This is a genomic window from Agrococcus sp. Marseille-Q4369, from assembly GCF_018308945.1.
Classification (GTDB): domain Bacteria; phylum Actinomycetota; class Actinomycetes; order Actinomycetales; family Microbacteriaceae; genus Agrococcus.
In genome coordinates, this window is the sequence record NZ_CP070501.1 from 723,190 (window position 1) to 779,409 (window position 56,220).

General features: G+C 73.0%; 53 protein-coding genes (1 of these 53 only partly in view). 10 read left to right on the forward strand and 43 right to left on the reverse strand.

Going from position 1 to position 56,220, the window contains the following annotated elements:
• The 4 genes from ctaD to JSQ78_RS03730 form a co-directional block, all read right to left on the reverse strand.
• A protein-coding gene (ctaD, locus tag JSQ78_RS03715; RefSeq protein ID WP_211449486.1) for an aa3-type cytochrome oxidase subunit I crosses the window boundary here: on the reverse strand, window positions 1–5 show its start. 1,729 nt of this gene lie to the left of the window's left edge; 5 of the gene's 1,734 nt are visible here — the first part of the coding sequence; it begins with the start codon at window positions 3–5; the stop codon falls past the left edge of the window.
• A complete protein-coding gene (gene ctaC / locus JSQ78_RS03720) occupies window positions 5–907 on the reverse strand; it encodes an aa3-type cytochrome oxidase subunit II (RefSeq protein ID WP_502756132.1) in 903 nt (300 codons plus the stop codon). The genes ctaD and ctaC overlap by 1 nt, the downstream gene beginning before the upstream one ends.
• A gap of 155 nt (window positions 908–1,062) precedes the next feature.
• Window positions 1,063–1,404: a HesB/IscA family protein gene (locus JSQ78_RS03725; protein WP_211449491.1), complete on the reverse strand. Its 342-nt coding sequence runs from the start codon at window positions 1,402–1,404 to the stop codon at window positions 1,063–1,065.
• A 45-nt stretch (window positions 1,405–1,449) separates the two neighbouring features.
• Window positions 1,450–2,859, reverse strand: a complete 1,410-nt coding sequence (locus tag JSQ78_RS03730; RefSeq protein WP_211449493.1) for a dipeptidase — start codon at window positions 2,857–2,859, stop codon at window positions 1,450–1,452.
• A gap of 44 nt (window positions 2,860–2,903) precedes the next feature.
• On the opposite strand from JSQ78_RS03730, the gene JSQ78_RS03735 reads away from it, so the two are divergent.
• Window positions 2,904–3,503 (forward strand): DUF3043 domain-containing protein, encoded by a 600-nt coding sequence (locus JSQ78_RS03735; RefSeq protein ID WP_211449495.1) that lies wholly within the window; start codon window positions 2,904–2,906, stop codon window positions 3,501–3,503.
• Window positions 3,504–3,519: 16 nt separating this feature from the next.
• Here the strand turns inward: JSQ78_RS03735 and JSQ78_RS03740 are convergent, their stop codons facing one another.
• The 24 genes from JSQ78_RS03740 to JSQ78_RS03855 form a co-directional block, all read right to left on the reverse strand.
• Entirely contained in the window at window positions 3,520–4,539 is a 1,020-nt protein-coding gene (locus tag JSQ78_RS03740) for a quinone-dependent dihydroorotate dehydrogenase (protein ID WP_211449497.1), read from the reverse strand.
• The gene (nrdR, locus tag JSQ78_RS03745) at window positions 4,536–5,015 is read right to left on the reverse strand and encodes a transcriptional regulator NrdR (RefSeq protein ID WP_211449499.1); all 480 of its coding nucleotides are present in this window, start codon (window positions 5,013–5,015) and stop codon (window positions 4,536–4,538) included. The genes JSQ78_RS03740 and nrdR overlap by 4 nt, the downstream gene beginning before the upstream one ends.
• Window positions 5,015–6,325 (reverse strand): histidinol dehydrogenase, encoded by a 1,311-nt coding sequence (hisD, locus tag JSQ78_RS03750; protein WP_211449509.1) that lies wholly within the window; start codon window positions 6,323–6,325, stop codon window positions 5,015–5,017. The genes nrdR and hisD overlap by 1 nt, the downstream gene beginning before the upstream one ends.
• 409 nt (window positions 6,326–6,734) lie before the next feature.
• Complete coding sequence (dnaE, locus tag JSQ78_RS03755) at window positions 6,735–10,244, reverse strand: DNA polymerase III subunit alpha (protein ID WP_211449510.1); 3,510 nt, start codon at window positions 10,242–10,244, stop codon at window positions 6,735–6,737.
• 57 nt (window positions 10,245–10,301) lie between these two features.
• The gene (locus JSQ78_RS03760; RefSeq protein ID WP_211449512.1) at window positions 10,302–11,222 is read right to left on the reverse strand and encodes an RluA family pseudouridine synthase; all 921 of its coding nucleotides are present in this window, start codon (window positions 11,220–11,222) and stop codon (window positions 10,302–10,304) included.
• The gene (gene lspA, locus JSQ78_RS03765) at window positions 11,222–11,821 is read right to left on the reverse strand and encodes a signal peptidase II (protein ID WP_249295878.1); all 600 of its coding nucleotides are present in this window, start codon (window positions 11,819–11,821) and stop codon (window positions 11,222–11,224) included. Before lspA ends, JSQ78_RS03760 begins: the two co-directional genes overlap by 1 nt.
• Window positions 11,822–11,829: 8 nt before the next feature.
• Window positions 11,830–12,624: a DivIVA domain-containing protein gene (locus JSQ78_RS13985; protein WP_283245029.1), complete on the reverse strand. Its 795-nt coding sequence runs from the start codon at window positions 12,622–12,624 to the stop codon at window positions 11,830–11,832.
• Window positions 12,625–12,739: 115 nt separating this feature from the next.
• Complete coding sequence (locus JSQ78_RS03775; RefSeq protein WP_249295879.1) at window positions 12,740–13,048, reverse strand: YggT family protein; 309 nt, start codon at window positions 13,046–13,048, stop codon at window positions 12,740–12,742.
• 10 nt (window positions 13,049–13,058) lie between these two features.
• Window positions 13,059–13,529, reverse strand: a complete 471-nt coding sequence (locus tag JSQ78_RS03780) for a cell division protein SepF (RefSeq protein WP_211449514.1) — start codon at window positions 13,527–13,529, stop codon at window positions 13,059–13,061.
• Between the two features lie 27 nt (window positions 13,530–13,556).
• Window positions 13,557–14,231, reverse strand: coding sequence for a YggS family pyridoxal phosphate-dependent enzyme (locus JSQ78_RS03785; protein WP_211449516.1), 675 nt, complete (start codon window positions 14,229–14,231; stop codon window positions 13,557–13,559).
• 1 nt (window position 14,232) lies between these two features.
• Complete coding sequence (gene ftsZ / locus JSQ78_RS03790) at window positions 14,233–15,399, reverse strand: cell division protein FtsZ (protein WP_249295881.1); 1,167 nt, start codon at window positions 15,397–15,399, stop codon at window positions 14,233–14,235.
• Window positions 15,400–15,600: 201 nt separating this feature from the next.
• Window positions 15,601–16,710 carry an FtsQ-type POTRA domain-containing protein gene (locus tag JSQ78_RS03795; RefSeq protein ID WP_211449518.1) on the reverse strand — a complete coding sequence of 370 codons (1,110 nt, stop codon included), beginning with the start codon at window positions 16,708–16,710 and terminating at the stop codon, window positions 15,601–15,603.
• Window positions 16,707–18,122, reverse strand: a complete 1,416-nt coding sequence (murC, locus tag JSQ78_RS03800) for a UDP-N-acetylmuramate--L-alanine ligase (protein WP_211449520.1) — start codon at window positions 18,120–18,122, stop codon at window positions 16,707–16,709. The genes JSQ78_RS03795 and murC overlap by 4 nt, the downstream gene beginning before the upstream one ends.
• Window positions 18,119–19,201 carry a UDP-N-acetylglucosamine--N-acetylmuramyl-(pentapeptide) pyrophosphoryl-undecaprenol N-acetylglucosamine transferase gene (locus JSQ78_RS03805; protein ID WP_211449521.1) on the reverse strand — a complete coding sequence of 361 codons (1,083 nt, stop codon included), beginning with the start codon at window positions 19,199–19,201 and terminating at the stop codon, window positions 18,119–18,121. Before JSQ78_RS03805 ends, murC begins: the two co-directional genes overlap by 4 nt.
• 2 nt (window positions 19,202–19,203) lie before the next feature.
• A complete protein-coding gene (ftsW, locus tag JSQ78_RS03810; protein ID WP_211449523.1) occupies window positions 19,204–20,424 on the reverse strand; it encodes a putative lipid II flippase FtsW in 1,221 nt (406 codons plus the stop codon).
• A complete protein-coding gene (gene murD / locus JSQ78_RS03815; RefSeq protein WP_249295883.1) occupies window positions 20,390–21,904 on the reverse strand; it encodes a UDP-N-acetylmuramoyl-L-alanine--D-glutamate ligase in 1,515 nt (504 codons plus the stop codon). Before murD ends, ftsW begins: the two co-directional genes overlap by 35 nt.
• Window positions 21,883–22,986, reverse strand: a complete 1,104-nt coding sequence (mraY, locus tag JSQ78_RS03820) for a phospho-N-acetylmuramoyl-pentapeptide-transferase (RefSeq protein WP_211449525.1) — start codon at window positions 22,984–22,986, stop codon at window positions 21,883–21,885. Before mraY ends, murD begins: the two co-directional genes overlap by 22 nt.
• Complete coding sequence (locus JSQ78_RS03825; protein ID WP_211449527.1) at window positions 22,987–24,390, reverse strand: UDP-N-acetylmuramoyl-tripeptide--D-alanyl-D-alanine ligase; 1,404 nt, start codon at window positions 24,388–24,390, stop codon at window positions 22,987–22,989.
• A complete protein-coding gene (locus JSQ78_RS03830) occupies window positions 24,390–25,970 on the reverse strand; it encodes a Mur ligase family protein (RefSeq protein ID WP_211449529.1) in 1,581 nt (526 codons plus the stop codon). Before JSQ78_RS03830 ends, JSQ78_RS03825 begins: the two co-directional genes overlap by 1 nt.
• 23 nt (window positions 25,971–25,993) lie before the next feature.
• Entirely contained in the window at window positions 25,994–27,787 is a 1,794-nt protein-coding gene (locus tag JSQ78_RS03835) for a peptidoglycan D,D-transpeptidase FtsI family protein (protein ID WP_211449531.1), read from the reverse strand.
• A 91-nt stretch (window positions 27,788–27,878) separates the two neighbouring features.
• On the reverse strand, window positions 27,879–28,544 hold the full coding sequence (locus JSQ78_RS03840; protein WP_211449533.1) for a hypothetical protein: 666 nt from the start codon (window positions 28,542–28,544) through the stop codon (window positions 27,879–27,881).
• Window positions 28,541–29,548, reverse strand: coding sequence for a 16S rRNA (cytosine(1402)-N(4))-methyltransferase RsmH (gene rsmH, locus JSQ78_RS03845; RefSeq protein WP_211449535.1), 1,008 nt, complete (start codon window positions 29,546–29,548; stop codon window positions 28,541–28,543). Before rsmH ends, JSQ78_RS03840 begins: the two co-directional genes overlap by 4 nt.
• 98 nt (window positions 29,549–29,646) lie before the next feature.
• Window positions 29,647–30,078, reverse strand: coding sequence for a division/cell wall cluster transcriptional repressor MraZ (mraZ, locus tag JSQ78_RS03850; protein ID WP_211449537.1), 432 nt, complete (start codon window positions 30,076–30,078; stop codon window positions 29,647–29,649).
• Window positions 30,079–30,468: 390 nt separating this feature from the next.
• A complete protein-coding gene (locus tag JSQ78_RS03855; protein ID WP_211449539.1) occupies window positions 30,469–30,846 on the reverse strand; it encodes a DUF3040 domain-containing protein in 378 nt (125 codons plus the stop codon).
• Between the two features lie 63 nt (window positions 30,847–30,909).
• On the opposite strand from JSQ78_RS03855, the gene JSQ78_RS03860 reads away from it, so the two are divergent.
• Window positions 30,910–32,031, forward strand: coding sequence for a polyprenyl synthetase family protein (locus tag JSQ78_RS03860; protein ID WP_211449541.1), 1,122 nt, complete (start codon window positions 30,910–30,912; stop codon window positions 32,029–32,031).
• Window positions 32,032–32,034: 3 nt separating this feature from the next.
• On the opposite strand, the gene JSQ78_RS03865 is transcribed toward JSQ78_RS03860, so the two are convergent.
• Window positions 32,035–32,367, reverse strand: coding sequence for an Rv2175c family DNA-binding protein (locus JSQ78_RS03865; RefSeq protein ID WP_211449543.1), 333 nt, complete (start codon window positions 32,365–32,367; stop codon window positions 32,035–32,037).
• 73 nt (window positions 32,368–32,440) lie between these two features.
• Between JSQ78_RS03865 and pknB the strand changes: the two genes are divergently transcribed.
• The gene (gene pknB, locus JSQ78_RS03870) at window positions 32,441–34,357 is read left to right on the forward strand and encodes a Stk1 family PASTA domain-containing Ser/Thr kinase (RefSeq protein ID WP_211449545.1); all 1,917 of its coding nucleotides are present in this window, start codon (window positions 32,441–32,443) and stop codon (window positions 34,355–34,357) included.
• Between the two features lie 17 nt (window positions 34,358–34,374).
• Here the strand turns inward: pknB and JSQ78_RS03875 are convergent, their stop codons facing one another.
• Together JSQ78_RS03875 and JSQ78_RS03880 are read right to left on the reverse strand one after the other, a co-directional pair.
• Entirely contained in the window at window positions 34,375–35,775 is a 1,401-nt protein-coding gene (locus JSQ78_RS03875; protein WP_211449547.1) for a class II 3-deoxy-7-phosphoheptulonate synthase, read from the reverse strand.
• A 44-nt stretch (window positions 35,776–35,819) separates the two neighbouring features.
• Window positions 35,820–36,548, reverse strand: coding sequence for a lysophospholipid acyltransferase family protein (locus JSQ78_RS03880; protein WP_211449549.1), 729 nt, complete (start codon window positions 36,546–36,548; stop codon window positions 35,820–35,822).
• A gap of 150 nt (window positions 36,549–36,698) precedes the next feature.
• Between JSQ78_RS03880 and JSQ78_RS03885 the strand changes: the two genes are divergently transcribed.
• Window positions 36,699–38,504, forward strand: a complete 1,806-nt coding sequence (locus JSQ78_RS03885; RefSeq protein ID WP_211450500.1) for an AMP-dependent synthetase/ligase — start codon at window positions 36,699–36,701, stop codon at window positions 38,502–38,504.
• 41 nt (window positions 38,505–38,545) lie between these two features.
• Here JSQ78_RS03885 and JSQ78_RS03890 read toward each other — a convergent pair whose 3' ends face one another.
• Window positions 38,546–39,037 (reverse strand): peptide deformylase, encoded by a 492-nt coding sequence (locus JSQ78_RS03890; protein WP_211449550.1) that lies wholly within the window; start codon window positions 39,035–39,037, stop codon window positions 38,546–38,548.
• Window positions 39,034–42,438: a pyruvate carboxylase gene (locus tag JSQ78_RS03895; protein ID WP_211449552.1), complete on the reverse strand. Its 3,405-nt coding sequence runs from the start codon at window positions 42,436–42,438 to the stop codon at window positions 39,034–39,036. Before JSQ78_RS03895 ends, JSQ78_RS03890 begins: the two co-directional genes overlap by 4 nt.
• A 64-nt stretch (window positions 42,439–42,502) precedes the next feature.
• Between JSQ78_RS03895 and JSQ78_RS03900 the strand changes: the two genes are divergently transcribed.
• A complete protein-coding gene (locus tag JSQ78_RS03900; protein WP_211449553.1) occupies window positions 42,503–43,423 on the forward strand; it encodes a ParA family protein in 921 nt (306 codons plus the stop codon).
• Window positions 43,424–43,851: 428 nt separating this feature from the next.
• On the opposite strand, the gene JSQ78_RS03905 is transcribed toward JSQ78_RS03900, so the two are convergent.
• The 5 genes from JSQ78_RS03905 to JSQ78_RS03925 form a co-directional block, all read right to left on the reverse strand.
• On the reverse strand, window positions 43,852–44,421 hold the full coding sequence (locus JSQ78_RS03905) for a MerR family transcriptional regulator (protein ID WP_211449555.1): 570 nt from the start codon (window positions 44,419–44,421) through the stop codon (window positions 43,852–43,854).
• Window positions 44,422–44,587: 166 nt separating this feature from the next.
• Complete coding sequence (ftsR, locus tag JSQ78_RS03910) at window positions 44,588–45,271, reverse strand: transcriptional regulator FtsR (RefSeq protein WP_211449557.1); 684 nt, start codon at window positions 45,269–45,271, stop codon at window positions 44,588–44,590.
• Window positions 45,268–45,723 (reverse strand): FHA domain-containing protein, encoded by a 456-nt coding sequence (locus tag JSQ78_RS03915; RefSeq protein ID WP_249295887.1) that lies wholly within the window; start codon window positions 45,721–45,723, stop codon window positions 45,268–45,270. The genes ftsR and JSQ78_RS03915 overlap by 4 nt, the downstream gene beginning before the upstream one ends.
• Window positions 45,724–45,865: 142 nt before the next feature.
• Entirely contained in the window at window positions 45,866–46,180 is a 315-nt protein-coding gene (locus JSQ78_RS03920) for an AzlD domain-containing protein (protein ID WP_211449559.1), read from the reverse strand.
• Window positions 46,177–46,896, reverse strand: a complete 720-nt coding sequence (locus JSQ78_RS03925) for an AzlC family ABC transporter permease (protein WP_211449560.1) — start codon at window positions 46,894–46,896, stop codon at window positions 46,177–46,179. The genes JSQ78_RS03920 and JSQ78_RS03925 overlap by 4 nt, the downstream gene beginning before the upstream one ends.
• Window positions 46,897–46,931: 35 nt before the next feature.
• Here JSQ78_RS03925 and JSQ78_RS03930 point away from each other — a divergent pair, with 35 nt between their 5' ends.
• From JSQ78_RS03930 to JSQ78_RS03940, 3 genes are read left to right on the forward strand one after another with little or no spacing between them, the layout of a single operon-like run.
• Complete coding sequence (locus JSQ78_RS03930; RefSeq protein WP_211449562.1) at window positions 46,932–47,546, forward strand: DNA-3-methyladenine glycosylase I; 615 nt, start codon at window positions 46,932–46,934, stop codon at window positions 47,544–47,546.
• A complete protein-coding gene (locus JSQ78_RS03935; protein ID WP_211449564.1) occupies window positions 47,546–48,265 on the forward strand; it encodes a glutamine amidotransferase-related protein in 720 nt (239 codons plus the stop codon). The genes JSQ78_RS03930 and JSQ78_RS03935 overlap by 1 nt, the downstream gene beginning before the upstream one ends.
• Window positions 48,262–49,407, forward strand: a complete 1,146-nt coding sequence (locus JSQ78_RS03940; RefSeq protein WP_211449565.1) for a glycerate kinase — start codon at window positions 48,262–48,264, stop codon at window positions 49,405–49,407. Before JSQ78_RS03935 ends, JSQ78_RS03940 begins: the two co-directional genes overlap by 4 nt.
• 85 nt (window positions 49,408–49,492) lie before the next feature.
• On the opposite strand, the gene JSQ78_RS03945 is transcribed toward JSQ78_RS03940, so the two are convergent.
• Both JSQ78_RS03945 and JSQ78_RS03950 read right to left on the reverse strand, forming a co-directional pair.
• Window positions 49,493–50,482 carry an LLM class flavin-dependent oxidoreductase gene (locus tag JSQ78_RS03945; RefSeq protein ID WP_211449567.1) on the reverse strand — a complete coding sequence of 330 codons (990 nt, stop codon included), beginning with the start codon at window positions 50,480–50,482 and terminating at the stop codon, window positions 49,493–49,495.
• 56 nt (window positions 50,483–50,538) lie between these two features.
• Complete coding sequence (locus tag JSQ78_RS03950; RefSeq protein ID WP_211449569.1) at window positions 50,539–51,717, reverse strand: acetyl-CoA C-acyltransferase; 1,179 nt, start codon at window positions 51,715–51,717, stop codon at window positions 50,539–50,541.
• Window positions 51,718–51,833: 116 nt separating this feature from the next.
• Between JSQ78_RS03950 and JSQ78_RS13990 the strand changes: the two genes are divergently transcribed.
• The gene (locus JSQ78_RS13990; protein ID WP_283245030.1) at window positions 51,834–51,962 is read left to right on the forward strand and encodes a hypothetical protein; all 129 of its coding nucleotides are present in this window, start codon (window positions 51,834–51,836) and stop codon (window positions 51,960–51,962) included.
• A 72-nt stretch (window positions 51,963–52,034) separates the two neighbouring features.
• Here the strand turns inward: JSQ78_RS13990 and JSQ78_RS03955 are convergent, their stop codons facing one another.
• Together JSQ78_RS03955 and JSQ78_RS03960 are read right to left on the reverse strand one after the other, a co-directional pair.
• Entirely contained in the window at window positions 52,035–52,625 is a 591-nt protein-coding gene (locus JSQ78_RS03955) for a VOC family protein (RefSeq protein ID WP_211449570.1), read from the reverse strand.
• Window positions 52,626–52,699: 74 nt separating this feature from the next.
• A complete protein-coding gene (locus tag JSQ78_RS03960; RefSeq protein WP_249295889.1) occupies window positions 52,700–54,670 on the reverse strand; it encodes an oxidoreductase in 1,971 nt (656 codons plus the stop codon).
• 88 nt (window positions 54,671–54,758) lie between these two features.
• Between JSQ78_RS03960 and JSQ78_RS03965 the strand changes: the two genes are divergently transcribed.
• Window positions 54,759–55,979 (forward strand): trans-sulfuration enzyme family protein, encoded by a 1,221-nt coding sequence (locus tag JSQ78_RS03965; RefSeq protein WP_211449572.1) that lies wholly within the window; start codon window positions 54,759–54,761, stop codon window positions 55,977–55,979.
• On the opposite strand, the gene JSQ78_RS03970 is transcribed toward JSQ78_RS03965, so the two are convergent.
• A complete protein-coding gene (locus JSQ78_RS03970; protein WP_211449574.1) occupies window positions 55,933–56,211 on the reverse strand; it encodes a hypothetical protein in 279 nt (92 codons plus the stop codon). The genes JSQ78_RS03965 and JSQ78_RS03970 overlap by 47 nt on opposite strands.
• Window positions 56,212–56,220 lie beyond the last annotated feature (9 nt).

Here is a 56,220-nt window from a genome sequence, read left to right on the forward strand (position 1 = left end):
GTCATCAGCGGTCCTCGCCTTCGTTGGTCGTGTCGACGTCCGCGTCGCGGTCGGGGTCGACGTTCTCGTCGCCGGAGAAGGGGTTGATCGACTCGCCGATCTCACCCACGAAGCCCTGCTGCTCGAGGCTCTCGAGGTACGCGTCGTACTCCTCGGGGCTCACGAGCTCGACGTTGAAGAGCATGTACGCGTGGTACTCGCCGCAGAGCTCGGCGCACTTGCCGCGCAGCACGCCCTCCTGGTCACCGGTCTCGAAGTACATGTGGTTGGTGATGCCGGGCAGCATGTCCTTCTTGTACAGGAACTCCACCACCCAGAACGAGTGCGCGACGTCGCGCGCCTCGAGCGTGATCTCGATCGACGAGTTGGTCGGCAGGTACAGCGTCGGCAGCGAGTCGGCCTGCATCTGGCCCGTCTCGGGGTCGTTCTGCACCTGGATGCCCTGGTAGTAGACCGGGTCCTGGCCCTCGCGCTCGTAGACGAAGTCCCACGACCAGCGCTTGCCGTAGACGGTGAGCGAGTAGTCCGGGTCCTCGATCGGCTCCTCGATGATCGCCTGGTCACGCGCCGTGAAGGCGAAGAAGCCGGCGACGAGCACGACGGGCACGAGCGTGAAGAAGATCTCGATCGGCATGTGGTACCGCAGCTGCACCGGCAGGCCAGTCTGGCCGCGGCGGCGGCGGTACGCGATCGCGGCCCAGATCATCAGGCCCCACGTGATGATGCCGACGCCCATCAGGACGATCCACGAGGTCGTCCAGAGCCCCATGATGCGGTCGACGTGGTTCGTCAGGCCCGGCTCGGAAGGCATGTACCCCTGCAGCTGAGCCTGGGTGCATCCCGCGAGCGCAAGAGCGACGACCACCGCGACCGGGGCGGCGATCCAGCGAGATCGACGATTGCGCAATGTCTTCCTCCGAGTCGTTGAGCAGTCTGCTTCGATCCTAGTACCCACAGACGGCGCTCAGGCCTCGGCGACGCTCCTCCCAAGCGGCCGTGCAATGGCGAAGCGCCGCGGTTCCGGAGGAATCCGCGGCGCTTCGGCGTGGGGCCTTGCGTCGGTCAGTGGAAGGAGTCCCCGCAGGCGCAGGATCCGCCCGCGTTCGGGTTGTCCATCGTGAAGCCCTGCTTCTGGATCGTGTCCTCGAAGTCGATCGTCGAGCCGTCGAGGTAGGGCACGCTCATGCGGTCGACGACGACCTCGACGCCGTCGAAGTCGCGCACGACGTCGCCGTCGAGCATGCGCTCGTCGAAGTAGAGCTGGTAGATGAGCCCCGAGCATCCGCCCGGCTGCACGGCGACGCGCAGCCGCAGGTCGTCGCGGCCCTCCTGGTCGAGCAGGCGGCGCACCTTGTCGGCGGCCGTGTCGGTGAGCATGACGCCGTGCGTCGCGACATCCGTCATGGTTCGCTCCCTTCGAGTCGGCCGGGCTGGGCCGGCGGCCCCAGTCTACGCCTCGAGATCTCCCGCGCGCGCGAGCAGCAGCGCCTCGGCCCCGATCGCGCGCTTGAGCACCCCGAGGTGCTGCGACTCGTTCGGGCTGTGCGCCATCGTGCCGGGGTCCTCGACGCCCGTCACGAGGATCTGCGCGCCCGGGAACTGGGCGACGAGGTCGGCGATGAACGGGATGGACCCGCCGATGCCGGCCTCGACGGGCTCCGCACCCCACGCATCCGCCATCGCGCGCTTCGCCTCCGCGGCGCCCCAGCCCGTCGCGTCGACGAGGAAGGGGTCGCCGAGGTCGACGTCGGTGATCTCGAGGTGCGCGCCGAACGGCACGTGCGCGCGCAAGTGGCGCTCGATCGCGGCGAACGCGTCGGCGGCTGACTGGCCGGGCGCGATGCGGGTCGAGAGGCGGAAGCGCATCGTCGGGAGGATCGTGTTGGATGCGTCGGGCACGCTCGGCGCGTCGACGCCCGTGATCGTCGCGGCCGGCTTCGCCCACAGGCGGCGCAGCAGCGGCCCGGTGCCGATGAGCTCGACGCCATCGAGCACGGCGGCCTCGTCGCGGAGGTGCTGCTCCGACTGCTCGGGCACGTCGAGGTCGGCCTCGGTGAGTCCCTCGATCGCGACCGAGCCCTCGTCGTCCCAGATGGTCGCGGCGAGCTTCGCGAACGCGAGCATCGCATCCGGCACCGCCCCGCCGTACATGCCGGAATGGCTCGCGTGGCCGAGCGTCGTGATGCGCACGTTGAGCGCGACGTTGCCGCGCAGCGCGACCGTGAGCGAGGGCGTCTCGGTCGACCAGTTGTCGCTGTCGGCGACGACGATGACGTCGGCGCGCAGCGCGTCGGCGTGCAGCTCGAGGAAGCGCTTGAAGGAGCGGGAGCCGTGCTCCTCCTCCCCCTCGATGAAGAGCGCGAGGCCGACCTCGGGGTCGAGCACCTCGGCGAGCGCGCGGACGGCGGCGATGTGCGTGATGACGCCGGCCTTGTCGTCGGAGGCGCCGCGGCCGTAGAGGCGGCCGTCGAGCTCGGTCGGCTCGAACGGGGGCGTGCGCCACAGCGCCTCGTCGCCCCACGGCTGCACGTCGTGGTGGGCGTAGAGCAGGATCGAGGGCTTGCCGCTCCGCGCCGCGCGGGTCGCGAGCACGGCGGGCTGGCCGAGCTCGTCGGAGTCGCCGATCGGCGCGCGCTCGATCGAGACGCGCTCGAAGACGCCGGTGCCCTCGGCGAGCGCCGCGACCGCCTCCGCGCTCTCCTGCACGCGCGCGGGGTCGTAGGCGTCCCACGAGACGGAGGGGATGCGCACGAGCGCCTTCAGGTCGTCGACGGCGCGGGCGAACCCGGCCTCGACGGCGGCGAGGATGGCCTGGTCGCGCTCGGGGAGCGCGCTGGAGTCTGCGGAGGCGTGAGTCATGCGCTCGATCCTAGGCGCGGCCCCGGCACGTGCGCGGCGGTAGGATGAGGGTTCACCTGGCCGACAACGAGAAGGACCTCCCCGTGGCCCTGTTCCGCCGTTCCGCCGACGACAAGGCCGTCGCCGCTCCCGCGCCCGAGGCTCGTCGCACGCCCAAGCAGTCGGAGCAGGTCGCCCGCAATCGCCGGCCGCTCGTGCCGGAGGACCGCAAGGAAGCCCGTCGCCAGATGCAGGACAAGATGCGGGCGGAGCGCGAGAAGGCGCGCCGCGGCTTCGAGGCCGGCGACGAGAAGTACCTGCCGGCGCGCGACAAGGGCCCCGTGCGCCGCTACGTGCGCGACTTCGTCGACGCGCGGCTCTCCATCGGCACGCTCGCGATGCCGATGATGATCGTCGTGCTCGTGATGACGTTCCTCAACGACCCGCAGTGGCGCCTCATCGCGAACCTCGTGCTGTGGGGCTTCGTGATCATCGTCGTGCTCGACTCGGTCTTCATGGCGTGGCAGCTGCGGCGCGCGATCCGCGGCAAGTTCGGCGAGAAGGATGCGAAGGGTCACGGCTGGTACGCGACCATGCGGTCGGTGCAGCTGCCCTTCATGCGCATGCCGAAGCCGAAGACGAAGCTCTTCAAGTACCCGGAGTGATCGGGTCGTCGGCCGATCAGCCGGCGAGCAGCCCGCGGTTGACCTCGCGCGCCCAGCCGGGCCCGCGGTAGATGAACCCCGTGTAGCCCTGCACGAGCGCGGCGCCCGCGTCGAGCCGAGCGCGCACGTCTCCGGCGGTCTCGACGCCGCCGACCGACACGACGTCGATCGCGGCGGGCAGCTCGGCCCGCAGCAGGCGCAGCACCGCGAGCGAGCGCGACGCGACGGGAGGGCCCGACAGCCCGCCCGCGCCCGCGCGAGCCACCGCATCCGCCGCCGTCCGCAGCCCGTCGCGGCGGATCGTCGTGTTCGTCGCGACGATGCCGGCGAGCTCGAGGCGCGAGGCGAGCGCGGCGATGCCCGCGACCTGCTCGTCGTCGAGGTCGGGCGCGATCTTGACGAGCACGGGCACGGGGCCCGCCGCCTCGCGCACCGCGGCGAGCAGCGGCTCGAGCAGCCGCTCCTCCTGCAGGCCGCGGAGGCCCGGGGTGTTGGGCGAGGAGACGTTGACGGCGAGGTAGTCGGCGACCGGCGCGAGCAGGCGCGCGGAGTGCAGGTAGTCGGCCTCGACGGCTGCGGCGTCGTCCGCGTCGACGACGCGGCTCTTGCCGATGTTGACGCCGATCACCGGGCGGGAGCGCGCCTCGCGAGCTGCGGCGATGCGCTCGGCGGCGGCCGCCGCTCCCCCGTTGTTGAAGCCCATGCGATTCACGAGCGCGCGGTCGTCGACGAGTCGGAAGAGCCGCGGCCGGTCGTTGCCGGGCTGCGGGCGCGCCGTGATGGTGCCGACCTCGACGTGGCCGAAGCCGAGCGCGCCGAGGCCCGCGATCATCGTCGCGTCCTTGTCGAAGCCCGCGGCGATGCCGAAGGGGGTCGGGAACTCGTGGCCGAGCGCGCGCGTCGTGAGCCGCGCATCCGTCCGCACCCCGGGGCGCGCGGCGCCGATCGCCCGGATCGCGGCGGCGCCGAGGTGGTGCGCGCGCTCGGGATCGATGTGCGCGAAGCCGTGCTGGAAGAGCAGGTCGTAGGCGGTCACCGGTCGTCCTCGGCGCCGCCCGCCGCCGCCGCGCGCTCCTCGCGGAGCGCACGGATGGCCGACTCGAAGTCGTCGAGCGAGTCGAAGGCGTTGTAGACGCTCGCGAAGCGGAGGTAGGCGACCTCGTCGAGCGCGCGCAGCGGCGGCAGCACCGCGAGGCCGATCTCGTTCGCGTCGATCTGGCTCGCGCCGGTCGCGCGCACGCTCTCCTCGACCGCTTGCGCGACGCTCGCGAGGTCGGCGTCGGTGACGGGGCGCCCGCGCACCGCCTTCCGCACGCCCTCGATGACCTTCTCGCGCCGGAAGGGCTCGAGCACGCCCGAGCGCTTCACGACCGAGAGGCTCGCGGTCTCGACGGTCGTGAACCGGCGCCCGCACTCGGTGCACTGGCGCCGGCGGCGGATCGACGTGCCGTCGTCGGTCGTGCGCGAGTCGACGACGCGCGAGTCTGGGTTGCGGCAGAACGGGCAGTGCATCAGCGCGCCTCCTCGAATCGGGCGTCGATCGCCTCGCCGTGCGCGGGCAGGCCCTCGGCGCCGGCGAGCGCGACGACATCGGCGCGCACCGCCTCGAGCGCCGCGCGGTCGTAGCGCACGACCTGCTGCGGTCGCAGGAAGGTCGCGGCGCCGAGTCCCGCGACGCGTCGCGCCTGGCCGCCCGTCGGCAGCACGTGGTTGGAGCCGGCGGCGTAGTCGCCGAGGCTCACGGGCGCGTGCGGGCCGAGGAAGATCGCACCTGCGTGACGGATGCGCGCGAGCACCCCGTCGTCGTCGCCGGTCTGGATCTCGAGGTGCTCGGGCGCGTAGGCGTCGCTCACGCGAGCGGCGGCCTCGAGGTCGGCGACGAGCACGATCGCCGACTGCTCGCCGGCGAGCGACGTCGCGACGCGCTCGGCGGCGGCGGTCGCGGCCGCGCGGCGGGCGACGGATGCGTCGACCCGGTCGGCGAGGTCGGCGCTGTCGGTCACGAGCACGGCCGCCGCGAGCTCGTCGTGCTCGGCTTGGCTCACGAGGTCGGCGGCGACGAGCTCGGGGTCGGCGGCGTCGTCGGCGATGACGAGGATCTCGGTCGGGCCGGCTTCCGCATCGACGCGCACGCGTCCGGCGACGGCGCGCTTCGCCGCGGCGACGAAGACGTTGCCGGGGCCGGTGACGACGTCGACGGGGTCGAGCCCGATGCCCGGCACGCCGTGCGCGAAGGCCCCGATCGCGCCCGCGCCGCCCATCGCGTAGACCTCGTCGACGCCGAGCAGCGCGCACGCCGCGAGGATCGTCGGGTGCGGGAGCCCGCCGTGCTCGGCTTGCGCGGGGCTCGCGACGGCGATCGAGCCGACGCCCGCAGCCTGCGCCGCGACGACGTTCATGACGACGCTCGAGGGGTAGACGGCCTTGCCGCCCGGCACGTAGAGGCCGACCCGGTCGACCGGCTGCCAGCGCAGCTCGACGACCGCGCCCGGCGCGAGCTCGACGGAGGTCGGCGGCGGCACCTGGGCTGCGGAGCCGACGCGCACGCGTGCGATCGCCGTCTCGAGCGCGGTGCGGACGGTCGGCTCGAGCGCGTCGAGCGCCTGCTCGACCGCCTCGGCCGGCACGCGGAGCTCGGCGGGCCGCACGCCGTCGAAGCGCTGGGCCTGCGCGACGAGCGCGTCGGCGCCGCGCTCGCGCACGTCGGCGATGAGCTCCTGCGCCGCGGGCAGCGCGCGCTCGACGTCGACAGCGGGCCGCGGCAGCAGCGCGCGCAGCTCCTGATCCCCGGGCAGCGTCGTGAGGTCGAGTCGTCGGAGCATGGCCTCCATCGTATTCGCGCTGCGCCCCGCCCGTCGCGAGCGGTCACTCCAGCCCCCGAGCGGTCAGTTCCGCCTGTGAGCGGTCAGTTCGGTCTGCGAGCGGTCAGTTCCGCCTGTGAGCGGTCAGCTCGGCCTGCGAGCGGTCAGTTCGGTCTGCGAGCGGTCAGTTCCGCGCGTGACAGGTCACGACGCGGAGTCCCGCGCAAGAGCGCTCCATCCACCCGCGCACCGACCGCTCACGCGCCGGACTGAGCAGTCGGGCGCGCACCTGACCGGTCACGCGCGGAGCTGACCGGTCACGCGCGGAACTGACCGGTCACGCGCGGAACTGACCGGTCACGCGCGGAGCTGACCGGTCGCGGGCCGAGTTGACCGCTCGGGCGCGGAAGTGACCGCTCGAGGTGCGCGGTCAGGCGATCGAGGCGGGGCCCAGCAGGCTCTTGATCTCGCCGAAGAGGTCGCTCGAGACGCGCACCTTCTGCGGCAGCGAGAAGACCCGCAGCACCTCCGGTCGCTCGAGCGCGAGGCGCACGTCGGTCGGCCCCGAGTGGCGCTCGAGCAGCGTGCGCAGCTCGCGCATCGCCGTCATCGACGCGCGCCGCTCGGGGATCCGCAGCTCGAGCGGCCTCGACTCGTCGACCGGCTGCACGTCGGGGGTGTCGATCGAGTTGGCGTGCACCGTGAAGCCGTCGTCGCGTGTGCGCACTCGGCCGCGCACGACGACCACTTGGTCGGGCACGAGCGCCGGGCGGAACTCGGTGTAGGTCTTGCCGAGCACCATGATCTCGATCTCGCCGCCGAAGTCCTCGACGGTGATGATGCCGTACTGGTTGCCCGAGTTCCGCGCCACCCGGTGCTGCGCGCTCGTGATGAGGCCCGCGATCATGACGGTGTCGCCGTCCTCGGCCGAGTCCCCGAGGTCCTGGATCTGGTGCGTCGCGTGCTTCGCGAGCTCGAGCTCGAGCCCCGAGAGCGGGTGGTCGGAGACGTAGAGGCCGAGCATCTCGCGCTCGAACGCGAGCTTGTCCTTCTTGCCCCACTCCGGCCGGTCGGGCACCCGGTCGGCGACCGTGTCGAGGTCGTCGAAGATGTCGCCGAAGAGGTCGACCTGGCCGTTGGCCTCGTTCCGCTTGATCGAGACGGCGGCATCGACCGCATCCTCGTGGATCTCGAGCATCGCGCGACGCGTCGCGCCCAGGCTGTCGAACGCGCCCGACTTGATGAGCGACTCGACCGTGCGCTTGTTCGCGACGCCGAGCGGCACCTTCTTCAGGAAGTCGTGGAAGCTCGAGTAGGCGCCCTCGCGCGTGCGCGCGGCGATGATGCCGTCGACGACGCCCTCGCCGACGTTCCGCACCGCGCCGAGGCCGAAGCGGATGTCGTCGCCGACGGCGGTGAAGTAGAGCGACGACTCGTTGACGTCCGGCGGCAGCACCGTGATGCCCATGCGGCGGCACTCCGAGAGGTAGAGCGCCATCTTGTCCTTCGAGTCGCCGACGCTCGTCAGCAGCGCCGCCATGTACTCGGCCGGGTAGTGCGCCTTGAGGTAGGCGGTCCAGTAGGAGATGACGCCGTAGGCAGCGGAGTGCGCCTTGTTGAACGCGTAGTCGGAGAAGGGCAGCAGGATGTCCCACAGCGCCTTGACGGCCGCGGCGGAGTAGCCGCGCTCGAGCATGCCGCCGGAGAAGGCCTCGAACTGCTTGTCGAGCTCTGCCTTCTTCTTCTTGCCCATCGCGCGCCGCAGGATGTCGGCCTGGCCGAGCGAGTAGCCGGCGACCTTCTGCGCGACCGCCATCACCTGCTCCTGGTAGATGATGAGGCCGTAGCTCTCGGAGAGGATCTCGGCGAGCGGCTCCTCGAGCTCCGGGTGGATGGGCGTGATCTCCTGCAGCCCGTTCTTCCGCAGCGCGTAGTTCGTGTGCGAGTCGGCGCCCATGGGGCCCGGGCGGTAGAGCGCGATGACGGCGGAGATGTCGCCGAAGCTGTCGGGCTTCATGAGCCGCAGGAGCGAGCGCAGCGGCCCGCCGTCGAGCTGGAAGACGCCGAGCGTGTCGCCGCGCTGCAGCAGCTCGTACGCGCCGCGGTCGTCGAGCGCGAGGGTCTCGAGGTCGAGCTCCTCCCCCCGGTTCGCGCGGATGTTGTCGAGCGCATCCGAGACGATCGTGAGGTTGCGCAGCCCCAGGAAGTCCATCTTGATCAGGCCGAGCGACTCGCACGCGGGGTAGTCGAACTGCGTGATGATCGCGCCGTCCTGCTCGCGCTTCATGATCGGGATGATGTCGATGAGCGGGTCGGACGACATGATGACGCCCGCCGCGTGCACGCCCCACTGGCGCTTGAGGTTCTCGAGGCCGCGCGCCGTCTCGAAGACGGTCTTCGCATCCGGGTCGGTCTCGATGACCGCCCGCACGTCGCCGGCCTCCTTGTAGCGCTCGTGCGACTCGTCGAAGATGCCCGAGAGCGGGATGTCCTTGCCCATCACCGCGGGCGGCATCGCCTTCGTGAGCTTCTCGCCCATCCCGAACGGGAAGCCGAGCACGCGGGATGCGTCCTTCAGCGCCTGCTTCGACTTGATCGTGCCGTACGTGACGATCTGGGCGACGCGCTCCGAGCCGTACTTCTCGGTCACGTACCGGATGACCTCCGGGCGCCGGCGGTCGTCGAAGTCGATGTCGAAGTCGGGCATCGAGACGCGGTCGGGATTGAGGAAGCGCTCGAAGATGAGGCCGTGCTCGAGCGGGTCGAGGTCGGTGATGCGCATCGCGTACGCGGCCATCGAGCCCGCGCCCGAGCCGCGGCCGGGGCCGACGCGGATGCCGTTGTCCTTCGCCCAGTTGATGAAGTCGGCGACGACGAGGAAGTAGCCGGGGAAGCCCATGTTCGAGATGACGCCCATCTCGTACTCCGCCTGCCGGTGCACCGCCTCGGGGATGCCGCCCGGGTAGCGGCGCTCGAGGCCGACCTGCACCTCGTGGCGGAACCACGACTCCTCCGTGTGCCCCTCGGGCACCGGGAAGCGCGGCATGTAGTTCGCCGACTCGTCGAACTGCACGTCGCACCGCTCGGCGACGAGCAGCGTGTTGTCGCTCGCGCCCTCGAGGTCGCGGAAGAGGTGGCGCATCTCGGCGGCCGACTTGACGTAGTAGCCGCCGCCCTCGAGCCGGAAGCGGTTCGGGTCGTCCATCGTCGAGCCCGACTGCACGCACAGCAGCGCCTCGTGGCTCTTCGCGTCGGCGGCGTGCGTGTAGTGCAGGTCGTTCGTCGCGAGCAGCGGCAGCCCGAGCCGCGTGCCGATCTCGAGCAGGTCATCCTTGACCCGCCGCTCGATCTCGAGCCCGTGGTCCATGATCTCGAGGAAGTAGTTGTTCGCGCCGAAGAGGTCGCGGTAGCTCGCGGCGGCGTCGAGCGCGGCGTCGAACTGGCCGAGCCGCAGCCGCGTCTGCACCTCGCCAGAGGGGCAGCCGGTCGTCGCGATGAGCCCCGTCGAGTAGCGCTCGAGCAGCTCGCGGTCCATGCGCGGCTTGAAGTAGAAGCCCTCCATCGAGGCGTACGAGGAGAGCCGGAAGAGGTTCGCCAGCCCCTCGTTGTTCTCGGCGAGCAGCGTCATGTGCGTGTACGCGCCGCTGCCCGAGACGTCGTCGCCGGGCGACGCGTCGGCCCCGCCCCACTTCACGCGCGTCTTCTCGCTGCGGTGCGTGCCGGGCGTGATGTACGCCTCGGTGCCGATGATCGGCTTGACGCCCTGCGCGCGCGCCGCCTTCCAGAACTCGTAGGCGCCGAAGACGTTCCCGTGGTCGGTCATCGCGACCGCCGGCATCCCCTCCGCCTGCACGGCCTTCATGAGCTCGTTGATGCGAGCGGCGCCGTCGAGCATCGAGTACTCGGTGTGGACGTGGAGGTGCGCGAAGGAGTCTGCCATGGCCCCTCGATCCTACGGCGGGGGGCCCACCGCCGGCGGCGGCGCGCTCGCCCGCTGCTACTCCTCGCGCAGCACGTCGAGCGCGTGCGCGAGCTCGGGCGAGGGCTCGGACGAGAAGACCGCCCACTCCCCCGTGCCGGGGTGCTTGAAGCCGAGCCGCACCGCGTGCAGCCACTGCCGCTCGAGCCCCAGCCGGGCGCTCACCGTGGGGTCGGCGCCGTACATCGCGTCGCCGAGGCACGGATGCCTCCTGGCCGCCATGTGCACGCGGATCTGATGGGTGCGCCCCGTCTCGAGCTGCACCTCGAGCAGGCTGCCGCCGCGGAACGCCTCGAGCGTCTCGTAGTGCGTCACGGCGTGCTTGCCGCTCGAGACGACCGCGAAGCGCCACTCATGATTGGGATGCCGCCCGATGGGCGCGTCGATCGTGCCGGCGAGCGGATCCGGGTGGCCCTGCACCGCCGCGCGGTAGGTCTTCTCAACCTCGCGGTCGTGGAAGGCGGCCTTGAGCCGCGAGTAGGCGCGCTCGCTCTTCGCGACCACCATGAGCCCGCTCGTGCCGGCGTCGAGCCGGTGCACGACGCCCTGGCGCTCGGCCGCTCCGGAGGTCGCGATGCGGAAGCCGGCGGCGGCGAGCGCCCCGACGACCGTCGGCCCCTGCCAGCCCATGCTCGGGTGCGCCGCGACGCCCGCGGGCTTGTCGACCACGACGATGTCGTCGTCGTCGTGCACGATGCCGAGGTCGGGCACGGGCGTCGCGACGATCGTGGGCTCCTCGCGCGGCTGCCAGGAGAGGTCGAGCCACGCGTCGCCGCGCAGCCGATCGGACTTGCCGAGCACGGCGCCGTCCTGCACGGCGCCGCCGCTCTCGAGCATCGCGACGACCGCGGTGCGCGAGAGGCCGAGCAGCCGCGCGATGCCGGCGTCGGCGCGCGAGCCGTCGAGCCCGGGCGGCACCTGCAGGAAGCGGGACTCCATCAGTCGCGCGCGCCCTCTGCGTCAGCACCCGGCTCGCCGGACGCATCCGCCGCCTTCGGCTCGTCGGTGTGCCGCTGCCCGTCGAGGCCGATGTTCAGCAGCACGAGCAGCACGATGCCGATCATCGACGAGACGATGAAGATGTCGGCGACGTTGAAGATCGCCGGGAAGCCCCACACCTGGATGAAGTCGACGACGTGGCCGACGAAGAAGCCCGGCTCGCGCGTGAGGCGGTCGGTGAGGTTGCCGAGCGTGCCGCCGAGGAGGCCGCCGAACGCGGCCGCCCACCAGATGGAGCGGATGCGTCGCAGCTGCGTGATGATCACCACGACGACCGCGGCGGCGAGGATCGTGAAGATCCAGGTCGAGCCGGCCGCGAGCGAGAACGCCGCGCCGGGGTTCCGCACGAAGTGCCACTGGAGCACCTCGCCGAGCACCTGCCGGCGCTCCCCCTCGGCCATCTCGGCGATGACCCACTCCTTCGCGAGGAAGTCGCCGAGCCAGACGAGCGCCGCGACCCCGAGCACGAGCCCCAGCGTGCGCCAGGAGCGCGCCGCCGCGGCCGCGCCCGGGGTCTCGGGTGCAGCGTCGAGCGTCACCGAGCGGCTCAGCTGCCGCCCTGGCCGCCGAAGGCGAGCGACGACGACCGGTCGAGGTCGCGCAGCTGGCTCTCGATGTAGCCGCGCAGCTTGAGTCGGTAGTCGCGCTCGAAGCTCTTGAGCTCGTCGATCTTCTGCTCGAGCAGGCCCTTCTGCTCGTCGAGGCGGGCCTTGGTCTGGTCGAACTCCTGCTCGAGCAGCGACTTGCGCTCCTCGGCGGCCTCCTCGATCCGCTGGGCGGTCTGCTCAGCGGCGGCGACGAGCTCGTCGCGCTTGCGCTCGCCCTCAGCGACGTGCTCGTCGTGCAGGCGCTGCGCGAGCACGATGAGGCTGTTGGCCTCGGTCTGCACGGGGTTCGCCGCCTCGGCGGCCGGCGCGGCCTGCGCGGCGCTCTCCTGCTGCTCGGCGAGCTGCTGCTTGAGCTGCTCGTTCTCGGCGCGGAGGGCGTCGAGCTCGGCGGTGTCGACCCGAGCGCTCTCGGGCTCGGCGGCTGCGACGGGCTCGGCCTGCTCGACCGGCGCGGCGTCGCGCTCGGCGAGCTGCTGCTTGAGCTGCTCGTTCTCGGCCCGCAGGGCGTCGAGCTCCGCGGTGTCGACCTCGGCGGTCGTCGCGGGCTCGGCGGGGGCGATGCCCTGGCGGAGCTGCTCGTTCTCGGCCCGGAGCCCGTCGTTCTCCTCGATGAGGCGACGCAGCTCGGTGACGACCTCGTCGAGGAAGTCGTCGACCTCGTCCTGGTCGTAGCCGTCGCGGAAGCGCGTCGTCTCGAAGCGCTTGTGGACGACGTCGTCAGGAGTCAGTGCCATGGCTTGCCTTTCTTCGTCGGCTGCCCGGCCCGAGCGGGCCTGCAGCGCAGATTCACTGTACCCGCCCTCGGACGGCATCCTGTCGATCCTAGCCAAGCGCCGACCGAGCGCGCGCTCAGGCGGGCAGGAGCCGGAACGGACCGACGATTGTCATGAGGAGCAGGAGCGCGAGCATGAGCACGACCATCGCGAGGTCGAGCATCGCGCCGCCGACGCGCACGGGCTTCACGAACCGGCGCACGAACCGCAGCGGCGGGTCGGTCAGCCGGAGGATCCACACCGACACGACGAGCCAGAAGCCCGTCGGCCGCCAGTCGCGCCGCACCTGCCGCACGAGATCGACGACGATGCGCGCGAAGAGGAGGTAGAACGCGAGCAGCGCGGCGGTGTGGACGACCCAGGCGAGGATCGAGACGAGCACCACGGGGCGCGCGTCAGTGCGAGAAGACGGCCGAGTCGGCGTCCTCGTCGATCGAGCGCGCGCCGGAGACGGCGATGTGCTCGGGCGTCAGCAGGTAGACCTTCGTCGTCACGCGCTCGATGCGGCCCTCGAGGCCCTGCGTGAGCCCGGCGGAGAAGTCGATCAGGCGACGCGCGTCGCCGTCGGTCATCTGCGACAGGTTGATGATCACGGGCGTGCCGGCGCGGAACGCCTCGGCGATCGCCTTCGCGTCCTTGTACTGGCGCGGGTGCACCGTGAGGATCTCGCTCATGTCGTTCACCTTCTGGCTCGCGCGGAGCTTCGTGACGGGTGCGCGGCGCGGCTCCTCGGCCGCGCGCTCGCGCACAGGCTGGGGCGCGCGCTCCTCGTTCTCGGCCCGCTCGACAGGACGGACCTCCTGGGTCAGCTCGTCCTCCTCGGCGAAGCCGAAGTAGATCGCAGCCTTCTTGAGTGCGTTGCTCATGGGATCCTCCTCGTGGCTGGGTTCACGCTATAAGCCGGTCGCACGGTTTCCCGTGATTGCCGTGCCGATGCGCAGGTGTGTCGCGCCGTGGTCGAGCGCCTCGCGCCAGTCCCCGCTCATGCCGGCGGAGATCCAGTCGGCGGCGGGGTCGATCGCCCGCACGCGCTCGGCGAGCGCGGCGAGCCGCTCGAAGGCGCGCGCCGGCTCCTCGTCGAGCGGCGCGACCGCCATGACGCCCCGGAGCCGGAGCGCCGGAGATGCGGCGACGCGCTCGGCGAGCGCGTCGAGCCGAGCGGGCGCGACGCCGCCGCGGTCGGGGTCGTCGGTCAGGTTGATCTGCACGAGCGCGTCGCGCACGGGGCGCTCGTCGCCCGGCTCACCGCCCTCGAGCGCCTCGACGAGCTCGTCGGAGTCGATCGAGTGCAGCACGTGGGCGTAGCGGGCCACCTGGCGCGCCTTCTTGCGCTGCAGCTGGCCGACGAAGTGCCACGTGAGTCCGAGGCCCTCGAGCTCCACCGCCTTGTCTCGCGACTCCGGGTGGCGGCTCTCGCCGAAGTGCCGGTGGCCCGCCTCGGCGAGCTCGCGCACGAGCGACGCGGGGTGGAGCTTCGTCACGACGACGAGCGTCACCTCGCGCCCGCGGCGCGCGCCCTCGAGCTCGTCGAGGAACGCGGCCAGGCGGGCGGCGGGGGTGTCGGTCACGTCAGCGGAGGAAGTCGGGGAGGAACTCGTCCTCCTCCTCGTCCACCTGGGTGAGCGGCTGCACCGGTCCGGTGAGATGGTCGGCGACGGGCGGGGCCGGGATCGGCCGGCGCTCGGCGGGGGCCTCGTGCGCACTCGGGGCGCTGTGCGACGACTCGCGCAGGCCCATCTCGGTGCGCGCCGCGGTACGGATGACGGAGTCGTCGTCCTTCGCGATAGGGCCGGCGCCGTCGAAGCCTGCGGCGATGACCGTCACGCGCACCTCGTCGCCGAGCGTGTCGTCGATGACCGTGCCGAAGATGATGTTCGCCTCGGGGTGCACGGCCTCCTGCACGAGCTTGGCCGCGTCGTAGGTCTCGTGGATGCCCAGGTTGCTCCCCGCCTGGATCGAGAGCAGCACCCCGTGCGCGCCGTCGATCTTCGCCTCGAGCAGCGGGCTCGCGACGGCGAGCTCGGCCGCCTTGATGGCGCGGTCGGCGCCGCGCGACGAGCCGATCCCCATGAGCGCGGAGCCCGCGCCCTGCATGACGGACTTCACGTCGGCGAAGTCGACGTTGATGAGGCCCGGCGTCGTGATGAGGTCGGTGATGCCCTGCACGCCCGCGAGCAGCACCTGGTCGGCGGTCTCGAAGGCCTCGACCATCGAGATGCCCATGTCGCTGATCTCGAGCAGGCGGTCGTTCGGCACGACGATGAGCGTGTCGACCTCGTTCTTGAGCGCCTCGACGCCCGCCTCGGCCTGCGCCTGGCGGCGGCGGCCCTCGAACGAGAACGGCTTCGTCACGACGCCGACGGTGAGCGCACCGAGGCTCTTCGCGATGCGAGCCACGACGGGCGCGCCGCCCGTGCCCGTGCCGCCGCCCTCGCCGGCGGTGACGAAGACCATGTCGGCACCCGCGAGCGCCTCCTCGATCTCCTCCGCGTGGTCCTCGGCGGCGCGGCGACCGACCTCGGGGTCGGCGCCCGCGCCGAGGCCCTTGGTGAGCTCGCGGCCGACGTCGAGCTTGACGTCGGCATCGCTGAGCAGCAGCGCCTGCGCGTCGGTGTTGATGGCGATGAACTCGACGCCGCGCAGGCCGAGGTCGATCATGCGGTTCACGGCGTTCACGCCGCCGCCGCCCACGCCGACCACCTTGATGACGGCGAGGTAGTTGTTGTTGGAAGTCACGGTCCCGGCCCCTCGATCGAACTCTCAACCTCTAGTTGAAGTTTAGAGAATTCCTCACTTCATGCTGACGACTCCGACGCTACGGGCGGCGGGCACGCTCGCCCGGGAGCGACTCGGTGTGTCGGCGCACGTCGCGACAAGAAAAAGAATCGTCAGATTCCGCGCGCGGTCGCAGCGGGGTCGCGGGAGCGCGAACCGCCGTCAGGAGCCGCTCACGACGGGCGTCTCGGGCGCGCTGACGTCGAGCACGAGCGCGAGCGCGGGATCCTGCGTCTCGAGCAGCGCGGCGAGCACGTCGGCCTTCAGCTGGCTCTCGTCGGCGCCGCCCCACAGCACCGTCTGGCCGCTGTGCAGCGAGAGCTGGATGTCGGACGGCGTCGGCGCCGCGATCGTCGCGGTCGTCTCGAGCACGCTCCGCGGCACCGAGACGAGCACGGTCGCGACCGCCTCGAACTCCTCGCTGCCCACCTCGACGCCGTCGAGCCGTGGCAGCGCCGCGGTCGACTCGTCGACGCCGCCGAGCACGACCCCGGCCGCGTCGATGACCGCCTCGCCGCTCTCGCCCGGCACGATCGCCGCAGGCTCGCGCTCGACGATCCGCACGATCACGGTCGACGGCGGCACGATGTCGACGCGGAAGGACTCGATCTGCGGGATGGCCTGGAGCCGCTCCGCGACCCGCTCCTCGGTGACGGTCGCGATCGGCTGGCCGATCGAGTCGGCGAGTGCTTGCTGCACCGCGGCCGCGCCGAGCCGCTCGGCGCCCTCGACCCGCACCTCGCGCACCGACATGAGCGGCGACCAGACGAGCCCGACGAGCACCGCGAGGGCGATCGCGAGCCCGCCGACGGTCAGCAGCGCGGTCCGCAGCTGGCGGCGGCGCGCGGCCGTGAAGCGCCGCACCTCCGCGCGCTCCCGGCGCACGCGCGCGCGCTTCGCGGCGCGAGCGGCGCGAGCGGTCTCGCGCGCCTCGGTGCGCTCGGCGCGGCGCTGCTCGCGCTCCGCCTCGCGCCACGCCCGGTCGACGCGCTGCGCGTGCGAGCCGCCCTCGTCGAGCGGCTCGACCGACGCCGTCCCCGCGACCGCGCCGCCCGCATCCGCCCCCTCGCCCTCGTCGAGGTCGCCGTAGGCGCTCAGCGCCCACCGCCGCTGCGGCACCGACTCGGCGGCCTCCCGCTCGAGCGCCTCGCGCCGGAGCGCCTCGCGCCGCGCGCGCACGAGCTCGGCGAGGTCCATGGTCCGCTCCCCCGCCTCCTCGGCTTCGGGTGCGGGCTCGGGCTCGACCGGCTCGAAGCCGTCGGGTCGCCTCACGCCTCGCCGCCCTCCTCGAGCGCCGAGAGCACCTGCGGGATGATGCGGTAGACGTCGCCGCACGAGAGCGTCACGATGATGTCGCCCTCGCGCGCGAGCGCGGCGGCACGCTCGGCAGCGCGCTGCCAGTCGGGCAGGTAGTCGACGTCGGCCGGGTCGGCGAACCGCTCGGCGACGAGCGCGCCGGTGACGCCCGGGATGGGGTCCTCGCGCGCGCCGTAGACGTCGAGCACGACGGTGTGGTCGGCGACGCGCTCGTAGACGGCCGCGAAGTCGCCGGCCATGTCGCGCGTGCGGGTGTAGAGGTGCGGCTGGTGGATCGCGATGATGCGCCCGTCGCCGATGACGCTGCGGGCTGCGGTGAGCGCGGCGTCGACCTCGGCGGGGTGGTGCGCGTAGTCGTCGAAGACGCGCACGCCGCGGCGCTCGCCGTGCAGCTCGAATCGGCGACCGGTGCCGCGGAACGCGCCGAGCGCCCGCGCCGCCTCGGCCGGGGCGATGCCGAGCGCGACGAGGGTCGCGAGGGCGCCCGCCGCGTTCACGGCGTTGTGCCTGCCGGGCACGCCGGCGGAGAGCTCGAAGCGGGTGCCGGCGACCTCGACGGTGCACTCGGCGCTCTCGCCGAGGCGGACGTCGAGGATGCGCACGTCGGCGCCCTCGGCCTCCCCGAAGGTCACGACGCGCTCGTGCGAGATCGACTCGCGGACGCGGCGCGCGCCCGGGTCGTCGATCGAGATGACGACGGCCTCGCTCGCGCGGTTGGCGAACTCGGCGAACGCGGCGTCGAACGCCTCCGGGGTGCCGTAGTGGTCGAGGTGGTCGGTGTCGACGTTCGTGATGAGCGCGACCGCGACGTCGTAGAGCAGGAAGGAGCCGTCCGACTCGTCGGCCTCGAGCACGAAGACGTCGGAGTCGCCGTGGCCGCTCGAGACGCTGAGCCCGGCGATGATGCCGCCGTTCACGAAGCCCGCCTCGATGCCGAGGCCGTGCAGCCCGACGACGAGCATCCCCGTCGTCGTCGTCTTGCCGTGCGCGCCCGCGACCGCGACGACGCGCTTGCCGCGCGCGAGCACGTGCAGGGCCTGCGAGCGGTGGAGCACGGGGATGCCTGCCTCACGCGCCGCGACGAGCTCGGGGTTGTCGGGCCACAGCGCGCTCGTGACCACCACCGCATCCGCCCGGTGCTCGCCCTCGACGGGGACGTTCGCCGCATCGTGGCCGATCGCGACGCTCGCGCCGCGCTCGCGCAGCCGGTCGACGGTCGCCGAGCCCGAGCGGTCGGAGCCCGAGACGGCGATGCCGGCGTCGAGCATCATGTGCGCGATGCCCGACATGCCGGAGCCGCCGATGCCGATGAAGTGCGCGCGCTCGATCGACGCGGGGATCGGCTGGGTCAGGTCTGGTTCGATCACGGCTGCCTCCTCGTGGCGGCGGCCCGCTCGATGAGATCGCACATCCGGTCGCTGCCGTCGCTCGCGCCGGCTCCCGCGGAGGCGGAGGCCATCGCCGCGAGGCGATCGGCGTCCCGCAGCAGCGGCACGAGCCGCGCGCGTACCCATTCTGCCGTGAAGTCGGCGTCGGCGACGAGCTCGGCTCCCCCGGCCGCCACCTGGTCGGCCGCGTTGAGGCCCTGCTCGCCGTTGCCGTAGGGCAGCGGCACGTAGATCGCGGGCAGCCCGACGGCCATGAGCTCGGAGACCGTGAGGCTCCCGGCGCGGCACACGACGAGGTCGGCGGCGGCGAGGGCGAGGTGCATGCGGTCGAGGTACTCGATCGCGACGTAGTGCGGCACGGTCGCCGGCTCGAAGTCGGTCTGCCGGCCGCCCGAGAGGTGCAGGATCTGCCAGCCGGCGTCGACGATGTCGCCCGCTGCCGCGACGATCGCGCGGTTGATCGACCGGGCGCCCTGCGAGCCGCCGGTGACGAGCAGGGTCGGCCGTTCGGCGTCGAGGCCGAGCTCGGCGAGCGCCTCGGCGCGGAGGCCAGCGCGGTCGAGGGCGGTGATCTCGGGGCGCAGCGGCATGCCGACGAGCTCGCCCGGCAGCCTCGTCGAGCGGTAGGAGATGCCGACGAACTCGGTCCAGCGGGCGCCGAGCAGGTTGGCCATGCCGGGCTTCGCGTTGGCCTCGTGGATGACGATCGGCACGCGCTCGAGCCGCGCGGCGCGGTAGGCGGGGGCCGACGCGTAGCCGCCGAAGCCGACCACGACCTCGATGCGCCGCTCGCGGATGAGCGCGCGCACCTCGGCGACCGCGCGTCGCCAGCGGCCCGGGAACCGCAGCGCGGCGAGGTCGGGGCGGCGCGGGAAGGGCAGCTTCTCGATCGTGGCGAGCTCGAGGCCCGCGCCCGGCACGAGCTCGCGCTCGAGCCCCTCGCGCGTGCCGAGCACGACGAGCTCGGCGCCCGGGTGCCGCTCGCGGAGCCGCTGCGCGGTCGCGAGCAGGGGGTTCACGTGGCCGGCGGTGCCGCCGCCGGCGAGCAGGACGCGCATCGTCAGTCCCGCGCCTCGAGGAGCGCGCCGCGCACGGTCGGGTTGTCGACCCGCTCGAGCGAGAGCACGATGCCGACGATGAGCAGCGCCGCGATGAGCTGCGAGCCGCCGGAGGAGATGAACGGCAGCGGCACGCCGAGCACGGGCAGCAGGCCGAGCACGACGCCGATGTTGACGATGGCCTGGCCGACGAGCCACACCATCGCGGCGCCGGTGACGACGCGCGTCATCTGCAGCGACGCGTGGCGCACGATGCGCAGCATGGTCCAGGCGAGGAGCGCGAACAGCGCGAGCACGACGGCGGCGCCGAGCAGCCCGAGCTCCTCGCCGATGATCGCGAAGATGTAGTCGTTGTCGGCCTCTGGCAGCCACGACCACTTCGCGCTCGAGTTGCCGAGCCCGACGCCGAAGAGGCCGCCCGCAGAGAGCGCCCAGGTGCCGTGCAGCTGCTGCCAGCAGCCGGAGTAGTAGTCGGCGTCGGTGCAGCCCTGGATGAAGGCGGTCACGCGGCGCACGCGCGACGGGCTCGAGAGCACGACCGGGACGGCGAGCAGGCCGAGCCCGACGGCGGGCAGCACGAGGTGCCACCACTTGACGCCCGCGAACCACAGCGCGCCGAACGAGAGCAGCGCCATGATGACGACGGTGCCCAGGTCGCTGCCGAGGAGGACGAGGCCGATCGAGAGGCCCGCGACGGGACCTGCCGGGATCCACGCCTGCCAGAAGCTGTGGATGCGCGACTGCTTGCGCGTCATGATCATCGCGAGCCACACGCACAGCGCGACCTTCACGAACTCGGACGGCTGCAGCGAGAAGCCGCCGACGCCGATCCAGTTGCGGTTGCCGTTCGCGCCGAAGCCGAGCGGCGTGAAGACGAGCACCTGCAGCGCGATGCCGAGCATGATGCCGAGCCACGCGAGGCGCTGCCACGTCGTGGCCGGCATGCGGGCCGCGAGCAGCATGAGCACGACGCCGACGGCGGCGAACGCCGCTTGCTTCGCGAAGTCGGTGAAGAACGAGCCGCCCGCGACGTAGGCCTCGACCGACGACGACGAGAGCACCATGATGAGGCCGAAGGCGACGAGGAAGAGCGTCGTGCCCGAGAGCAGGGCCGCGTTGAGGGTCGGCGCGCCGAAGACCGCGCGCACGCGCACGAGCGCGCGTCGGCCCATGCGGGCCGCTCGGGCGTCAGCCGCCGGGGCGGGAGCCGTCGTGGTCGCCACGAGCCCCCCTCTCCCGCACCGCGTCGGCGAACCGGTCGCCGCGCTCCGCGTAGTCGATGAACTGGTCCATGGATGCCGCCGCCGGGGCCAGCAGGACCGTCGCGCCTGGCTCGGCGTGCGACGCGGCCGCCTCGACGGCGATCCGCATCACCGATCCAGTGTCGGGCGTGTCGACCTCGACGACCGGGATGCCGGGCGCGTGTCGCGCGAACGCCTCGACGACGGGCGCGCGGTCGACGCCGATCACGATGGCGGCTGCGACGCGGCGCGCGTGCTTCGCGACGAGCGGCGCGACGTCGGCGCCCTTGAAGAGCCCGCCGACGATCCACACGACGGGGTCGAAGGCGCTGAGCGAGCCCTCGGCCGCGTGCGGGTTCGTCGCCTTCGAGTCGTCGACGAAGCGCACGCCGTCGACGATCGCGACGAGCTCGGTGCGGTGGCGGTCGAGCCGGAACGAGCGGATGGCCTCCCGCACGTGGGCGGGCTCGGCGCCGAACGCGCGCGCGAGCGCCGCGGCCGCGAGCACGTTGCGCGCCATGTGCGGCGAGCGGAGCCCGCCGGGCTCGAGGTCGTCGAGGTGCGCGAGCTCGAGCGCGCTCGAGCGGCGCTCGTCGAGGAAGGCGCGATCGACGAGCACGCCGTCGACGATGCCGAGGTCGCTCGGGCCCGGCACGCCGAGCGAGAAGCCGATCGCGCGGCAGCCCTCGACGACGTCGGCGTCCTCGACGAGCCGCATGGTCGCGTCGTCCTCCACGTTGTAGACCGCCGCGACGCGAGCGTTGCCGTACACCTTCCCCTTGGCGGCGCGGTACGCATCCGCCGACCCGTGCCAGTCGAGGTGGTCGTCGTCGATGTTGAGGCACGCGGCCGAGTGCGGCCAGAGCGCCCCTGGACCGTCGATCGGCAGGCTGTGGAGCTGGAAGCTCGAGAGCTCGACGACGAGCACGTCGAAGCCCTCGGGGTCGCGCACGGCGTCGAGCACGGGCGTGCCGATGTTGCCGACCGGCGCGACGCGCCTGCCCGCCTCGCGCAGCATGTGCGCGGTGAGCTGGGTGGTCGTGGTCTTGCCGTTCGTGCCGGTGACGAGGATCCACTCCGCGGCGCGCACCTTGTCGCGCACGCGCCACGCGAGCTCGATGTCGCCCCAGACGGGGATGCCCCGCTCGGCGGCCGCGGTCAGCCACGGGTGGTCGGGGCGCAGCCCTGGCGAGGAGATCACGAGCTCCGCCTCCGACAGCGCCGCCGGCGACTCGTCGCGGCCGGCCTCGACGATCGGCACGCCGAGCACGCCGAGGATCGTCCGCCGCTCGTCGTCGACGCGCTCGGCGATCGCGGTGACGTCGGCGCCGAGCTCGACGAGCGTGTCGACGGCGGCGAAGCCCGTCACGCCGAGGCCGAGCACCGCGACGCGGAGGCCCTTCCAGTCGGCGTGCCAGGAGGTGAGGTCGTCGAGCCGGCTCACGGGGTCGCGACCTGCCACTGGAAGTAGAACAGGCCGACGCCCGCCGCGACGCAGAGCCCCGCGATGATCCAGAAGCGCACGACGACCGTGATCTCGGCCCAGCCCTTGAGCTCGAAGTGGTGGTGCAGCGGGCTCATGAGGAAGATGCGCTTGCCGCCCGTGATCTTGAAGTAGGCGCGCTGCACGATGACGGAGCCGGTCGTGATGATCGGCAGGCCCGCGATGAGCAGCAGCAGCAGGTGCGTGTCGGTCATGACCGCGAGGCCCGCGAGGGCGCCGCCGAGCGCGAGGGAGCCGACGTCGCCCATGAACACCTGCGCGGGGCTCGTGTTCCACCACAGGAAGCCGATGAGCGCGGCGGCGATCGTGGCCGCGAGCGTCGCGACGTCGAGCGGCTGCAGCACGTCGTAGCAGCGGAAGAGATCCTCCTCCGCCGCGCCGGGCGTGAAGCACGACTGGTTGAACTGCCAGAAGGCGATGAAGGCGTAGCCGATCATCGACAGGATCATCGAGCCGGTCGCGAGGCCGTCGAGCCCGTCGGTGACGTTGACCGCGTTCGCCGCCGAGACGTTGATGAGCGTGATCCACAGCACGAAGACGATGACGCCGAGCGCGCCCCACGGTGCGACGTCGAGCCACGGGATGTCGCGGACGCCCGAGATGACCGGGTCGACGACGGGCCGGCCGCTCGGGCCGACGGGCACGGTGACGGCGAGCACCCCGAACGCGACCGATACGACGAGCTGGCCGAGCACCTTCGCCCAGCCGCCGAGGCCGAGCGAGCGCTGGTTCGAGATCTTCAGGAAGTCGTCGACGAAGCCGACGACGCCCATCCCGACGATGAGCAGCAGCACGAGCAGCACCGGCACGGTCGGCGGGTCCTGCCCGAGGAGCTTCCCGCCGAAGTAGCCCGCGAGGATCGCGACGATGAAGATGAGGCCGCCCATGGTGGGCGTGCCGCGCTTCGTGTGGTGCGACTGCGGGCCGTCGTCGCGGATGAACTGGCCCCAGCCGATCCGCGCGAAGCCGCGGATGAACAGCGGCGTCGCGAGCAGCGAGACGAGCAGGGCGATGCCGGCGGAGGCGATGAGCACGAGCATCTAGCGGCCCCCGATCCGGTCGCCGAGGTCCTTGAGGCCCGCGGAGAGCGACGACTTCACGAGCACGACGTCGCCGGGCTCGAGGCTCGATCGCAGCAGCGCCTCGGCCTCCTCTGCCGTCTCGACCCACGCGGTGTCCTGGCCGAACGATGACTCGAGCTCGGCCGCGTCGTGGATCGCCTTCGCCGCGCTCCCGACGACGACGAGCCGGTCGATGCGCACGCGCACCGCGAGCCGGCCGATGCGGTCGTGCTCCTCGGTCGAGAGCGCGCCGAGCTCGCCCATCTCGCCGAGCACGGCGATCGAGCGGCGCTGCGCCCCGCGCGTCATGTGCGCGAGCGAGCGGATCGCGGCGGCCATCGAGTCGGGGCTCGCGTTGTAGGCGTCGTTGATGACCGTGATGCCGCCACCGGGCTCGAGCAGCTCCATGCGCCAGCGCTCCGCGCGCTCGAGGCTCCCGAGCGCCCCGACGGCGCGCTCGAGGTCGAGGCCGAGCGCATCGGCGACGGTGAGCGCGGCGAGCGCGTTCATGACGTGGTGCTCGCCGAGGATGCGCAGGCGCAGCGGCCACGACTCGTCGCCGCGGTGGACGGTCGCGATCGTGCCCTCGAGCGTCGAGTCGACGTCGCCCGCCCACAGGGTCGTCGGCTCGTCGGCGGGGCCGGGCGAGGTGCCGAACCACGCGATGCGCGCGCGCGTCGACCGGGCCATCCCCGCGACGCGCTCGTCGTCGCGGTTGAGCACGGCGACGTGGTGGGAGCCGAGGTCCTGCACCATCTCGGTCTTCGCGCGCGTCGTCGCCTCGACGCCGCCGAATTCGCCCGCGTGGGCGAGCCCGACCTTGAGCACGACCCCGACGTCCGGATGCGACATGGCCGTCAGGCGGGCGATGTCGCCCTCGTAGCTCGCACCCATCTCGAGCACGAGGTACCGCGTCGACTCGTCGATGCGCAGCATCGTCATCGGGGCGCCGACCTCGTTGTTGAACGACTTGATCGGGCTCACGGTGGGCCCGTGCTGCTCAAGGATCGCCTGCAGCATGTTCTTCGTCGTCGTCTTGCCGTTCGAGCCGGTGACGCCGATGACGGTGAGCTCGCCTGCCTCGCGCACGCGCCGGATGACGTCGGCGGCGAGCGCGCCGAGCGCGACGACGCCGGAGTCGACCACGATGTGCGGCACGGCCTGCTCGAGCGGGCGCTCGGCGATGACGAGCGCGGCGCCCGCGGCGACGGCCGCGTCGACGAAGCGGTGGCCGTCGGTCGACTCGCCCGGCATCGCGACGAAGACGCCGCCGGCCGCGACGAGGCGCGAGTCGGTCTCGACCGAGCCCGTCACGAGCACGTCGTCGCCGTGGAGCGCTCCACCGACGGCCGCCGCGATCTCGCGGGCGCGCATCCGGAGCATCAGCGCACGTCCCGCGCCGGGCGCTCGCCGCGCTCCTCGGTGGGCCAGCCGGCCTCCTCGAGCGCGCGGCGGGCCTCGGCGCGCGCGTCGAACGGCTCGCGCACTCCCGCGACGTCGCGGTAGTCGGCGTCGCCGGGCCCGGCCCACAGCACGGTGTCGCCGGGGCCGGCGAGGCGCAGCGCCTCGCGGATCGCCGCCTCCTCGGGCGACGACTCGATGACGGGCTTGCCGCCCGCGGCGGCGCGAGCGCCGCCCAGCACCTGGGCGCGGATGCTCGCGGCGTCCTCGGTGCGCGGGTTGAAGTCGGTGACGACGACGGCGTCGGCGAGCTCGGCGGCGATGCGCCCCATGTCGGCGCGCTTCGTCGCGTCGCGGTCGCCGTCGGCGCCGAAGAGCATGACGAGGCGCCCCTCGGTGACGCGCCGGAGCGCCTCGAGGGTCTGCGCGAAGGCGTCGGGGCTGTGGCCGTAGTCGAGGAAGACCGCGGGGCCCTCCTCGCCCGAGACGCGCTCGATGCGGCCGGGGAGCGTCGGGCGCATGCCGCGGTCGATGACCTCGGCGATCGCGTCCATCTCGAAGCCGTCCTCGACGAGCATGAGGATCGCGATCGCCGCGTCGATCGCCATGTGGCGGCCGATGAAGGGGATCTGCACCTCGACGGCGCCGCCGTCGATGCCCGTGAGCGTGAACGAGGTGGAGGAGGGGGTCTCCTCCCAGATGTCGACGTGCCAGTCGGCGTCGACGCCCGGCTCGCTCGTGACGGTCGTGACGGGGATGCGGCTGCGCTCGGCGATGCGGCGGCCCCACTCGGTGTCGACGCACACGACCCCGCGCTCGGCGCGATCGGGCGTGAAGAGCTCGGCCTTCACGTCGAAGTACGCGTCCATCGAGCCGTAGTCGTCGAGGTGGTCGTGGCTGAGGTTCGTGAACGCGACGACGTCGAAGACGACGCCGTCGATGCGGTGCCGCTCGATCGCCTGCGCGCTCACCTCGAGCACGGCGGCGCGCACGCCGGCCTCGCGCATGCGCGCGAGCAGGGCGTGCAGCTCGCTCGCCTCCGGGGTCGTGAGCTTCGACGTCACGACGAGGTCGCCGACGTGCCGCTCGGCGGTCGTGGAGAGGCCCGTGACGAAGCCGAGGTCGGCGAGCAGGCCCTCGAGCATGAAGGAGGTCGAGGTCTTGCCGTTCGTGCCGGTGACGCCGAAGAGTCGAGGTCGGTCCTCGCCCGTGCGGTAGACCCAGGCGGAGATCTCGCCGAGCGCGGCGCGCGGGTCGTCGAGCACGATGACGGGGGCGCCGGTCTCGAGCATCGCGGCACCGGCCGGGTCGGTGACGACCGCGACCGCGCCCTGCTCGAGGGCCGCGGCGGCGAACTCGGCGCCGTGACGCCGGGCGCCGGGCAGCGCCGCGAAGAGGTCGCCGGGCTCGACGTCGCTCGAGTCGAGCGTGACGCCCGTGACCTCGATCCCGTCGAGATCGGCCTCGACCGTCAGCTCGAACGCCTCGACGAGACCGGTGAGCGGCCTGGGGGTGGGGTGCTCGGGCCGCAGGATCCTCGGTGCGACGGGTCCCACGGACATCCTCTCCTCATCCAACGCTGCTCTCATGGCTGATCGGCGGTCCACTCGAGCGGGATCTCCGGCTGCTGGGTCGTGCTGGGCGGGATGTCGAAGTGGCGGATCAAGAGGTTCACCATATCGTGGAAGGCCGGGATGGCCCCGCCGCTCGTGCGGATCGTCTGGGGGCTGTCGTACATCGTCAGCACGACGAACTGCGGGTCGTCGACGGGGAACACGCCCGCGACCGAGATCATCATGCGGTTCGGGTCGTAGCCCGATCCGTCCTCGTACGCCATCTGCGCCGTGCCGGTCTTCGCGGCGATGCGGTAGCCCTCGATCGGGAAGGTGTCGTAGCCGTAGTCGGTCACGACGTTCTCGAGCACCTCGAGCGTCTGGCGCGCGGTCGTGTCGCTCACGACCCGCTCGCCCTCGCCGACCTCGGGCGCGGTGACTTCGCCCTCGGCGTCGGTGCAGCCGGCGATGAGTCGCGCTGGCAGGTGCACGCCGCCGTTCGCGAGCGCCTGGTAGGCCGACGCGAGCTGGATGGGGGTTGCGGCGATGCCCTGGCCGAAGAGCACGTTGAGCTGCGTCTGCGCGTCCAGGTTCGCGGGGTTCCGCAGCGCCACCGACTGCTCGCCCGCGAAGTCGACCGCGCTCGTCTCGCCGAAGCCGAAGCGGTCGAGGTAGTCGTAGTAGTCGGCGGTCGACATCGGCTCGGCGAGGCGCACCATGCCCGAGTTCGACGAGTTGACGAGGATGCCCGCGGCCGTCCACTGCTTGACCTCGTGCGAGAGGGCGTCGCGCACGCGCACGCCGGGCGCCGTGTACGTCCACGGCACGCTCAGCTCGTCGCGCGGCGTGATGATGCCGAGGTCGAGCATGGCGGCGAACGAGAACGCCTTGAAGATGGATCCGGGCTCGTACGCCGCGGTGAACGCGCGCGAGCCGCGGTCGCGGGAATCGGATGCCGTGGGGTCGTTGGGGTCGACGGTCGACGACTCGGCGACCGCGACGATCGAGCCGTCGGCGCGCATGACGATGCTCGTGCCGCTGCGGGCGCGCAGCTGGGACGTGTACTGCTGCGTGAGCTGCTGCATCTGGAACTGCACGTCGGCGTCGATCGTGAGCCGCACCGAGCCGCCGTCGATCGCGGGCCGCGTCGTCATCGAGCCCGGGATGGGCGTGCCGTCGGCGCCGCGGTCGAAGACCCGCGCGCCGTCCTCGGCCGAGAGGCACTCGTCCTCCGAGCGCTCGATGCCCGCGAGCGGCTCGTCGGCGCCCATGAAGCCGACGAGGTTGCCCGCGACCGAGCCCGCGGGGTAGACGCGCTGCGGGTTGAGCCGCAGGTAGACGTAGGGCAGGCCGAGGTCGCGCACCGCCTCGAACTGCGAGACGTCGAGTCCGTCGACGAGCAGCAGGTAGTCGGAGTCGGGATCGCGCTCGAGCTCGGCGAGGATCTTCGCCTGCAGGTCCACGGGGTCCTGCCCGGTGATGGCGCCGATCTGGACGAGCGCGTCGCCGACCGTGAGCGTCTCGTCGACGCGGTCGATGCCGGGCTGCAGGTCGCGCGTGTAGCGCGGCGAGATCGTGAGGTCCCAGCGGTCGACGCTCTCGGCGAGCACCGTGCCGTTCGCGTCGACGATGGGCCCGCGCGTGCCGAAGATCGTCTGCGTCACCCCGCGCCGCCCATCCGCCTCGGCGTTGAGCGCCTCGGCGCGCACGAGCTGGATGTCGGCGAGCCGCACGACGAAGACAGCGAGCAGCGCGAACGTCAGGATGCCGACCAGGACGGTCCGCCACCGCTCGCTGCTGCGCTTCGCCCTCGCGGCCACGCTCACCTGCGCTTCCTGCTCGGCGGCCGAGCATCCATGTCGACGTGCACGGTATCGGCGTCGGGGCGCGCGGCCGGGCCGCCACGCCCTCGCCGGCTCACTCCTGCCCGGGAGCCGGCAGCAGCGTGCCGGGCGCGACCGTGGTCGGCGCGACCGCCGTCGGCTCGACGTCCTGCGCGGCGGCGGGCGCGGCCGCGGCGATCGCCGGGGCGCTCTCGCCCGCGGGCAGCAGCATGCCCGGGTAGGGCTCGATCGTGGCGGCCTGCACCTGGGCGACGGATGCGGCGACCTGCGGCTGCGCGGTCAGGAGCGAGTTGGGCACGTACATGCCGAAGCCGTCGACGGCGGGCACCTGCATGTGGAGCGCGTCGGGGCCGCCCGCGGTCGAGGTCGTCGCGAGCGTGAGGAACTGCGAGGGCTGGCCGGCGAGCATGCCGAGCTCGGCACCCGCGACCGCGACGTGCTGCGGCGAGCTCAGCACCGCGAGCTCCTCGGCGACGCTCTGCTCGACGCGCGCGAGGCTCGTCGACTCGGCCTGCAGCGCGCTCATGCGGTAGGCGCCCTCGCTGATGACGACCGAGAGGCCGAGCTGCGCGCACACGATGCCGGCGAGGCCCGCAAGGGCGATGACGCCGTGCACGACGCGCGGCGCGCGCCGGGGCGCGACGCGCGGCGACGGCAGCGCCTTGAGGTGCCGCTCGGCGGGCGCCTCGGGCGCGGGCAGCGGCTGTGCGTGCAGGTCGAGGACGCTCAGGCTGGTCATGGCTGCTCCCTGGGGGTCGGGGCGGTGGTCGAGTCGTTCGATGCGGGTCGGATGCGCTCGGCCGCGCGCAGGCGGACGGGTGCGGATCGGGGGTTGCGGGCGCGCTCGGCCTCGTCGGCGAGCTCGGCGCCGCGCACGAGCAGCCGCAGGTGGGGCGCGTGCTCGGGCAGCTCGACGGGCAGGTCGCGCGGCGCGGTCGAGCTCGACGCCGCCTGCAGGGCGCGCTTGACGACGCGGTCCTCGAGCGACTGGTAGGCGAGCACGACGAGCCTGCCGCCGACGCCGAGCGCGTCGATCGCGGCGGGCATCGTGCGCTCGAGGATCGCGAGCTCCTGGTTGACCTCGATGCGCAGCGCCTGGAAGACGCGCTTCGCGGGGTGGCCCTGGTTCGCGAGCGCGCGCGGCGTCGCCGCCTGCAGGATGTCGACGAGCCGCGCGGAGGTCTCGATCGGCGCCTCGGCGCGCGCGGCGACGATCGCCCGCGCGTAGCGGTCGGCGAGCTTCTCGTCGCCGTAGACGCGGAAGAGCCGCGCGAGCTCGCGGTCGCTGCGCTCGGCGAGGATCGTCGCGGCCGTCACGTCGCCCGACTGGCCCATGCGCATGTCGAGCGGCGCGTCCTTCGCGTAGGCGAAGCCCCGCTCGGCGTCGTCGAGCTGCAGGCTCGAGACGCCGAGGTCGAGCAGGATGCCGTCGGCGCGCGCGGCGCCGGCGGCCTCGAGCGCGAGGTCGATGCGGTCGTACGTGGACTGCACGGGCACGAAGCGGTCGCCGAAGCGCGCGAGCCGCTCCCCCGCGAGCCGGATGGCGTCGGGGTCGCGGTCGATGCCGGCGACGCGGAGCGACGGGTGCGCCGCGAGCATCGCCTCGGTGTGGCCGCCCATGCCGAGCGTGCCGTCGATGACGAGCGGCGCACGGCCCGCGGCCTCAGCGCGCGCGATCGCCGGCGCGAGCAGCTCGAGCGTGCGCTCGAGCATGACGGGGATGTGGAGGTCGGATGCGTCCATGGGCTTCGGGCGGTCCGACCCGGCCCCTGATCCCCATCCGTGCGACGCGCCACCGGGGAAGGTGCGGCGCGGCGACCGGCTGAGGGTCACGGGTCGGGTCAGAAGATGCCGGGGATCACCTCCTCCGTCGTCGCAGCGAAGTCGGCCTCCTTGGCCGCGTAGTAGGCGTTCCACGCCTCGGTGTCCCAGATCTCGGCGCGGGAGCCCGCGCCGATCACGGTGAGGTCGCGGCCGAGGCCCGCGTAGTCGCGGAGGTTCGCGGGGATCGTCACGCGGTGCTGGCTGTCGGGCTGCTCGCTCGAGGCACCGGAGAGGAAGAGCCGCAGGAAGTCGCGCGCACCGGCCGAGGTGAGCGGCGCCTGCCGGATCTGGTCGTGCACGCGCTCGAACTCGCGCATCGAGAAGACGTAGATGCACCGCTCCTGGCCGCGCGTGAGCACGAGCCCGCCCTCGAGCTCCTGGCGGAAGCGGGCGGGGAGGATCACGCGGCCCTTGTCGTCGAGCTTGGGCGTGTGCGTGCCGAGGAACACGGTGCCCCCTCTCGTCCGGCCTGCGAGCAGTTGGTACGCCGGGTGGCCCCGACTTCCTCCACTCTACTCCACAGACCGCCACCGGAGCCTAGGAATGCTCTGCATTCGCCCGCGTGTTGCGCAGGATTGTGGGGCAGAAGGCGGTGGAGGGGTCTTGCGCGGAACCGGGCCGGATCGGCTCCACGACGGGGCGTCGGAGTGAACTGCGGGCGCGAAAAAGGGACCGACTCGGGTGAGTCGGTCCCTGGGGGAGGAACGTGGAGGGGGTGGGTTCGGAGCTGGATCGGGCGTGGCCCGGGTCAGCAGCGGGTTTCGATGCGCGCGCGGCGACGCCGCGCGCTACTCGACCCTGAGCCCTTCGCGCTCACCGTGAAGGTGAGCGCTCCGGCCTCAACGCTGGTTGCGGTCGTCCCACTCCTCGGCGAGGCGGTCCATCAGGCTCGTCGACTGCTTCGTCGCGGCGGGCCCCTCGCCCATCGCGCCGGAGCGCGGCACCTCGTCGCCCGTCGCGGGGCGCGATGCCGAGAGCGCCCACAGCGCGCCGAGCACCGCGACGCCGAAGCCGGCGACGCCGATGACGGCGAGCTTCATGAGCACGCCGACGACGATGAGGACGAGGCCGGCGACGACGCCGAGGACGCCGACGGCCACCTTCGTGTAGTCGACCGTGCGAGGCCCGCTCGTCGTCGCGACGATGTCCGCCTCGTGCTTGTAGAGATTGCGCTCCATCTCGTCGAGCAATCGCTGCTCGTGCTCGGAGAGGCCCATCTCGCACCCCCCTTCGTCCGACCGGTGCGGAGCGCCAGTCTACGCATCACTCCTGTCAATAGCATGTGGGTTGTGTCCGCACAGCACCGATTCGCCCGAGCAGTCGAGGGCTCGATCCACCAGTACCTCGACGCGCGCGAGCGCGCCCTCGCCACGATCTCCCCCGACGCGGAGGTGCTCGTGCGCCACGTGCGCGCGATGGTCTCGGGCGGCAAGCGGGTGCGGAGCGCCTTCGTGCTGTGGGGCTGGCACGCCGTCACGGCGGCGCGCCCCGGCGCGACGCATGAGGCCGGCACGGAGCGCGACCCCGCGTGGGACGACGTCGTCGGCGTCGCGACCGCGATGGAGCTCTTCCACGCCGCCGCGCTCGTCCACGACGACATCATCGACGCATCCGACACCCGTCGTGGACGGCCCGCGATGCACCGCGCGCTCGAGGCGATGCACCGCGAGGGCGAATGGGTGGGCGATGCCGCCTCGTGGGGCACGAGCGCCGCGATTCTCGTCGGCGACCTGCTGCTCAACTGGGCCGACGACCGCATGGTCGAGGCGTGCCGCGGCTCGGCGCACGGGGAGCGCGTGCACGACGCCTACCGGCGCATGCGCGAGGAGGTCACGTTCGGCCAGTACCTCGACGTGCTCGAGGAGGCCGCGTGGATCCGGCAGGATCCGGATGCGCTGCTCGACCGCGCGCACACGGTCGCGATCTTCAAGTCGGCCAAGTACTCGGTCGAGGCGCCCCTCGCGCTCGGCGCGCTGCTCGCGGGCGGCGACGACGCGCAGCTCGACGCGCTCGCGGGCTACGGGCTGCCGCTCGGCGTCGCGTTCCAGATGCGCGACGACCTGCTGGGCGTGTTCGGCGACCCCGCGGTCACCGGCAAGCCGGCGGGCGACGACCTGCGCGAGGGCAAGCGCACGGTGCTCATCGAGATCGCGCGGCAGCGGCTCGCGCCCGGCATCCGCACGATGCTCGACGAGCTGCTCGGCGACCGCGAGCTCGACGAGCGGCAGGTCGCGATCCTGCAGGACGCGATCGCGCGCTCCGAGGCGCCCGCGCGCCTCGAGTCGCTCATCGACCGTGCGGTCGGCGAGGCGCTCGAGTCGCTCCACGAGGGCGAGCTCTCACGGGCGGCGATGCTCGAGCTCGAGCGGCTCGCCGACACGGTCGCCAAGCGCGACCGCTGAGCCTCAGCCGAGCAGCTGCGCCGCTCGGCGCACCGCGGCCTTCGCGCCGCCCCGCATCGCCTCGACGGGCGGCACGCCGAGCGAGTCGTCCTCGGCGAGCAGCCAGTCGATCGCCTCGTCCTCGGTGAAGCCCTGGTCGAGCAGCACGAGCAGCGTGCCACGCAGCTCGGGCAGCGGCTCGCCGTCCTGCACGCACAGCGCCGGCACCTGCAGCGGGCCGTTGCGCCGCGTCGCGGGCAGGCGATGCTCCTCGATGAGGCGATGGATGCGCCCCACGGGCCGGCCGAGCAGTGTCACGAGGTCGGGCACGGAGAGCCATGCGGTGTCTTGCGTCACGCCACCATCTTGGCATCGCTCGCTCAGCGGCGTGGGTCACGCCGAGCGCGTCACGGCCGCCTATCCTCGCTTCGTGCCCGTCGACTCCCGCGATCCCGTCATCGGACGGATGATCGACCGTCGCTACGAAGTGGGCGAGCGCATCGCGCGCGGCGGCATGGCGAGCGTGTACGAGGGCGTCGACCTGCGGCTCGACCGGAAGGTCGCCGTGAAGGTCATGCACCCGCACCTCAGCGACGACGAGGACTTCCGGGAGCGCTTCATCCAGGAGGCGAAGGCGGCGGCCCGCCTCGCGCATCCGAACGTCGTCAACACCTACGACCAGGGCGAGGAGGGCGAGCTCGCGTGGCTCGTCATGGAGCTCGTGCCCTCGATCACGCTGCGCGATCTGCTCGCCGAGCGCGGCCGCATCACGCCCGAGCAGTCGCTCGACGTGCTCGAGGCGATCCTCGCGGGGCTCTCGGCCGCGCACCGCGCCGGCATCGTGCACCGCGACCTCAAGCCCGAGAACATCCTGCTCGCCCACGACGGGCGCATCAAGATCGGCGACTTCGGCCTCGCGCGCGCCGCGACCGCCAACACCGCGACCGGCAAGGCGCTGCTCGGCACGATCGCCTACCTCTCCCCCGAGCTCGTCACGCGCGGCGTCGCGGACGCCCGCAGCGACATCTACGCGGTGGGGATCATGCTCTTCGAGATGCTCACCGGCAAGCAGCCGTTCACGGGCGACGAGCCGATGCAGATCGCGTTCCAGCACGCGAACGAGCAGGTGCCGCTGCCCTCGACCGAGGTGCCCGGCGTGCCCGAGCAGCTCGACTCGCTCGTGCACTGGGCGACGCAGCGCGACCCGAACCTGCGGCCCGCCGACGCGAGCGAGATGCTCGCCGAGGTGCTCGCGATCCGCGAGCGGGGCCTCGACGCGCGCACGGCGCTCCTGCCCTCGCTCTCCCACGACGACCGCTCGACGACCGTCATCGAGCGACCCAAGCCGCCGCGCCGCATCGCCGCCGCGCCCGAGGTCGTGCACGACTCCGGCGACGGGGTCGCCGCGGGCTCGCTCGCGCGGCGCGCGACCGTGCGGCGCAGGCGCGGGATGCTGTGGCTCGCGGTCGTCGTCATCGGCGCGCTGATCGCTGCCGGCGTCGGCTGGTGGTTCAACCTCGGGCCGGGCGGCCGATCGACGGTGCCGGAAGTCTCGGGCGAGGCCGCGGACGCCGCGATCGCCCTGCTCGCCGAGCACGGCATCGAGGTCTCCGAGACCGTCGCCGAGCCCGACTACGACATGCAGGCTGGCCTCGCGCTCCGCACCGATCCGGATGCGGGCACCGAGCTCGCGAACGGCGAGAGCGTGCGGCTCATCGTCTCGTCGGGCCGGCGGAGCCTCGCGGTGCCCGCGCTCGCGGGCATGCCGCTCGAGGAGGCGCGCACCGCGATCGAGGCGGCGGAGTTCACCATCGCCGAGGGCGATCCCGACCTCGTGTTCGATCAGGCGCCGGCCGACACCGTGCTCGCCGCGTTCGCGCCCGACGGCACCGATCTCGCGGAGCTCGAGTCGCTCGAGGAGCGCTCCCCCATCGCGCTGCGCGTCTCGCTCGGCCCGATCCCGGCAGCAGCGGGCCAGAGCGCGGCCGAGGCGTCCGCGGCGCTCGAGCGAGCGGGGCTCCGCGCCGACTTCTCCGAGGAGCACTCGCTCGAGGTGCCCGAGGGGCAGCTCATCTCCGTCGCGATCCCGAACGACTCCCTCGTGCGGCGCGGCGCGACGATCGGCGGCGTCGTCTCGCTCGGACCCCGCATGATCGAGGTCCCCGACGTCGTGGGCGAGCCCATCCCCGAAGCCGTGCAGGCCATCCGCGACGCGGGCCTCGTGCCCGACCTCCGCACGAACGTGCCGTCGCCGCTGCAGGCGCTCGCCGCGATCCTCTCGCAGGACCCGGGCGCGCCGGGTCCGGTCGTCGAGGGCTCGACGATCGTCATCGACGCCACCTACTGAGCGGCGCCGTCCGGCGGTCAGCTCGCGGCGCGCTCCCGCAGGCGACCCGCGTCGCGCAGCTCCTCGGCGACGAGGAACGCGAGCTCGAGCGACTGCATGTGGTTGAGGCGCGGGTCGCACAGCGACTCGTAGCGCGACTCGAGGCCGAGCTCGTCGATGTCCTCCGAGCCGCCGAGGCACTCGGTGACGTCGTCGCCCGTGAGCTCGACGTGGATGCCGCCCGGGAACGTGCCGACCGCGCGGTGCGCCGCGAAGAAGCCGCGCACCTCGTCGACGACGTCATCGAAGCGCCGCGACTTGTAGCCGTTCTGCGTCGTGATGCCGTTGCCGTGCATCGGGTCGGTGACCCACAGCGGCGTCGACTCGAGCGACTTCGAGGCCTCGAGCAGCGGCGGCAGCGCGTCGCGGATGCGGCCGGCACCCATGCGCGTGATGAACGTCAGGCGGCCGGGCTCGCGGTGCGGGTCGAGCTTGTCGACGAGCGCCTCCATGTCGCCGGCCGTCGTGGTGGGCCCGAGCTTCACGCCGATGGGGTTGCGGACGCGCGAGAAGAAGTCGACGTGCGCGCCATCGATCTCGCGCGTGCGCTCTCCGATCCACTGGAAGTGGCTCGACGTGTTGTAGGCGAGGCCCGTGCGCGAGTCGATGCGCGTGAGCGGCCGCTCGTAGTCCATGAGCAGGCCCTCGTGGCCGGTGAAGAACTCGACGCCCTTGAGCTCGTCGAAGTTCGCGCCCGCGGCCTCCATGAAGCGCACGGCGCGGTCGATCTCGGCGGCGAGCGCCTCGTAGCGCGCGAAGAGCGGGTTCTCGGCGAAGCCCTTGTTCCACGAGTGCACCTGCCGCAGGTCGGCGAAGCCACCCTGCGTGAAGGCGCGCACGAGGTTGAGCGTCGACGCGGCCATGTGGTAGCCGCGCAGGATTCGCTCGGGGTCGGCCGTGCGGGAGCCGAGCGTGAAGTCGTAGCCGTTGACGATGTCGCCGCGGTACGCCGGCAGCGTCTCGTCGCCGCGCGTCTCGTGGTCGTTCGAGCGCGGCTTGGCGAACTGCCCCGCCATGCGGCCCATCTTGATCACCGGCATCGCAGCGCCGTAGGTGAGCACGACCGCCATCTGCAGGATCGTCTTGACGCGGTTGCGGATGTTGTCGGCCGTCGCGCCCGCGAAGGTCTCGGCGCAGTCGCCGCCCTGCAGGAGGAACGCGCGGCCCTCGGCCGCGGCAGCGAGCCGATCCCGGAGCATGTCGACCTCGCCCGCGAACACGAGCGGCGGCGCGGCGCGCAGCTCGCGGCGCACGCGCTCGAGCTCGGCCTCGTCGGGCCACTGCGGCTGCTGCTTGATCGGCAGCGCCCGATACGCGTCGAGGCCCTGCTCGATGGAGCGGCGCTCGTCGGAATGCGGGATCGCGATCGTGTCAGTCATGTGCCTCTGCCTCACGTGGGCGCCGAGTGCGCCACCTGTCGAGTCTACCGAGGTGCGGGGTCGGTCACCGGCGCCGCGACCGGCGCTCGCCGCTCGGCGTCGATGCGCGACTTGACGCTCGACGCGTACATGTCGACGTACTCCTGGTCGGAGATGCGGTTGAGGTTCACCATGATCTCGTCGGTGATCGAGCGCAGCACGAAGCGGTCGCCCTCGAGGTTGTAGTAGCGCGAGAAGTCGAGCGGCTCGCCGAAGACGATGCCGATGCGGCCCACGCGCGGCAGCCGCCGGCCGATCGGCATGATCTTCTCGGTGTCGACCATGACGCACGGGATGACCGGCACGCGCGCGTCGAGCACCATGCGGGCGACGCCCGTGCGGCCGCGGTAGAGCTTGCCATCGGGGCTGCGCGTGCCCTCGGGGTAGATGCCGACGAGCTGCCCGTCCTGCAGCTTCTGCAGCGCGGCGCTGAGGCTCTGCGAGCTCTTCTCGCCGCCCGAGCGGTCCATCGGCAGCTGCCCGACGCCGAGGAAGAACCAGCGGATGAGCCGGCCCTTGAGCCCCGTGCCGTTGAAGTAGTCCGACTTCGCCAGGAAGTACACGCGCCGGTCGAGCACGAGCGGCATGAGGAACGAGTCGATGACGGAGAGGTGGTTGCCGGCGATGATGGCGCCGCCCGACGCCGGCACGTTCTCGAGCCCGGAGACCCAGGGCCGGAACACCCGCGTCATGAACGGGCCGACGACCCAGTGCCGCATCAGCCAGTAGAACATCGCACCTCCAGGACGCGAGCCTAGGGCAGGCGGCACGGCCACAGGGACATGCGCGCCGCGTCCCGTCGCTGCACCGCGGCAATATGATGAGGGGAATGCACGAGAGCCGAAGGAGTCCCAGTGCCTCAGATCACCGTCCCTGACGGCGTCATGCCCCCGGTCGTCCCCGCCGACCCCGAGGCCAACGTCACCGATCTCCTCGAGGAGACCCTCCGCCGCACCCCCGACGGCTCCCTCTTCGCCATCCCCGAGGGCGAGGGCTGGCGCGAGGTCACCGCGCGGGAGTTCCACCGCCAGGTGATCGCGCTCGCGAAGGGCTTCGTCGCGGCGGGCGTGCAGCCGGGAGACTTCGTCGGCTTCATGTGCAGGGTGCGCTACGAGTTCTCGCTCGTCGACTTCGCGCTCTGGTACGCCGGTGCGCGCATGGTGCCGGTCTACGAGACCTCGGCGCCCTCGCAGATCCAGTGGATCCTCTCCGACAGCGGCGCGACGCGCGTCATCCTCGAGGATGCCGACCTCGTCTCGCGCTTCGACGAGGCGCACGGCGACCTGCCCGCCGTCGCCGACGTCTGGCGCATCGACCGCGGCGACCTCGACCGGCTCGTCGAGCAGGGCAAGGACGTCGCCGACGACGAGATCGAGCGCCGTCGCTCGCTCGCAGTCGGCAGCGACCTCGCGACCCTCATCTACACGTCGGGCTCGACCGGTCGCCCCAAGGGCACGATGCTCACGCACTCGAACTTCGTCGAGCTGTGCCGCAACGCCGCCGCCGTGATGTCCGACGTCGTCGGGCCGGGCTCGTCGACCCTGCTGTTCGTCACGCAGGCGCACGTCTTCGCCCGCTTCATCTCGGTGCTCGCGATCTCGGCGGGCGTCCGCGTCGGCCACCAGGCCGACACGAAGAAGCTGCTCGCGTCGCTCGGCAGCTTCAAGCCGACCTTCTTCCTCGCCGTGCCGCGCGTGTTCGAGAAGGTCTACAACGCGAGCGAGCAGAAGGCCGAGGCGGGCGGCAAGGGCAAGATCTTCCGCGCCGCGGCGCAAGCCGCCGTCGCGCACTCGAAGGCGCTCGACGAGGGGCACGTGCCGCTCGGCCTCAAGCTGCGCTTCAAGGTGCTCGAGCGCCTCGTGCTCAACAAGCTCAAGGTCGCGATGGGCGGGCAGGTGAAGTACGCCGTGTCCGGCTCGGCGCCGCTGTCGACCTTCCTCGCGCACTTCTACCGCTCGCTCGGCATCCGCATCCTCGAGGGCTACGGCCTGACCGAGACGACCGCGCCGCTCACGGTCAACGTGCCCGACCGCTTCAAGATCGGCACCGTCGGTCCGGCGCTGCCCGGCAACGGCGTGCGCATCGCCGAGGACGGCGAGGTGCTCGGCAAGGGCGTCGCCGTGTTCTCGGGCTACTGGAAGAACGAGCAGGCCACGAAGGATGCGTTCACCGAGGACGGCTGGTTCCACACGGGCGACATCGGGTCGCTCGACAGCGAGGGCTACCTGACGATCACGGGTCGCAAGAAGGAGATCCTCGTCACGGCTGCGGGCAAGAACGTCGCGCCCAACGTGCTCGAGGACCCCATCCGCTCGAACACGATCATCGGCCAGCCGGTCGTCGTCGGTGACCAGCGGCCCTTCATCGCCGCCCTCATCACGCTCGACGGCGAGATGCTGCCCACGTGGCTCGAGAACAACGGGCACGACAAGTCGCTCTCGCTCGAGCAGGCGGCGCAGCACCCCGCGGTCATCGAGGAGGTGCGCTCCGCGATCCAGCGCGCCAACCGGCTCGTCTCGCGCGCCGAGTCGGTGCGGAAGTTCACGATCGTGCCGGTCGAGTTCATCGAGGCGAACGGTCACCTGACGCCCAAGATGTCGATCAAGCGCCACAACATCCTGCAGGACTTCGAGGCGCACATCGACGACATCTACGCCGCCGACTCGAAGGCGCACGACGTCGGCGAGTGAGCCGCAGCACGAAGGGGGCCCCGCGGGGCCCCCTTCGTGTCTCAGAACCAGTCGGCCTGTCGCACGGCGTGCATCGCGACCGCGCGCGTCTCCTTGTCGAGCGACTGGAGGTAGAGCCGCCCGTCGAGGTGCCCCATCTCGTGCTGCAGCATCTGCGCCATGAGGCCCTCCCCCTCGAGCACGACCTCGCGACCGTCGAGGTCGACGCCGATCACGCGGCAGAACGGGTGCCGCGGGGTCGGGAAGCCGAGGTCGGGCACCGAGAGGCAGCCCTCGTCGACGAGCTCCGGCTCGCCGCGCACCTCGTCGATGCGCGGGTTGAGCACGTAGCCGAGCTCGTCGTCGACGAGGTAGGCGAACGCGGCCTTCGCGACGCCGATCTGGTTCGCGGCGACGCCGGCGCGGCCGGGCAGCTGCACGGTGTCGAGCAGGTCCTGCACCAGTGCGGCCGTAACCGGGTCGGCGGGGTCGACGGGCTCGGCGCGCTCGCGCAGCACCGGATCGCCGAAGACGCGGATCTCTCGGACGCTCACGCGGGCCGCACCACCGCGATGAGGTCGCCCGCCTCGACGGGCGTCGTGCCCGAGAGCGCGAGCCGCTCGACGGTGCCGGCGATCGGGGTCGTGATCGCCGCCTCCATCTTCATCGCCTCGATCGTCGCGACGGGGTCGCCGGCGGCGAGCTGATCGCCCGCGGCGACCTTGACGGTGACCGCCCCCGCGAAGGGAGCCGCGACCTGGCCCGGCATGGACGCATCCGCCTTCTCCGCCTTCGCCTTGTCGACCTTGACCGAGCGGTCGCGCACGTAGACGGGGCGCAGCTGGCCGTTGAGCACCGTCATGACGGTGACGATGCCGTCGTCGTCGGCCTCGCCGACCGCCTCGAGCGAGACGTTGAGCGTGACGCCGCGGCCGATGCCGACGTGGTGCTCCTCACCGTGCTGCATGCCGTAGAGGAAGTCGATCGTGTCGACGACCGAGAGGTCGCCGTACTGCTCGCGCGTCTCCGTGAAGGCCTTCGTCGGGCCGGCGAAGAGCAGCTCGTTGAGCGCCTCGCGGCGATCGGCACCCGGCTCGGCGAGGCGCGCGGCCTGCTCGGGCGCGAGCGGCTTCACCGAGATGTCGACGTCGCGGCCCTCGAGCACCTTCGAGCGGAAGGGCTCGGGCCAGCCGCCCGGCAGGTCGCCGAGCTCGCCGGCCATGAACCCGATGACGGAGTCGGGGATGTCGAACTTGCGCGGGTCGCGCTCGAACTCCTCGGGGTCGACGCCTTGCGCGACGAGCTGGAGCGCGAGGTCGCCGACGACCTTCGACGAGGGCGTGACCTTCGTCGGGCGGCCGAGGATGCGGCTCGCCTCGGCGTACCAGTCCTCGATGCGCTCGAAGTCGTCGGCGAGGCCGAGCGCGATCGCCTGCTGGCGCAGGTTCGAGAGCTGCCCGCCGGGGATCTCGTGGCGGTAGACGCGGCCGGTGGGGCCGGGCAGGCCCGACTCGAACGGCTTGTAGAGGCGGCGCACGGCCTCCCAGTAGGGCTCGAGGTCGCTCACGGCCTGGAGCGAGAGGCCCGTGTCGCGCTCGGTGTGCGCGACTGCGGCGACGAGGGCCGAGAGCGAGGGCTGGCTCGTCGTGCCCGCCATCGGGGCGCTCGCGACGTCGACGGCGTCGACGCCGACGGCCGAGGCGGCGAGCAGCGTCGCGAGCTGGCCGCCCGCGGTGTCATGCGTGTGGAGGTGCACCGGCAGCGCGAAGCGCTCGCGCAGCGCCGCGACGAGCTTCGACGCCGCGCCGGCGCGGAGGAGCCCTGCCATGTCCTTGATCGCGAGCACGTGCGCGCCGGCGTCGACGATGCGCTCGGCGAGCCGCAGGTAGTAGTCGAGCGTGTAGAGGTCCTCGTCGGGGTTCAGCAGATCACCGGAGTAGCAGAGCGCCACCTCCGCGACCGCGGTGCCGGTCGCGCGCACGGCATCGATCGCGGGGCGCATCTGGTCGACGTCGTTGAGCGCGTCGAAGATGCGGAAGACGTCGATGCCGGTCGCGGCAGCCTCGTCGACGAACGCGCTCGTCACCTCCGTCGGGTAGGGCGTGTAGCCGACGGTGTTGCGGCCGCGCAGCAGCATCTGCAGCGGGATGTTCGGCATCGCCTCGCGCAGCCGCGCGAGCCGCTCCCACGGGTCCTCGCCGAGGAAGCGCAGCGCGACGTCGTAGGTCGCGCCGCCCCACGCCTCCATCGAGAGCAGCTCCGGCGTCATGCGCGCGACGTGCGGCGCGATCGCCACGAGGTCGGCGGTGCGCACGCGCGTCGCGAGCAGCGACTGGTGCGCGTCGCGGAAGGTCGTCTCGGTGACCGCGAGCGAGGTGCGGTCGCGGAGCGCCTGCGCCCAGCCCTCGGGGCCGAGCTGCTGCAGCTTCTGGCGCTCGCCAGCGGGCGCGTCGGTCTCGAGGTCGCAGCCGGGCAGCTTGATCGCCGGGTTGATGACGCCGTCGGCCGCGCCGTTCGGCTGGTTGACGGTGACGTCGGCGAGCCACGCGAGCACCTTGGACGCGCGGTCCTTCGGCGGGTTGATGCGCGTGAGCTCGGGGTGCTCGTCGATGAAGTGGGTCGAGACATCCCCCGCCCGGAACTCCTCGTCGTCGAGCAGGTTGAGCAGGAACGGGATGTTCGAGGCGACGCCGCGGATGCGGAACTCGCTGACCGCGCGGTGGGCACGGCGGATGGCGGTGTCGAGGTCGCGACCGCGGCACGTGACCTTCGCGAGCATCGAGTCGAAGTGCGGGCTCACCTCGGTGCCCGGGTTGATCGTGCCGCCGTCGAGGCGCACGCCCGCGCCGCCGGGCGAGCGGTAGGCCGTGATGCGGCCCGTGTCGGGCCGGAAGCCGTCGGCCGGGTTCTCGGTCGTGACGCGGCACTGCAGCGCGGCGCCGTGCATCTCGATGCGGTCCTGCGTGAGGCCGAGCTGCTCGAGCGACTCGCCCGCGGCGATGCGGATCTGGCTCGCGACGAGGTCGACGTCGGTGATCTCCTCGGTCACCGTGTGCTCGACCTGGATGCGCGGGTTCATCTCGATGAAGACGTGCTGGCCCGCGCGCTCCCCCGCGGTGTCGAGCAGGAACTCGACGGTGCCCGCGTTGACGTAGCCGATCGACCGCGCGAAGGCGACGGCGTCGCGGTAGAGCGCGTCGCGCTGCTCCTGCGAGAGGTTCGGGGCCGGTGCGAGCTCGACGACCTTCTGGTGGCGGCGCTGCACCGAGCAGTCGCGCTCGAACAGGTGCACGGTCTCGCCGGTCGCGTCCGCGAGGATCTGCACCTCGATGTGGCGGGGGCGCACGACCGCCTGCTCGATGAACATCGTCGGGTCGCCGAACGCGCTGTCGGCCTCGCGCATCGCGCCCTCGAGCGCATCCCGGAGGTCCTCACGACGCTGGACCAGCCGCATCCCCCGACCGCCGCCACCCGCGACCGCCTTCGCGAAGACGGGGAAGCCGATCTCGTCGGCGCCGGCGACGAGCGCCTCGATGTCGGTCGTCGCGGGCGTCGAGCGCAGCACGGGCACGCCTGCGGCGATCGCGTGCTCCTTGGCCGTCACCTTGTTGCCGGCCATCGCGAGCACCGACGCGCCCGGGCCCACGAAGGTGATGCCGGCCTCGGCGGCCGCGGTCGCGAGCTCGGGGTTCTCGCTCAGGAAGCCGTAGCCGGGGTAGATGGCGTCGGCGCCCGCGTCCTTCGCGACCCGGATGATCTCGCTCACCGTGAGGTAGGCGCGCACGGGGCGGCCGGGCTCGCCGATCTGGTACGCCTCATCCGCCTTCTGGCAGTGGAGGGAGTTGCGGTCCTCGTGCGCGTAGACGGCGACGGTGCGGATGCCGAGCTCGTTGGCCGCGCGGAATGCCCGGATGGCGATCTCGCCACGGTTGGCGACGAGGAGCTTCGAGAACATAGAGGAACCCTCCAGGGTGCGGCGACGCGTGCTTCTCAATGTAGTGGGGCTAGGCTTGGGCGCCGTGCACGTACTCTCGATCAGTTCGCTCAAAGGCGGTGTCGGCAAGACCACGGTGACGCTCGGCCTCGCCTCCGCCGCATTCGCCAAGGGCCTCCGCACGCTCGTCGTCGATCTCGACCCGCAGTCGGACGCCTCGACCGGCATGGACATCGAGATCGAAGGCCGGCTCAACGTCGCCGACGTGCTCGCGAATCCGAAGGACAAGGTCGTCCAGCAGGCCATCTCGCCATCGGGCTGGACGCAGGGCCACGGCGGCACCATCGACGTGCTCATCGGCTCGCCCTCGGCGATCAACTTCGACGGGCCGCACCCGACGATCAAGGACATCTGGAAGCTCGAGACGGCGCTCACGACGGTCGAGAACGACTACGACCTCGTGCTCGTCGACTGCGCGCCGTCGCTCAACGCCCTCACGCGCACCGCGTGGGCCGCGTCCGACCGCGTGCTCGTCGTGACCGAGCCCGGCCTGTTCTCGGTGGCCGCCGCCGACCGCGCGCTGCGCGCGATCGAGGAGATCCGCCGCGGCCTCAGCCCGCGCCTCCAGCCGCTCGGCATCGTCGTGAACCGCGCGCGCCCGCAGTCCCTCGAGCACCAGTACCGCATCCAGGAGCTCAAGGACATGTTCGGCCCGCTCGTGCTCGACACGGTGCTGCCCGAGCGCACCTCGATGCAGCAGGCGCAGGGCGCCGCCCGGCCGCTGCACGTGTGGCCCGGTGAAGGCGCGCAGGAGATGGCGCTGCAGTTCGACGAGCTGCTGCAGCTCGTGCTGACCGCCTCGGGCCGCGCGGGCGACGAGGCGGCCTCGGGCCGCAAGGTGCCGGCGCCGACGGCTGCCGTCGACGCGACGGCCGCTGCGCAGCTCGAGGAGGCAGCGGCCGCCGAGGCGGAGGCCGACTCCTCCTCCGCGCCCGACAAGCAGTAGCAGCTTCGAGAGCGCCCGCACCCCTCCGGTGCGGGCGCTCTCGCGTTCCACCCACCCCGAGCGGTCACTTCCGCGCGTGAACGGTCACTTCCGCGCGTGAGCGGTCACTTCCGCGCGTGAACGGTCACTTCCGCGCGTGAACGGTCACTTCCGCGCGTGAACGGTCACTTCCGGCCTCGAGCTGTCATCCCCAGAGGAGTTGACCGCTCGCGGGCCGAGCTGACCGCTCGCGGGCCGAGCTGACCGCTCGCGGGCCGAGCTGACCGCTCGCGGGCGGAGCTGACCGCTCGGAGAGGCGCCACTCACCCCCGGGAGGCGCCAGTCAGGCGCGGGAGGCGCCACTCAGGCGCGGGAGGCGCCACTCAGGCGCGGGAGGCGCCAGTCGGCTGCGGGGGGCGGCAGCGGGAGGCGCGGATGCGCTGGGCGGGTCAGGCGGTGCGGCTGCGGCGCGCGCGCCGCGCGGCGAGCTCGTCGACGGGGCGCTCGTCGACCGGCGTGCCCTCGAGCTCGATGAGCTGCGACTCGACCTCGCGGAGCACGCGGCCGACGGCGATGCCGAACACGCCCTGACCGTTGCTCAGCAGGTCGATGACCTCGTCGTTCGAGGTGCAGAGGTAGACGCTCGCGCCGTCGGAGATGAGGGTCGTCTGCGTCAGGTCGCGCACGCCCGCGTCGTGCAGCTGCTGCATCGCGACGCGGATCTGCTGCAGCGAGATGCCGGTGTCGAGCAGCCGCTTGACGAGCTTGAGCACGAGGATGTCGCGGAAGGAGTAGAGCCGCTGGCTGCCTGAGCCGTGGGCGGGGCGGATCGTCGGCTCGACGAGCCCCGTGCGCGCCCAGTAGTCGAGCTGGCGGTAGGTGATGCCGGCGGCGTCGGCGGCGATGGAGCCCTTGTAGCCGACCGCGTCGTGCTCCTGCGGGAGGCCGTCGGTGAAGAGCAGGCCCGAGTCGATGCGGGGGGTGCCGCCCTGATCTGCATCCCGGGTGCCGTCGCGCATCGCCGTTCCCTTCCGAAGAGCTGAGCCCCAACCTTCAAGTCGAGGTTGAGTGTTGTCGCCCACCGTATCGACCCGTCGCCCCGACCCGGCGGAACCTGCAACCGGCGCGGCGTGTCGGGTCGAGTCTACGCCCTGCCGCCGACGCGCGGCCGGGACGCACGGGCGCTCACGCGCCGAGCGCGTCGCGCGTGAGCAGGTCGCGGACGGCCTGGATCTGGCCCGCGAGGTCGCGAGCGGTCTCGGCCGCCTTCGCCTGGCTGCCCGTCTCGCGGCGGCCGCGCATGGGCTTGAGCGCCGATTCGATGAGCGCGGCCTCGCGCTGCGCCGACTGCCGCATGCCCCGGAGGTGCCGCGGCTCGATGCCGAAGCGCTGCAGCTCGACGAGCGCGCGCAGCGCCTGCACCGCGGCATCGCCGAACGGCTCGGCGCCCGGCAGCAGCTGCGCCGAGATCGCGTCGGCGAGCAGCTGCTTCGAAGCGCCCGCCTCCGCTTGCAGCTCGGTGCGCGAGAGCCGGCGCTCGCTGCCGAGGATCGATGGCGCCTCGAGGCGCACGTTCGCGCCCGGGATCTGCGGCGAGCGGCCCGCGTCGATGTCGTCGAGGTGGCTGAGGATGACCTTGAGCGGCAGGTAGTGGTCGCGCTGCAGCGTGAGGATGTAGCGGAGCCGCTCGACGTCAGCCGCGTCGAACTTGCGGTAGCCCGACGGCGTGCGCTGCGGGGAGATGAGCCCCTGGTCCTCGAGGAAGCGCAGCTTCGACGGCGAGAGGTCGGGGAACTCGGGACCGAGCTTCGCGAGCACCTGGCCGATCGAGAGAAGGGCGGCAGCCTTCCTCGCCGCCGGCGCGCTCACTGCCGGGGTTCGAGGTCGAGGCGGGAGCGGTAGAAGGTCAGGCGGAACTTGCCGACCTGCACCTCCGCGCCATCGTGCAGCACCGCCTGGTCGACGCGCTCGCCGTTGTGGTACGTGCCGTTGAGCGAGCCGAGGTCGCGCAGCTCGAAGCTCGTGCCGGAGCGGGCGAACTCCGCGTGCCGGCGCGAGACGGTGACGTCGTCGAGGAAGATGTCGGCGTCGGGGTGCCGGCCCGCGATCGTCGAGTCCTGGTCGAGCAGGAAGCGGGCGCCGACGTTGGGCCCGCGGCGGACGACGAGGATCGCCGACCCGGAGGGCAGCGACGCGACCGCCTCGCGGTCCTCCGGCGTGGTGCCGGAGAGCATCGACGCGAGCTGCGCGCGGTAGTCGTCACCCCACGACTGGGTGCTCTCTCCGTCGCGGCCGGGCTGGCGGCCGTCGTGCTCGGTCATGCGCTTCCTCCACGCGGATGGGCCATCGCTGGCCAAGGTCTCGAGTGCCGTTCAGCATAGCGATCCATACGCTGAACCAGACGTTGAACGTCTGGCGGCTTGAGAGGCCACCCTAGCGAATCCGAGCACCCCGGCGCGCCGGTCAGGGGAAGCCCGCGAAGGCGCGCAGCAGCGCGGCCGTGACGGCCGCCGCCGCGACCGCGACGATGAACGGCGCCCGCACCGCGAACAGGCCCGCCGCGACGAGCACCGCCGGGATCCGCGCGTCGAGCACGACGCTGCCCTCACCCCCGAGCGCCTGCACCGCGACGAGTCCCGCGAGCAGCGAGACGGTGAGCAGCTCGAGCGTGCGCCGCGGCCGCGGGCTGTCGAAGACCGCCGGCGGCACGGCGTAGCCGAGCAGCTTGATCGCGAGCACCGCGATGCTCGCGAGCAGGATGAGGTGCCAGAGCGTCACGAGCGCTCCCCCCTCTCCGCCACCGGCTCGGACAGCACCGGCGCGGGCCGCGGGCCGAACCAGTTCGTCAGGCCGACGACGACGCCCACGACCGCCGCGACGATCACCGGCATCCCCGCGGGCAGCACTGGCAGGAGCGCCGCCGCGAGCACCGCGCTCGCCGCCGCGACCGCGACCGCTTGCCGCGCCTTGAGCCGCGGCCACAAGAGGCCCACGAACGCCGCCGCGGCCGCCGCGTCGAGCCCCCACTGGCGGGGGTCGCCGAGCAGGTCGCCCAGCAGCGCGCCCGCGAGCGTCGCGAGGTTCCAGCCGATCCAGATGCCGACGCCCGTCACCCAGAAGCCCGTGCGCTGCGCGCGCGGCTCCTCCTGCGCGAGCGCGACCGCGGTCGACTCGTCGATCGTCACGTGCGCCGCGACCGGCAGCACGGCTCCGCGCGGCTGCACGACCCGGCGCATGCTCATGCCGTAGAGGGCGTTCCGCAGCCCGAGCATCGCGGCGCTCGCCACCCCCGCGATGCCGCCGCCCGCGGCGATCACCCCGATGAACGCGAACTGCGAGCCGCCGGAGAACATCAGCAGGCTCAGCACCATCGTCTGCCACACGTCGAGGCCCGACGCGATCGAGAGGGCGCCGAACGAGAGCCCGTAGGCGCTCGTGGCCACGACGACGCTCACGCCCTCGCGCCAGGCTCGTCGCACCGCATCCGTCTGCACCGATCCAGCCTAAGCGCGCGGCTAGCCTTGCCTGCATGCACCTCATCGTGGGCGACGACGGCCTCGCCCGCCCCGCGTGGGCGGCGACCGATGCGCTGCTGCGCGACTACTACGACACCGAGTGGGGCATGCCGGTGCGCGACGAGCGCGGCCTGTTCGAGCGGCTCTCGCTCGAGGCGTTCCAGTCGGGGCTCTCGTGGGCGACGATCCTGCGGAAGCGCTCGGCGTTCCGCGCGGCCTTCGCGGGCTTCGATCCGGATGCGGTGGCGCGCTTCGGCGAGGACGACGCCCTGCGCCTCGTGGCCGACGCGAGCATCGTGCGCAACCGGCGCAAGGTCGACGCCACGATCGGGAACGCGCGGGCGACCGTGCGGCTGCGGGAGGACGGCGGGCTCGCAGCCCTCATCTGGTCGTTCCAGCCGGAGTCGACGCCGCTGCCCCGCTCGTTCGCGGACGTGCCCACGTCGAGCCCGGAGTCGGTCGCGCTCTCGAAGGAGCTCAAGCGCCGCGGCTTCGCGCACGTCGGGCCGACGACGATGTTCGCGCTCATGGAGGCGGTCGGCATCGTCGACACGCACCTGATCGGCTCGCACCGGCGCGGCTCGAGCGGCGTGTGGACGGCGGACGGCTCGCGGGCGGAGGCGGCGTGATGCGGGGGATCCTGATCGTGCAGTCGCGGCCCGAGGACGAGGTCGCCGACGCGGAGCTCGAGGCGATGGTGCGCTTCGGCGCGCTCGACGAGTCGCGCATCCAGCGCGTGCGGCTCGACCGCGAGATCCCGGCGCTCGAGCTCCGCGACGTCGATGCCGTGCTCGTCGGCGGCGGACCGGCGAACTTCAGCGACGAGCACCGTCGCCCGCCCGGCCACGCCGAGACGATCGCGTGGCTCACGCACCTCGGGGAGCGCGTCATCCGAGACGACATCCCCTACCTCGGCGCGTGCCTCGGGCTCGGTGCCCTCGTGCACGCGCTCGGCGGCCGCATGGTGCGCGGCATCGCCGAGTCGGTCGCGCCGGTCGAGCTGAGCCTCGTGGGCGACGACTGGCTCACCGACGGGCTGCCGCGCGCCTTCACCGCCTTCGGCGGCCACAAGGAGGGCATCGCCGAGGCGCCCGAGGGCGCGACGACCCTCGCCGTCTCGGCCGCGTGCGTGCACATGGTGCGCATCGGGCAGCACGTGATCGGCACGCAGTTCCACCCCGAGCTCGACGCCGACGGCCTCGAGCAGCGCATCCGCGTCTACCGCGACCACGGCTACTTCTCCCCCGACGAGGTCGAGGACCTCGTCGCCGCCGGCCGCGACGCGAGCGTGTCGCACCCGCAGTCGATCCTCGCGCGCTTCGCCGAGCGCTACGGGCTCTCGCGATGACCGCGGGCCGGCAGCAACCCCGCGCGGTCGTCGCGTTCGACGCCTTCAAGGGCAGCCTCACGGCGCTCGAAGCATGCGAGGCCGCGGCACGCGGCATCCGCGCCGCGGCGCCGGGCGCCGACGTCGCGCTCGTGCCGATGGCCGACGGCGGCGAGGGCAGCCTCGACGCGGTGCTCACGCGCGGCGGCGAGGAGCGCGTCACGAGCACGGTCGACGCGCTCGGCCGACCGGCGCTCGCACGCTGGGCGCTCGAGGGCACGCACGCGGTCATCGAGCTCGCGCAGGCCGCGGGGCTGCCGCAAGTGGAGGACGTGCCGCTCGCGCCGCTCGCCGCCTCCACGGTGGGGCTCGGCGCGGTCGTGCTCGACGCGCTCGAGCGCGGCGCCGACGAGCTGACGCTGCTGCTCGGCGGCTCGGCGACGACCGACGGCGGCGCGGGCCTCCTGACCGCGCTCGGGGTGCAGCTGCTGGATGCGTCGGGCCGGCCCGTGCGAACCGGCGGCGGTGGGCTCGGCTCGCTCGAGCACCTCGACGCGACGGGCCTCGACGCGCGAGCGCGCGCGGCCCGCTGGCGCTTCGTGACCGACGTCGACGCGCCGCTCACGGGACCGGGCGGCGCCGCGGCCGTCTTCGGCCCGCAGAAGGGCGCGAGCGGCGACGACGTCGCGGTGCTCGACGCCGCACTCGAGCGCTTCGCCCGGGTGGCGGCGAGCGCGCTCGGCGTCGATGTGGCCGCGATCGCCGACGTGCCCGGTGCGGGCGCCGCGGGCGGGGTCGCGAGCGTGCTGCGGGCGCTCACGGGCGGCGAGATCGTCCCGGGCGGCGCGTGGTTCGCCGAGCTCGCGGGCCTCGACGCGGCACTCGGGGGCGCCGACCTCGTGCTCACGGGCGAGGGCCGCTTCGACGGCCAATCGGCGCTCGGCAAGGTCGTCTCGGTCGTGCACGCCGCCGCCCGTCGCGCTGGCGCGCCGCTCGCGGTGATCGCCGGCTCGGTCGACACTGCGGCCGCGTCGTCGATGGGCGTGCCCGCGCTCTCGATCGCGCCCGGTCCCGCGAGCCTCGACGAGCTGCAGCGCGACGCCGCGAGCCTCGTCGAGGCCGCCGCCGCGACCGTCGCGCGGCTCGCGCTCCCCCCGCGCTGACGGACGCGACGGGGCTGGACAGCCCCACGCCGCGCGAGCAGATTGCCGCCATGGACGACGGCGTCCGCAGCATCCGCACGCCCGATCAGTCGGCGAGGCCGCCCGCGCCCTCGATGAGCTCGAGCGCGCGCACGCGTTCCGCGGTCGTGCCGTGCACCGCCATGATGAGCTCGTCGGCGTCGGCCTCGATCGCGAACCGGCGCAGCGTCGCCACCGCCTCCTCGCCCGTGCCGAGCGCCGTGTGCTGGAGCATCTTCTGCACCGGCGCGGCCTGCGGGCTCGCGGCGAGCGCGTCGAGCTCGTCGTCGCCGACCTGCTGCGCGATCGGGCTGTCGCGCAGCAGCAGTCCGCGCACCCGCGCCCGGGCGACCGCGCGCTGCATCTCGAGCGCCTCGGCGCGCGACGGGGCGACGACCGCGTTGATGCCGGCGATGACGAAGGGCTCCGCGAGCTGCGCGGAGGGCTGGAACCGCTCGCGGTAGACGGCGACGGCCTCGTGCAGGGCATCCGGCGCGAAGTGCGACGCGAACGCGTAGGGCAGGCCGAGGGCGGCCGCGAGCTGCGCGCCGAAGAGCGACGAGCCGAGGATCGTGAGCGGCACGTCGGTGCCGTGGCCCGGCACGGCCTTGATCCCGGGCACGGTCGGCTCGCCGCGCAGGTAGCCCTGCAGCTCGACGACGTCCTCGGGGAAGCGATCGGAGGCGCGGATGTCGCGGCGCAGCGCCGTCCACGTGCGGTGGTCGGTGCCGGGCGCGCGGCCGAGCCCGAGGTCGATGCGGCCGGGGTGCAGCTCGGCGAGGGTGCCGAACTGCTCGGCGATCACGAGCGGCGAGTGGTTGGGCAGCATGACGCCGCCCGCGCCGAGGCGGATCGTCGACGTGTGCGCGGCGACGTGGGCGATGAGCACGCTCGTCGCGCTCGAGGCGATCGTCGCCATGTTGTGGTGCTCGGCGTACCAGACGCGCGCGAATCCGAGCCGCTCCGCCGCCTGGGCGAGCAGCACCGAGCCGTGCAGGCTCTCGCCCGCCGTCTCTCCGGGGTTGATGGGGGCGAGGTCGAGCACGGACAAGCGCATCGATCCAGCCTAGGCCAGAGGCGCTGGGCCGCGGCTGGCCGAGCGGCCGCGCGGCGTCAGATGGCCTCGAGCACGACGCCCGTGCCCTGGCCGCCGCCGCCGCAGATGCCGGCCGCCCCGAGCGAGCCGGTGCCGAGCTGCTGCAGCCGGCGCGCGAGGTGGCCGATGATGCGGGCACCCGACGCACCGATCGGGTGGCCGAGCGCGATCGCGCCGCCGTTCGCGTTCACGATCTCGGGGTCGACGCCGAGCTGGCGGGTCGAGGCGACGCCGACCGCCGCGAACGCCTCGTTGATCTCGACCGCCTGCAGGTCGCTCGTCGCGCGGCCCGCGCGCTCGAGCGCCTGCTCGATCGCGTCGGCGGGCTGCGAGTGCAGCGAGACGTCCGGACCGGCGACGAAGCCGGTCGAGACGATGCGCGCGAGGCCCGTGAGGCCCTGCTGCTTCGCGTAGGCGTCCGAGACGAGCACGACCGCGGCGGCGCCGTCGGTGATCTGGGATGCGTTGCCGGCGGTGACCGTGCCGTCGGGCGTGAAGGCGGGGCGCAGCGACGCGAGCGACTCGACCGTCGTGTCGGCGCGGAGTCCGTCGTCGACCGAGACCGTGACGGTCTTCCGGCCGGCCTTCGCCTCGAACGGGACGATCTCGCCGTCGAGCGTGCCGTCCGCCTGGGCGCGGGCGAGGCGCGCGTGCGAGGCGGCGGCGAACTCGTCCTGCTGCTCGCGCGTGATCTCGAACCGGTCGTTGTGCTCGTCGGTCGAGGCTCCCATCGCGACGCGGTCGAACGCATCCGTGAGCCCGTCGAACTGCATCGTGTCGATGAGGCTCGTGTCGCCGAACTTCGAGCCGGCGCGCATGGGCGCGGCGTGCGGCGCGAGCGACATCGACTCCTGGCCCACGGCGAGCACGACGTCGGCCTCGCCGAGCTGGATCATGCGGTGCCCGGTCACGATCGCCTCGGCCCCCGAGAGGCAGACGGCGCTGATGCCGAGCGCGGGCACCGACATCGGCACGCCCGCGGCGACCGCGGTCTGGCGCGGCGGGTTCTGGCCGACGGTCGCCTGCAGCACCTGGCCGACGACGACGGCGTCGACCTCACCGGGGGCGACCCCGGCGCGCTCCATCGCGTGACGGGCGGCGTGGGCACCGAGCTCGGTCGACTTCGACTGCGCCAGCTGGCCCAGGAACTTCGCGAACGGCGTGCGCGCGTATCCGGCGATGATCGTCTCGGGCATGGTGCTGCTCCTTCGCAGGTCGGGGTGCGACCAGGATACGCCGGAGCGCGCCCGGCGGTCGTGCGCCTCCCAGGTGCGCGCGGTAGGACGGGGGCACGACGACGACAGGAGGCATCGTGACCGACCAGCAGCATGGCCAGCAGCCCGACGAGGTCGAGGAGCCGCGCGAGGGCGCGGAGCGCCCCGAGCCCGACCACCACAACCCGGAGACGGAGGAGGACACCACCTCGGGCGGGCCCGCCTAGCGATCGCGCGAGTCGAGCGCGGCGCCGGCCGCCGGGTCTCCCCGGTGCCGGCGCCGCGTTCGTCTCAGCCCGTCAGCGCTGCGCGCCCGGATCCCGCTGCTCGTCCGCCGGCCACTGGTCGGCGGTGTTCTCGTGCCCGGAGGTCGGCTCCGGCGTCGCACCCTCGGTGTGCCACTGCTGCGCGGTGTCCTGGTGACCGCCCGCGGTCGCGTCGCCGTCGTCGTCGATCGCCGACGACACATCCGCCCCCCGGCCCGCCGCCGGCGCGGTGCTGACCATCCAGAGCACGCCCCAGCGGTCGACGAGCATGCCGAACCTGTCGCCCCACGGGGCCTCGACGAGCGGCTCGAGCACGGTCGCGCCGTCGCTCAAGCCCTCCCAGTAGCGCGAGAGCGTCGTGTCGTCGTCGCCCGAGAGCGAGACCTGCTGGCGACCGCTCGGCTGGTCCATGCCGCGCGGGGTGTCGCTCGCCATGATCGTGTGGCCGTCGGCGGTCGTGAGCTGGGCGTGCATGACGAGTTCGGCGTCGCCCGGGTCGTCGGCCATGCCGCTCTCGCCGAACGTGCTGACGACGAGGTCGCCGCCGAACACGCCGTGGTAGAAGTTCATCGCTTCGCGAGCCTCGCGCCCGAATGCGAGGTAGGGGTTGAGCAGGGTTGCCATCTCGGCTCCTCACTGCGGCCGCGCGGCCGCGTGGAGTCAGCATGCCGCAGGCGGGCGGCGCGCGCCAGGGTTCGTCAGCCGGCGGTGGCGCGAGCGAGCTGCCACGCCTCGGCGATCGCCGCGTCGATGCCGCGCGGAGCGCGCGCATCGCCGATGGCATGCACCGGCACGCCGAGCGCCCGCTCGAGCGCCTCGGCGCCCTGCCGCTCGAGCCCGACGGCTGCCGGCGGCGTGAGCGCCACGATCGCCGTCGGGTCCGCGAGGGGCGTCGCCTCGCCCGTCAGCACGTCGACCGCCCACGCCCGGCCGCCGTCGAGCCGCACGCGCGCCGCGGTGCGCCGCACGACGCCGCCGGTGGCGAGCGAGCGCAGCACGAGCTGCCGCTCGTAGCCGGTGCCGACGTGCGGCAGCAGCTGCTCGAACGGCGTCACGACCTCGATGGCGGCGCCGCTCGCCGCGAGCGCGAGCAGCACGCCCGAGGCGCGCGCCGTGCCGTCGTCGTCGACGACGAGCACGCGGTCGCCGAGCGCGGCGGGATCGTCCATCGCGCGCCACGCGTCGATCGTCGCCGGCCGCTCGCCGTCGAACGCCTCGTCGATCGCGAGCGACGAGCCCTCGGGCGGCACCGCGCCGGTCGCGAGCACGACGGCATCGGCACCGAGCGCGCGCAGGCCCTCGATCGTGGCCGGCTCGCCGAGGCGCAGTGCGACGCCCGCGGCCCGCGCGTCGCGCTCGAGGTCGGCGACGAGCAGCGCGACCGACGATCGGCCGGGCACGCGCGCGGCGCGCCGCAGCTGCCCGCCGAGCTCGACCTCGCGCTCGAGCAGCGTGACCGCGTGCCCGAGCCGGGCGAGGTCGAGCGCGGCGCGGAGGCCCGCGGGGCCGCCGCCGACGACCGCCCAGCGCTGTGGCGTCGCGGCGACGGCCGGCACCGGCTCGAGCTCGCGCCCCGCCTCGGGGTTGACCGTGCACGAGACGGGCAGTCCCTGGCTCCCTCGCCCGAGGCATCCCTGGTTCAAGCGGATGCAGTGCCGGATGCCCTCGGTCGCCCCCGTGAGGAGCTTCCGGGCGAGATCGGGGTCGGCGAGCTGGCCGCGCGTGAGCGCGACCATGTCGGCGATGCCGCTGCCGAGCACCTCCTCGGCCTCCTCGACGCTCAGCGCCGCGCCGACGCCGAAGACGGGGAGGTCGGGGTTCGCCGCCTTGAGCGCCGCGACGTCGTCGCGCAGCCACGCGACCGGCATCGCCGACGACGGGAAGACCCAGTGGACGTCGTGGTAGCTGCCGGCCGCGGTGTCGAGGAAGTCGATCCTCGCCTCCGCGCGGAGCGCAGCGACGACCTCGCGCATCGCGGCCGCGTCGAGCCCGCCCTCGTGGTGCTCGTCGAGCACGATGCGGATGCCGACGGTGAAGTCGTCGCCCACGCGGGCGCGCACGGCACGCAGCACGTCGCGCGGGAAGCGCGAGCGGCCCTCGAGGTCGCCGCCGTAGGCGTCCGTGCGGCGATTGGTGAGCGGCGTGAGGAACTGGTGCAGCAGGTAGCCGTGCGCCATGTGCACCTCGACGCCGTCGAAGCCGCCGAGCCGCGCGCGCTCGGCCGAGTCGGCCCACGCATCCGCGAGCGACCGGAGCTCGCGCGGGCTCGCCTCGGCGGTGGCGACCCCCGTCGAGGGCGAGAGGATGCGGCTGGGCGCGAGCACCGCGCGCGGCCCGTCCGGCCCCTCGGGCGACGCCTGCGCGCCGTGGTGGTTGAGCTGCACGAGCACGCGCGCGCCCGCCTCGTGGATCGCGTCGGTCATGCGGCGGTTCGCGTCGACGGCCTCGGGCCGCCACGCGTCCTGGAACCCGCGCGTCGACGCGCTCGGATGCACGAGGTGGTTGCCCGCGACGAACAGGCCGCAGCCGCCGCGAGCGCGACGCACGAAGTAGGCGGTCTCGCGATCCGACTCCACGCGGTCGGAGTACTGCTTCGAGTGCGCCGCCTGCATGATCCGGTTGGGGGCGTCGAAGGCGCCGATGCGCAGGGGCTGGGCGAGGAGCGTCACGGCTTCGATCCTGGCATCGCGGCAGCACGGACGCCCGCTTTCGCGAGGCGCCCCCCCATCATCCGGGATTTGAGGCATGATCGAGTGCATGACGACGAGCAATGACGCTCGCCTCCGACCCGACTCGCTCGCGGTGCATGCCGGCCGCGACGATCTGCGGTCGCTCGGCGTGCACGCGATCCCCATCGACCTCTCCTCCACGAACCCGCTCCCCGACGTCCTCACCGGCGGCGATGCCTACGAGCGGCTCGCGACGGGCGGCGACGTCGGCGATGGCTCCGCGGTCTACCAGCGGCTCTGGAACCCGACGGTCGCGCGGTTCGAGGATGCCCTCGCGCAGCTCGAGGGCGCCGAGCGCGCCGTCGCCTTCGCCTCCGGCATGGCGGCCGTGACCGCCGTGCTGATGGCCGCGCGTCAGCGGCGCGGCAACCACGTCGTGGCGCTGCGGCCGCTCTACGGCGGCACCGACCACCTGCTCGCGACCGGCCTGCTCGGCACCGAGACGACCTTCGTCGACTCGGTCGACGCGGTCGCGCGCGCGTGCCGCCCCGACACGGGCCTGGTGGTCGTCGAGACCCCCGCGAACCCGACGCTCGAGCTCGTCGACCTCTCGGCGCTCGCCGCCGCTGCCGGCGACGCGCCCGTGCTCGTCGACAACACGTTCGCGACACCCGTGCTGCAGCGACCGCTGTCGCACGGCGCCGCGCTCTCGCTGCACTCGGCGACGAAGTACATCGGCGGCCACGGCGACGTGGTCGGCGGCGTCGTCGCGTGCGATGCGGAGTGGGCGCGAGCCCTCCGGCCCGTGCGCGCCATCACGGGCGCCCCCGCGCATCCGCTCGCCGCCTACCTCATGCACCGCGGCCTGCAGACGCTGCCGCTGCGCGTGCGGGCGCAGCAGGCGGGGGCCGAGGTCGTCGCGCGCGCCCTCGCCGCGATGGACGGCGTGCTCGAGGTGCGCTACCCGGGGCTCGACGGATGCGACCCCGCGGGCCTCGTGGGACCGGGCAGGCAGATGGCGGGGCCCGGCTCGATGATCGCGGTCGACGTCGGCTCGTTCGAGCGGGCCGCCGCCGTCGCGGAGTCGGTCGAGCTGTTCACGCACGCCGTCTCGCTCGGCAGCGTCGACTCGCTCATCCAGCATCCCGCGTCGCTCACCCACCGCCCCGTCGCGGCGGCGGCGAAGCCGCACGCGGGCGTGCTGCGGCTGTCGATCGGCCTCGAGGACCCGGCCGACCTCATCGACGACCTCGAGCGCGCGCTCAGTCGCTCGGCGGCGGCGCAGCCGGCAGCCGCAGCTCGACGCTGAGCCCACCGCCGTCCCCGCGGCGCGGCGGCTGCAGCAGCGCGAAGGCGACCGAGAGCCCCGCGGCTGGCCACCACACCGCGACCGTCGTGCCTACGGGCGCGAACAGCACGCCCGCGACCGCGGCGAGGAAGATGAGCGCCCCCGCCGCGATCCACGCGGGCCACGGCACACTCGGCCGCACATCGACGCCGGCGCTCGTGTCGAGCGCGAAGCCAGCCGCGGGCGTGCTCATGATCGCCAC

Excerpts from the sequence above, each read along its gene's own strand:
- JSQ78_RS03725 (WP_211449491.1), bottom strand. The coding sequence starts at position 1,404 with ATGACGGATGTCGCGACGCACGGCGTCATGCTCACCGACACGGCCGCC.
- JSQ78_RS03930 (WP_211449562.1), top strand. The coding sequence starts at position 46,932 with ATGCACCTCATCGTGGGCGACGACGGCCTCGCCCGCCCCGCGTGGGCG.
- dnaE (WP_211449510.1), bottom strand. The coding sequence starts at position 10,244 with ATGGCAGACTCCTTCGCGCACCTCCACGTCCACACCGAGTACTCGATG.
- JSQ78_RS03730 (WP_211449493.1), bottom strand. The coding sequence starts at position 2,859 with ATGACTCACGCCTCCGCAGACTCCAGCGCGCTCCCCGAGCGCGACCAG.
- JSQ78_RS03760 (WP_211449512.1), bottom strand. The coding sequence starts at position 11,222 with ATGGAGTCCCGCTTCCTGCAGGTGCCGCCCGGGCTCGACGGCTCGCGC.
- JSQ78_RS03895 (WP_211449552.1), bottom strand. The coding sequence starts at position 42,438 with ATGTTCTCGAAGCTCCTCGTCGCCAACCGTGGCGAGATCGCCATCCGG.
- JSQ78_RS13985 (WP_283245029.1), bottom strand. The coding sequence starts at position 12,624 with ATGGCACTGACTCCTGACGACGTCGTCCACAAGCGCTTCGAGACGACG.
- JSQ78_RS03885 (WP_211450500.1), top strand. The coding sequence starts at position 36,699 with ATGCCCCCGGTCGTCCCCGCCGACCCCGAGGCCAACGTCACCGATCTC.
- rsmH (WP_211449535.1), bottom strand. The coding sequence starts at position 29,548 with ATGGACGCATCCGACCTCCACATCCCCGTCATGCTCGAGCGCACGCTC.
- JSQ78_RS03935 (WP_211449564.1), top strand. The coding sequence starts at position 47,546 with ATGCGGGGGATCCTGATCGTGCAGTCGCGGCCCGAGGACGAGGTCGCC.
- JSQ78_RS03780 (WP_211449514.1), bottom strand. The coding sequence starts at position 13,529 with ATGAGCAACGCACTCAAGAAGGCTGCGATCTACTTCGGCTTCGCCGAG.
- JSQ78_RS03945 (WP_211449567.1), bottom strand. The coding sequence starts at position 50,482 with ATGCGCTTGTCCGTGCTCGACCTCGCCCCCATCAACCCCGGAGAGACG.
- JSQ78_RS03840 (WP_211449533.1), bottom strand. The coding sequence starts at position 28,544 with ATGACCAGCCTGAGCGTCCTCGACCTGCACGCACAGCCGCTGCCCGCG.
- JSQ78_RS03915 (WP_249295887.1), bottom strand. The coding sequence starts at position 45,723 with ATGACCGAGCACGACGGCCGCCAGCCCGGCCGCGACGGAGAGAGCACC.
- JSQ78_RS03955 (WP_211449570.1), bottom strand. The coding sequence starts at position 52,625 with ATGGCAACCCTGCTCAACCCCTACCTCGCATTCGGGCGCGAGGCTCGC.
- JSQ78_RS03965 (WP_211449572.1), top strand. The coding sequence starts at position 54,759 with ATGACGACGAGCAATGACGCTCGCCTCCGACCCGACTCGCTCGCGGTG.
- JSQ78_RS03825 (WP_211449527.1), bottom strand. The coding sequence starts at position 24,390 with ATGCTCCGGATGCGCGCCCGCGAGATCGCGGCGGCCGTCGGTGGAGCG.
- JSQ78_RS03855 (WP_211449539.1), bottom strand. The coding sequence starts at position 30,846 with ATGGGCCTCTCCGAGCACGAGCAGCGATTGCTCGACGAGATGGAGCGC.
- JSQ78_RS03905 (WP_211449555.1), bottom strand. The coding sequence starts at position 44,421 with ATGCGCGACGGCACCCGGGATGCAGATCAGGGCGGCACCCCCCGCATC.
- JSQ78_RS03805 (WP_211449521.1), bottom strand. The coding sequence starts at position 19,201 with ATGCGCGTCCTGCTCGCCGGCGGCGGCACCGCCGGCCACGTGAACCCC.
- hisD (WP_211449509.1), bottom strand. The coding sequence starts at position 6,325 with ATGCTCCGACGACTCGACCTCACGACGCTGCCCGGGGATCAGGAGCTG.
- JSQ78_RS03860 (WP_211449541.1), top strand. The coding sequence starts at position 30,910 with ATGTGGGTTGTGTCCGCACAGCACCGATTCGCCCGAGCAGTCGAGGGC.
- JSQ78_RS03875 (WP_211449547.1), bottom strand. The coding sequence starts at position 35,775 with ATGACTGACACGATCGCGATCCCGCATTCCGACGAGCGCCGCTCCATC.
- JSQ78_RS03940 (WP_211449565.1), top strand. The coding sequence starts at position 48,262 with ATGACCGCGGGCCGGCAGCAACCCCGCGCGGTCGTCGCGTTCGACGCC.
- JSQ78_RS03880 (WP_211449549.1), bottom strand. The coding sequence starts at position 36,548 with ATGTTCTACTGGCTGATGCGGCACTGGGTCGTCGGCCCGTTCATGACG.
- mraY (WP_211449525.1), bottom strand. The coding sequence starts at position 22,986 with ATGCTCGTGCTCATCGCCTCCGCCGGCATCGCCCTGCTCGTCTCGCTG.
- JSQ78_RS03970 (WP_211449574.1), bottom strand. The coding sequence starts at position 56,211 with ATGAGCACGCCCGCGGCTGGCTTCGCGCTCGACACGAGCGCCGGCGTC.
- JSQ78_RS03830 (WP_211449529.1), bottom strand. The coding sequence starts at position 25,970 with ATGTCCGTGGGACCCGTCGCACCGAGGATCCTGCGGCCCGAGCACCCC.
- JSQ78_RS03950 (WP_211449569.1), bottom strand. The coding sequence starts at position 51,717 with ATGCCCGAGACGATCATCGCCGGATACGCGCGCACGCCGTTCGCGAAG.
- JSQ78_RS03735 (WP_211449495.1), top strand. The coding sequence starts at position 2,904 with ATGAGGGTTCACCTGGCCGACAACGAGAAGGACCTCCCCGTGGCCCTG.
- nrdR (WP_211449499.1), bottom strand. The coding sequence starts at position 5,015 with ATGCACTGCCCGTTCTGCCGCAACCCAGACTCGCGCGTCGTCGACTCG.